At 68.4% G+C, this 57,671-nt stretch carries 51 protein-coding genes (1 of these 51 running past the window's edge); 16 read left to right on the top strand and 35 right to left on the bottom strand.

Going from position 1 to position 57,671, the window contains the following annotated elements:
• Window positions 1–340, top strand: the 3' portion of a protein-coding gene (locus ALI144C_RS47195) for a TetR/AcrR family transcriptional regulator (RefSeq protein ID WP_237774652.1). 191 nt of this gene lie to the left of the window's left edge; the window shows 340 of its 531 coding nt (coding positions 192–531); its start codon lies off the left edge, out of view; its stop codon occupies window positions 338–340.
• Between the two features lie 75 nt (window positions 341–415).
• Window positions 416–2,899, top strand: a complete 2,484-nt coding sequence (locus ALI144C_RS47190; RefSeq protein ID WP_076993849.1) for a molybdopterin-dependent oxidoreductase — start codon at window positions 416–418, stop codon at window positions 2,897–2,899.
• Window positions 2,900–3,028: 129 nt separating this feature from the next.
• Here ALI144C_RS47190 and ALI144C_RS47185 read toward each other — a convergent pair whose 3' ends face one another.
• Window positions 3,029–3,580, bottom strand: a complete 552-nt coding sequence (locus tag ALI144C_RS47185; protein WP_076993848.1) for a TetR/AcrR family transcriptional regulator — start codon at window positions 3,578–3,580, stop codon at window positions 3,029–3,031.
• 103 nt (window positions 3,581–3,683) lie between these two features.
• Here ALI144C_RS47185 and ALI144C_RS47180 point away from each other — a divergent pair, with 103 nt between their 5' ends.
• On the top strand, window positions 3,684–5,243 hold the full coding sequence (locus ALI144C_RS47180; protein WP_076993847.1) for an MDR family MFS transporter: 1,560 nt from the start codon (window positions 3,684–3,686) through the stop codon (window positions 5,241–5,243).
• Window positions 5,244–5,328: 85 nt separating this feature from the next.
• Here ALI144C_RS47180 and gatB read toward each other — a convergent pair whose 3' ends face one another.
• The 4 genes from gatB to gatC are packed head-to-tail and all read right to left on the bottom strand — an operon-like array spanning window position 5,329 to window position 8,832.
• Window positions 5,329–6,834: an Asp-tRNA(Asn)/Glu-tRNA(Gln) amidotransferase subunit GatB gene (gene gatB / locus ALI144C_RS47175; RefSeq protein WP_076993846.1), complete on the bottom strand. Its 1,506-nt coding sequence runs from the start codon at window positions 6,832–6,834 to the stop codon at window positions 5,329–5,331.
• The gene (locus tag ALI144C_RS47170) at window positions 6,831–7,022 is read right to left on the bottom strand and encodes a hypothetical protein (RefSeq protein ID WP_076993845.1); all 192 of its coding nucleotides are present in this window, start codon (window positions 7,020–7,022) and stop codon (window positions 6,831–6,833) included. Before ALI144C_RS47170 ends, gatB begins: the two co-directional genes overlap by 4 nt.
• The gene (gene gatA / locus ALI144C_RS47165) at window positions 7,019–8,518 is read right to left on the bottom strand and encodes an Asp-tRNA(Asn)/Glu-tRNA(Gln) amidotransferase subunit GatA (RefSeq protein WP_441297620.1); all 1,500 of its coding nucleotides are present in this window, start codon (window positions 8,516–8,518) and stop codon (window positions 7,019–7,021) included. The genes ALI144C_RS47170 and gatA overlap by 4 nt, the downstream gene beginning before the upstream one ends.
• Before the next feature lie 14 nt (window positions 8,519–8,532).
• Entirely contained in the window at window positions 8,533–8,832 is a 300-nt protein-coding gene (gene gatC, locus ALI144C_RS47160; RefSeq protein WP_076993843.1) for an Asp-tRNA(Asn)/Glu-tRNA(Gln) amidotransferase subunit GatC, read from the bottom strand.
• A 216-nt stretch (window positions 8,833–9,048) separates the two neighbouring features.
• Here gatC and ALI144C_RS47155 point away from each other — a divergent pair, with 216 nt between their 5' ends.
• Window positions 9,049–9,702 carry an amino acid-binding protein gene (locus tag ALI144C_RS47155; protein ID WP_076993842.1) on the top strand — a complete coding sequence of 218 codons (654 nt, stop codon included), beginning with the start codon at window positions 9,049–9,051 and terminating at the stop codon, window positions 9,700–9,702.
• Here the strand turns inward: ALI144C_RS47155 and ALI144C_RS47150 are convergent.
• From ALI144C_RS47150 to ALI144C_RS47125, 6 genes are all read right to left on the bottom strand, one after another.
• On the bottom strand, window positions 9,604–10,767 hold the full coding sequence (locus ALI144C_RS47150) for a glycosyltransferase family 87 protein (RefSeq protein WP_076993841.1): 1,164 nt from the start codon (window positions 10,765–10,767) through the stop codon (window positions 9,604–9,606). The genes ALI144C_RS47155 and ALI144C_RS47150 overlap by 99 nt on opposite strands.
• Before the next feature lie 112 nt (window positions 10,768–10,879).
• Entirely contained in the window at window positions 10,880–12,088 is a 1,209-nt protein-coding gene (locus tag ALI144C_RS47145) for an acyl-CoA dehydrogenase family protein (RefSeq protein ID WP_076993840.1), read from the bottom strand.
• Window positions 12,088–13,077 (bottom strand): phosphotransferase family protein, encoded by a 990-nt coding sequence (locus ALI144C_RS47140; protein WP_076993839.1) that lies wholly within the window; start codon window positions 13,075–13,077, stop codon window positions 12,088–12,090. The genes ALI144C_RS47145 and ALI144C_RS47140 overlap by 1 nt, the downstream gene beginning before the upstream one ends.
• The gene (locus ALI144C_RS47135; protein ID WP_076993838.1) at window positions 13,074–13,526 is read right to left on the bottom strand and encodes a MaoC family dehydratase; all 453 of its coding nucleotides are present in this window, start codon (window positions 13,524–13,526) and stop codon (window positions 13,074–13,076) included. Before ALI144C_RS47135 ends, ALI144C_RS47140 begins: the two co-directional genes overlap by 4 nt.
• 13 nt (window positions 13,527–13,539) lie before the next feature.
• Window positions 13,540–14,289 (bottom strand): 3-oxoacyl-ACP reductase FabG, encoded by a 750-nt coding sequence (fabG, locus tag ALI144C_RS47130; RefSeq protein ID WP_076993837.1) that lies wholly within the window; start codon window positions 14,287–14,289, stop codon window positions 13,540–13,542.
• Window positions 14,286–14,882: a TetR/AcrR family transcriptional regulator gene (locus ALI144C_RS47125; protein ID WP_076993836.1), complete on the bottom strand. Its 597-nt coding sequence runs from the start codon at window positions 14,880–14,882 to the stop codon at window positions 14,286–14,288. The genes fabG and ALI144C_RS47125 overlap by 4 nt, the downstream gene beginning before the upstream one ends.
• A gap of 100 nt (window positions 14,883–14,982) precedes the next feature.
• Here ALI144C_RS47125 and ALI144C_RS47120 point away from each other — a divergent pair, with 100 nt between their 5' ends.
• Complete coding sequence (locus tag ALI144C_RS47120; RefSeq protein ID WP_076993835.1) at window positions 14,983–15,765, top strand: enoyl-CoA hydratase-related protein; 783 nt, start codon at window positions 14,983–14,985, stop codon at window positions 15,763–15,765.
• Between the two features lie 89 nt (window positions 15,766–15,854).
• Here ALI144C_RS47120 and ALI144C_RS47115 read toward each other — a convergent pair whose 3' ends face one another.
• Complete coding sequence (locus ALI144C_RS47115) at window positions 15,855–16,469, bottom strand: TetR/AcrR family transcriptional regulator (protein ID WP_076993834.1); 615 nt, start codon at window positions 16,467–16,469, stop codon at window positions 15,855–15,857.
• A 51-nt stretch (window positions 16,470–16,520) separates the two neighbouring features.
• Between ALI144C_RS47115 and ALI144C_RS47110 the strand changes: the two genes are divergently transcribed.
• Together ALI144C_RS47110 and ALI144C_RS47105 are read left to right on the top strand one after the other, a co-directional pair.
• On the top strand, window positions 16,521–17,273 hold the full coding sequence (locus tag ALI144C_RS47110) for an SDR family oxidoreductase (protein ID WP_076993833.1): 753 nt from the start codon (window positions 16,521–16,523) through the stop codon (window positions 17,271–17,273).
• The gene (locus ALI144C_RS47105) at window positions 17,270–18,043 is read left to right on the top strand and encodes an SDR family oxidoreductase (RefSeq protein ID WP_076993832.1); all 774 of its coding nucleotides are present in this window, start codon (window positions 17,270–17,272) and stop codon (window positions 18,041–18,043) included. The genes ALI144C_RS47110 and ALI144C_RS47105 overlap by 4 nt, the downstream gene beginning before the upstream one ends.
• 60 nt (window positions 18,044–18,103) lie before the next feature.
• Here the strand turns inward: ALI144C_RS47105 and ALI144C_RS47100 are convergent, their stop codons facing one another.
• The 14 genes from ALI144C_RS47100 to ALI144C_RS47035 form a co-directional block, all read right to left on the bottom strand.
• Window positions 18,104–19,213 (bottom strand): sensor histidine kinase, encoded by a 1,110-nt coding sequence (locus tag ALI144C_RS47100; RefSeq protein ID WP_076993831.1) that lies wholly within the window; start codon window positions 19,211–19,213, stop codon window positions 18,104–18,106.
• Window positions 19,210–19,863 (bottom strand): response regulator, encoded by a 654-nt coding sequence (locus ALI144C_RS47095; protein WP_076993830.1) that lies wholly within the window; start codon window positions 19,861–19,863, stop codon window positions 19,210–19,212. Before ALI144C_RS47095 ends, ALI144C_RS47100 begins: the two co-directional genes overlap by 4 nt.
• Window positions 19,864–19,879: 16 nt before the next feature.
• Window positions 19,880–22,321, bottom strand: coding sequence for a DUF2156 domain-containing protein (locus ALI144C_RS47090; RefSeq protein ID WP_083754020.1), 2,442 nt, complete (start codon window positions 22,319–22,321; stop codon window positions 19,880–19,882).
• On the bottom strand, window positions 22,318–23,628 hold the full coding sequence (locus ALI144C_RS47085) for an alpha/beta hydrolase (protein ID WP_083754019.1): 1,311 nt from the start codon (window positions 23,626–23,628) through the stop codon (window positions 22,318–22,320). The genes ALI144C_RS47090 and ALI144C_RS47085 overlap by 4 nt, the downstream gene beginning before the upstream one ends.
• 173 nt (window positions 23,629–23,801) lie before the next feature.
• Window positions 23,802–25,925: an NAD-dependent DNA ligase LigA gene (gene ligA, locus ALI144C_RS47080; protein ID WP_076993829.1), complete on the bottom strand. Its 2,124-nt coding sequence runs from the start codon at window positions 25,923–25,925 to the stop codon at window positions 23,802–23,804.
• The gene (locus tag ALI144C_RS47075) at window positions 25,912–26,571 is read right to left on the bottom strand and encodes a hypothetical protein (protein ID WP_076993828.1); all 660 of its coding nucleotides are present in this window, start codon (window positions 26,569–26,571) and stop codon (window positions 25,912–25,914) included. Before ALI144C_RS47075 ends, ligA begins: the two co-directional genes overlap by 14 nt.
• A gap of 25 nt (window positions 26,572–26,596) precedes the next feature.
• Window positions 26,597–27,118: a GNAT family N-acetyltransferase gene (locus ALI144C_RS47070; protein WP_143231313.1), complete on the bottom strand. Its 522-nt coding sequence runs from the start codon at window positions 27,116–27,118 to the stop codon at window positions 26,597–26,599.
• A 71-nt stretch (window positions 27,119–27,189) separates the two neighbouring features.
• Window positions 27,190–28,101 carry a LysR family transcriptional regulator gene (locus tag ALI144C_RS47065; protein WP_076993827.1) on the bottom strand — a complete coding sequence of 304 codons (912 nt, stop codon included), beginning with the start codon at window positions 28,099–28,101 and terminating at the stop codon, window positions 27,190–27,192.
• A 202-nt stretch (window positions 28,102–28,303) separates the two neighbouring features.
• Window positions 28,304–28,612 (bottom strand): hypothetical protein, encoded by a 309-nt coding sequence (locus ALI144C_RS47060; protein ID WP_143231311.1) that lies wholly within the window; start codon window positions 28,610–28,612, stop codon window positions 28,304–28,306.
• 73 nt (window positions 28,613–28,685) lie between these two features.
• Window positions 28,686–31,142 carry a sugar-binding protein gene (locus tag ALI144C_RS47055; protein ID WP_076993825.1) on the bottom strand — a complete coding sequence of 819 codons (2,457 nt, stop codon included), beginning with the start codon at window positions 31,140–31,142 and terminating at the stop codon, window positions 28,686–28,688.
• Window positions 31,143–31,161: 19 nt separating this feature from the next.
• On the bottom strand, window positions 31,162–31,965 hold the full coding sequence (locus ALI144C_RS47050; RefSeq protein ID WP_076993824.1) for a carbohydrate ABC transporter permease: 804 nt from the start codon (window positions 31,963–31,965) through the stop codon (window positions 31,162–31,164).
• Window positions 31,965–32,825 (bottom strand): carbohydrate ABC transporter permease, encoded by an 861-nt coding sequence (locus tag ALI144C_RS47045; RefSeq protein WP_237774651.1) that lies wholly within the window; start codon window positions 32,823–32,825, stop codon window positions 31,965–31,967. Before ALI144C_RS47045 ends, ALI144C_RS47050 begins: the two co-directional genes overlap by 1 nt.
• Window positions 32,812–34,128, bottom strand: coding sequence for an extracellular solute-binding protein (locus ALI144C_RS47040; protein ID WP_143231309.1), 1,317 nt, complete (start codon window positions 34,126–34,128; stop codon window positions 32,812–32,814). Before ALI144C_RS47040 ends, ALI144C_RS47045 begins: the two co-directional genes overlap by 14 nt.
• Window positions 34,125–35,174, bottom strand: coding sequence for a carbohydrate kinase family protein (locus ALI144C_RS47035; protein WP_076993821.1), 1,050 nt, complete (start codon window positions 35,172–35,174; stop codon window positions 34,125–34,127). The genes ALI144C_RS47040 and ALI144C_RS47035 overlap by 4 nt, the downstream gene beginning before the upstream one ends.
• A gap of 90 nt (window positions 35,175–35,264) precedes the next feature.
• Here ALI144C_RS47035 and ALI144C_RS47030 point away from each other — a divergent pair, with 90 nt between their 5' ends.
• Genes ALI144C_RS47030 through ALI144C_RS47020 form a run of 3 tightly spaced genes read left to right on the top strand, consistent with a single transcriptional unit; the run spans window position 35,265 to window position 37,840 of the window.
• Entirely contained in the window at window positions 35,265–36,017 is a 753-nt protein-coding gene (locus ALI144C_RS47030; RefSeq protein WP_076993820.1) for a DeoR/GlpR family DNA-binding transcription regulator, read from the top strand.
• Entirely contained in the window at window positions 36,014–37,354 is a 1,341-nt protein-coding gene (locus tag ALI144C_RS47025; protein ID WP_076993819.1) for a 6-phospho-beta-glucosidase, read from the top strand. Before ALI144C_RS47030 ends, ALI144C_RS47025 begins: the two co-directional genes overlap by 4 nt.
• A gap of 51 nt (window positions 37,355–37,405) precedes the next feature.
• Window positions 37,406–37,840, top strand: a complete 435-nt coding sequence (locus ALI144C_RS47020) for a hypothetical protein (protein ID WP_083754018.1) — start codon at window positions 37,406–37,408, stop codon at window positions 37,838–37,840.
• Between the two features lie 491 nt (window positions 37,841–38,331).
• Here ALI144C_RS47020 and ALI144C_RS47015 read toward each other — a convergent pair whose 3' ends face one another.
• Entirely contained in the window at window positions 38,332–39,240 is a 909-nt protein-coding gene (locus ALI144C_RS47015) for a LysR family transcriptional regulator (protein WP_076993818.1), read from the bottom strand.
• A 71-nt stretch (window positions 39,241–39,311) separates the two neighbouring features.
• Here ALI144C_RS47015 and ALI144C_RS47010 point away from each other — a divergent pair, with 71 nt between their 5' ends.
• The 3 genes from ALI144C_RS47010 to ALI144C_RS47000 are packed head-to-tail and all read left to right on the top strand — an operon-like array spanning window position 39,312 to window position 42,688.
• Window positions 39,312–40,013, top strand: a complete 702-nt coding sequence (locus ALI144C_RS47010; protein WP_076993817.1) for a succinate dehydrogenase cytochrome b subunit — start codon at window positions 39,312–39,314, stop codon at window positions 40,011–40,013.
• Window positions 40,014–40,016: 3 nt separating this feature from the next.
• Window positions 40,017–41,936, top strand: coding sequence for a fumarate reductase/succinate dehydrogenase flavoprotein subunit (locus ALI144C_RS47005; RefSeq protein ID WP_076993816.1), 1,920 nt, complete (start codon window positions 40,017–40,019; stop codon window positions 41,934–41,936).
• The gene (locus ALI144C_RS47000) at window positions 41,933–42,688 is read left to right on the top strand and encodes a succinate dehydrogenase/fumarate reductase iron-sulfur subunit (RefSeq protein ID WP_076993815.1); all 756 of its coding nucleotides are present in this window, start codon (window positions 41,933–41,935) and stop codon (window positions 42,686–42,688) included. Before ALI144C_RS47005 ends, ALI144C_RS47000 begins: the two co-directional genes overlap by 4 nt.
• Here ALI144C_RS47000 and ALI144C_RS46995 read toward each other — a convergent pair.
• A complete protein-coding gene (locus ALI144C_RS46995; protein WP_076993814.1) occupies window positions 42,678–43,319 on the bottom strand; it encodes a TetR/AcrR family transcriptional regulator in 642 nt (213 codons plus the stop codon). The two genes, ALI144C_RS47000 and ALI144C_RS46995, sit on opposite strands and share 11 nt — an antisense overlap.
• 34 nt (window positions 43,320–43,353) lie before the next feature.
• On the opposite strand from ALI144C_RS46995, the gene ALI144C_RS46990 reads away from it, so the two are divergent.
• Window positions 43,354–44,601 (top strand): MFS transporter, encoded by a 1,248-nt coding sequence (locus ALI144C_RS46990; protein WP_076993813.1) that lies wholly within the window; start codon window positions 43,354–43,356, stop codon window positions 44,599–44,601.
• On the opposite strand, the gene ALI144C_RS46985 is transcribed toward ALI144C_RS46990, so the two are convergent.
• Entirely contained in the window at window positions 44,557–46,308 is a 1,752-nt protein-coding gene (locus tag ALI144C_RS46985; RefSeq protein ID WP_083754017.1) for an alpha/beta hydrolase, read from the bottom strand. The two genes, ALI144C_RS46990 and ALI144C_RS46985, sit on opposite strands and share 45 nt — an antisense overlap.
• Before the next feature lie 86 nt (window positions 46,309–46,394).
• On the opposite strand from ALI144C_RS46985, the gene ALI144C_RS46980 reads away from it, so the two are divergent.
• On the top strand, window positions 46,395–46,823 hold the full coding sequence (locus ALI144C_RS46980; RefSeq protein ID WP_143231307.1) for a hypothetical protein: 429 nt from the start codon (window positions 46,395–46,397) through the stop codon (window positions 46,821–46,823).
• Here ALI144C_RS46980 and ALI144C_RS46975 read toward each other — a convergent pair.
• A complete protein-coding gene (locus ALI144C_RS46975; protein WP_076993810.1) occupies window positions 46,794–47,933 on the bottom strand; it encodes a glycosyl hydrolase in 1,140 nt (379 codons plus the stop codon). The genes ALI144C_RS46980 and ALI144C_RS46975 overlap by 30 nt on opposite strands.
• Before the next feature lie 8 nt (window positions 47,934–47,941).
• Entirely contained in the window at window positions 47,942–48,970 is a 1,029-nt protein-coding gene (locus tag ALI144C_RS46970) for a methionine synthase (protein WP_076994785.1), read from the bottom strand.
• A 410-nt stretch (window positions 48,971–49,380) separates the two neighbouring features.
• Here ALI144C_RS46970 and ALI144C_RS46965 point away from each other — a divergent pair, with 410 nt between their 5' ends.
• Entirely contained in the window at window positions 49,381–50,103 is a 723-nt protein-coding gene (locus tag ALI144C_RS46965) for a hypothetical protein (protein ID WP_076993809.1), read from the top strand.
• On the opposite strand, the gene ALI144C_RS46960 is transcribed toward ALI144C_RS46965, so the two are convergent.
• From ALI144C_RS46960 to ALI144C_RS46940, 4 genes are all read right to left on the bottom strand, one after another.
• Window positions 50,096–51,502: an amidase gene (locus ALI144C_RS46960; RefSeq protein WP_076993808.1), complete on the bottom strand. Its 1,407-nt coding sequence runs from the start codon at window positions 51,500–51,502 to the stop codon at window positions 50,096–50,098. The two genes, ALI144C_RS46965 and ALI144C_RS46960, sit on opposite strands and share 8 nt — an antisense overlap.
• A 17-nt stretch (window positions 51,503–51,519) precedes the next feature.
• Window positions 51,520–52,236 (bottom strand): GAP family protein, encoded by a 717-nt coding sequence (locus ALI144C_RS46955; RefSeq protein WP_076993807.1) that lies wholly within the window; start codon window positions 52,234–52,236, stop codon window positions 51,520–51,522.
• Window positions 52,237–52,621: 385 nt separating this feature from the next.
• On the bottom strand, window positions 52,622–54,133 hold the full coding sequence (locus ALI144C_RS46945) for a beta-N-acetylhexosaminidase (RefSeq protein ID WP_330359654.1): 1,512 nt from the start codon (window positions 54,131–54,133) through the stop codon (window positions 52,622–52,624).
• A gap of 124 nt (window positions 54,134–54,257) precedes the next feature.
• Window positions 54,258–57,425, bottom strand: a complete 3,168-nt coding sequence (locus ALI144C_RS46940; RefSeq protein WP_076993804.1) for a glucodextranase DOMON-like domain-containing protein — start codon at window positions 57,423–57,425, stop codon at window positions 54,258–54,260.
• Window positions 57,426–57,671 lie beyond the last annotated feature (246 nt).

The following is a 57,671-nucleotide window of genomic DNA, read 5'->3' as shown; positions in this document are numbered from 1 at the left end:
CCACACCGACCCGCGACGCGCCTTCGGCAGGTTCGTCGACCTGTGGAAGCAGGTGCTCACGGACAGCGATTTCCGCGCCGGGTGCCCGATCCTCGCCGTCGCTGTGGACGGCGGCCGCGACCTCCCCGGCGCCATGGATCTCACGCGGGAGATCTTCACCGCGTGGCAGGACAAGATCAGCGCCCGACTCACCGCGAACGGCATGCCGGACGAGCGAGCACGGCGGCTGGCGACGCTGGCGATCGCCGCCATCGAGGGCGCCGTCATCCTGTGTCGCGTTCAGCGCAGCGCCGATCCGCTCGACGACGTCGCCGAGGAGCTCTCTCCGCTGTTCACCTGATCACCCACGGCATTGACCGAATATATGTCATGAGTCATAGTTACTCCCAAGTAGGTACCGGTGCCGGGAGGGACCATGACTGAGTGGGCCAAGACCGCCTGCATCCTCTGCGAGTGCAACTGCGGACTGGAGATGCAGGTCGCCGACCGGCGGCTGCTCAAGATCCGCGGCGACAAGGACCACCCCGGCTCCGCGGGCTACACCTGCGAGAAGCCGTTGCGGCTGGACCGCTACCAGAACGGGCCGCATCGCCTCGACAGCCCGTTGCGCCGCCGTCCCGACGGCACCTACGAGGAGATCGACTGGGACACCGCGCTCGACGAGATCGCCGGAAAGCTGGCCGCGGTCCGTGACACCCATGGTGGCGACAAGATCTTCTACTACGGGGGCGGCGGTCAGGGCAACCACCTCGGCGGCGCCTACGGCCGGGCGCTCATGGCGGCGTTGGGAGTCAAGTACTTCTCCAACGCGCTGGCACAGGAGAAGACCAGCGAGGCGTGGGTCACCCACGAGATGTGCGGCACACACGTCACCGGGGACTTCGAGAACGCCGAGGTCGCGGTCTTCATCGGGAAGAACCCGTGGCAGTCCCACGGCGTCGCCCGCGCCCGCCCCACACTGCGGGAACTGGCCCGTGACCCCAAGCGGTCGATCATCGTCATCGACCCGCGCCGGTCGGAGACCGCGGAACTCGCCGACTTCCACCTCCAGCTCAAGCCGGGCACCGACCTGTGGTGCGTGTCGGCGATCGCCGCGACCCTCGTGCAGGAGAACCTGATCGCGCGGGACTGGCTCGACGAACACGCGGTCGGCGTGGAGGACGTGCTCGCTTTCCTGCGCCGCGTGGACATCACGGACCACGCCGGTCGTTGTGACGTCCCCGAGGACCTGATCCGCGCCGCCGCGCGACGCATCGCCGCGGCCGAGTCCGTCTCCACGTACGAAGACCTCGGTGTGCAGCACTCGTCGAACAGCACACTGGTGGCCTACATGCACAAGATGTTGTGGCTGCTCACCGGCAACTTCGGCAAACCAGGCGGCGTGAACCTGCACTCCTGGGTGGTTCCCATCGCCGGCCGGTGGCACGCCGTTCCCCGACAGGACGGCCCGGTGTGGGCCGAGGGCGCGCGACGGGTCATCGGGACGAAGATGATGCGGCACAGCGCAAAGCTCCTGCGCCGGTTGCTCAGCGGGAGCAGCGGGCGAGCCTGGTCCCGTGCGATGGCCGACCGAGCCGCCGACGCCGCGCTGCGCGTGTTCTTCGAACCGCTCTCCGTTCCGCTCGCGCAACGGCTGACCGACCGGCTCACCTTTGTGGACTCCGACGAGCTGGGCACGACCCCGGTGACGGGCGCGGCCGCGATCGGCGGGCTGATCCCGTGCAACTCCATCGTCGAGGAGATCCTCACCGACCACCCCGACCGGTTGCGTGCGATGTGGATCGACGCGTCGAACCCGGTCCACTCGCTGCCGGGCACAGCGCGGTTCGCCGAGGCGATGCGGTCACTGGCGGTGTCGGTCGTGGTCGACGTCGCCTTCACCGAGACCGCGCGGCAAGCCGACTACGTGCTGCCCGCGGCCAGCCAGTTCGAGAAGTACGAGGCATCCTTCTTCACGCTGCACTTCCCGCACAACACGTTCCAGGTGCGCAGGCCGTTGATGGACCCGCTGCCGGGCACCCGGCCCGAGCCCGAGATCTACGCCGCGATCGTCGACCGGCTCGGTCTCGTGGATCAGCGGCTCATCGACGACCTCACGGCCGCGGCCACAGTGAGCCACCGCGCGTTCGCCCTCGCGCTGTTCTCGACTGTCGAACACCAGCCGGAGCTGGCCGGGTTGCTCCCGTACCTGCTGTACCGGACGCTCGGCACGACCATGCCCGACGGCGAGCGGCCCATGGCGTTGGTCTGGGGCATGGCTCAGGTGTGCGCGATCGGCTACCCGGACGCGGTCGGCCGGGCCGGATTCACCGCACGCGGGTTCGCCAAGGGCGAGCAGCTGTTCGAGGCATTCCGCGACAACAGGGAAGGCGTGTTGTTCAGCGACGACAGCTACGAGGACGCCTGGAGTTACGTCCGGCACCCCGACCGCAAGATCCACGCGTCCATCCCGCTGCTGCTCGACGAGCTCAAGCGGCTCAACGAGATCGAGTCGGACCACACGTCCGCGGAGTTCCCGTTCGTGCTGTCCGCCGGGGAACGCCGGGCCTTCACCGCCAACGTGATCATCCGCAATCCCGAGTGGCGCCGCCGTGACGCGGAAGGCGCGCTGCGGATCGGCGAGGACGACGCGGCGGACCTGGGCGTCACCACCGGCGACCGCGTGCGTGTCGTCACCGAGGCGGGCGCGGCGGAAACCGTGGTCGAAGTCAACGCCATGATGCGGCCCGGCCACGTCTCACTGCCCAACGGACTCGGCGTGACCTATCCGGGCGAGGACGGCACCGCGACGGTCGTCGGCGTCCCGCTCAACACGTTGACCACGAACTCGCGGCGCGACAAGTTCTTCGGCAACCCCAACCACAAGAACGTGCCCGCTCGCATCGAAGTGCTGCGATGACCAGTGCCGCCTTCTGTGCCTGAAACGCACCGGCCTGGATGCAACGAATGCCGCCTTGGTTGCGTTTTCCGCAACGAAGGCCACATTGGTTGCGTTTTCCGCAACGAAGGCCACATTGGTTGCACAGGCCTACCTGATCAGGTCCATGCCGACCTCGAGCGCGGCGGCCCTCCTGTCCTCCTCGGACGCGCCGGTTTCCTGGAGCGCGAACATGCCCATGTGCTGCACCATGACGGCCAGGCGTGCGCGCAGCTGGTCGGCCAGTGACGCGTCCGGGCCGGTCATGAACTCGAAGAAGACCTTGGCCCGCTCGTGGCCCTTCATGCCCGCGGCGAGCTCCCGCAGCGCGGGCTGGTTCTCCTGCATGAGGCGGATCAGCCTGAAGTGCCTGTCCGTGTCGACGATCGCCGCGGAGTAGCGGCGCAGCAGCTCCTCGCGATTGGCCTGCGTCGGCTCCTTGTCGGCCAGCCAGTCGGCGACCTCCTGGAGCTTGTCACCCGTCTCCTGCATGAGGCTGGTGATGATCTCTTCCTTGGTCTTGAAGTGGTAGTACAGCGCCGCCTTCGTCACGCCGAGGCGCTCGGCGATCTCGCGCAGCGACGTCTTGTCGTAGCCCTGTTCGCCGAAGAGCTCGAGGGCGACGTCTTGGATCTTGGCCTTCGTGTCGGACCGTGTGGCCATGCTCACTCCCAGAACTTACTTGACGACCGGCTAGCGACTAGCTTACCGTACGGCTAGCAAGTTACCTAGCCGGACGGCAAGTAAGCATAGCGGGGACGGGACCATGAACGCACCACTCGAAGCACCTCTCACGAAACGCAAGCAGTACACAGTCTTCGCCGGACTGATGATCGGCATCCTGTTGGCCATGCTCGACAACATGATCGTCGGCACCGCCATGCCGACCATCGTCGGGGACCTCGGTGGCCTCAACCACTTCGCATGGGTGGTGACGGCGTACACCCTGGCGTCGGCCGTCTCCACACCGATCTGGGGCAAACTCAGCGACCTCTACGGTCGCAAAGGCATGTTCATGACCTCGATCGTGGTGTTCCTGATCGGCTCGGCGCTGGCAGGCACATCGGGGTCGATGACCGAACTGATCGCGTACCGGGCCGTACAAGGACTCGGCGCAGGCGGTCTGATGGTCGGCGCGATGGCGATCATGGCCGAGATGGTCGCGCCGAAGGACAGGGGCAAGACGCAGGGCCTGTTCGCGGCCGTGATGCCGATCGCCATGGTCGGCGGCCCGTTCCTCGGCGGATTCATCACGGACAACCTCGACTGGCGCTGGTCGTTCTACGTCAACCTGCCGCTGGGCGTCATCGCACTGCTCGTGGTAGGCCTGTCGTCGCTGAACCTGCCGAAGCGCGCGGGCAAGGCCGTGATCGACTACTGGGGCGCCGCACTGCTGACCGCGGGCATCGGTTCGCTGGTGCTGTTCGCGACCTGGGGCGGCACGGAGTACCCCTGGGGCTCGTGGCAGATCATCGGCCTCGGCGCGTTGACCGTCGTGTCGCTCGCGGCGTTCGTGTGGGTGGAACGCCGGGTGCAGGAGCCGATCCTGCCGCTGCGCCTGTTCAAGATCCGCAACTTCACCCTCGCGTCGACCCTGTCCTTCATGTCCGGCTTCGCGATGTTCGGCGCGGTCAGCTTCCTGCCGCAGTACCAGCAGATCGTGCAGGGCGAGTCGGCGACGAACAGCGGGCTGTTGCTGCTGCCGTTGATGGCGGGAATGCTCGTGTTCTCGACCGTGACCGGCCAGCTGACCAGCCGGACCGGCCACTACCGCACGTTCCCCATCGTCGGCATGGCCGTGATGGCGGTCGGCACGCTGCTGCTGACCCAGCTGGACGCGACGACGAGCTCGTTCACCTCAAGCCTGTACCTCGTGGTGATGGGCGCGGGACTGGGCCTGCTGATGGGCACGACGAACCTGATCGCGCAGAACAGCGTGGACATGCGTGAACTCGGCGTGGCGACCAGCACGGCGACGTTCGCCCGCAGCATGGGCGGCTCGCTCGGCGTCGCGGTCCTCGGCTCGATCTTCACCGGCCGGATCACCGACAGCATGACCTCGGCACTCGGCTCGGCGGGCTCCCAGCTCACCAGCACCGGCGGACAGCTCAGCCCGAAGATGCTCGAGGCCCTGCCCGCACCAGTGCGGGATGCCTACACCGGCGGCATGGTCTCCGGCATCCAGACCGTGTTCCTGTGGGCCAGCGTGTTCCTGGCGATCGGCTTCGCCGTGTCGTGGCTGCTCAAGTCCGAGCCGCTGCGCGGGTTCACCGTCGCGTCCAGCGACAAGGAGACCGCCAAGCCGGTTCCGGCCCTGGTCGACTGAGCCCCCACGCCGACAAAGCCGTCTGGCAGGGGAAAACGAAAGTGCGGGCCACCTCGGGGGGTGGCCCGCACTTTTCGTTGTGCCTCTACGCGTTGGCGCGTTCCAGGATCAGTTCACGGACACGCTTCGCGTCCGCCTGGCCCTTCGTCGCCTTCATCACCGCGCCGACGATGGCGCCCGCGGCGGCGACCTTGCCGCTGCGGATCTTCTCCAGCACGTCCGGCTGCCCGGCCAGTGCCTCGTCGACCGCCACGATCAGGGCCGAGTCGTCGGACACGACCTTCAGGCCGCGCTTCTCCACGACCTCAACCGGTTCGCCCTCGCCGGCCAGCACTCCCTCGACCACCGAGCGGGCCAGCTTGTTCGTGAGGGTTCCGGCGGCCACCAGTTTGATCACGTCGGCCACCTGGGCCGGGGTGATCGGCAGGTCCGCCAGTTCCACGCCCCGGGTGTTGGCCTCCTGCGCCAGGTGGCTGACCCACCACGCCCTCGCTTCCGCCGGGGAGGCGCCCGCGTCCACTGTGGCCGCGATGACGTCCACCGCTCCCACGTTCAGCAGGTCGCGCAGTTCCAGATCCGTCAGGTTCCACTCGACCTGGATGCGCTTGCGACGCGCGGCGGGCATCTCCGGCAGCGTCTTGCGCAGTTCCTCCACCCACTCGCGGGACGGCGCGATCGGGACCAGGTCCGGCTCCGGGAAGTACCGGTAGTCCTCCGAGGTCTCCTTCGGACGCCCCGACGACGTGCTCCCGGTCGACTCGTCGAAGTGCCGGGTCTCCAGGCGGATCGTGCCACCTTCGGCCAGCACGGCCGCCTGGCGCGTCATCTCGAAACGCACCGCCCGTTCCACCGAGCGCAGCGAGTTGACGTTCTTCGTCTCCGTGCGCGTGCCGAACTCCGTGGCGTCCTTGGCCATCAGGGACACGTTGGCGTCACAGCGAACCGAGCCCTGGTCCATCCGGACGTCGGAAACCTCCAAGGCGCGCAGCAGATCTCGCAGGGCCGTCACATAGGCACGCGCGACCTCCGGTGCGCGGGCGCCGGTTCCGGTGATCGGCTTGGTCACGATCTCGATCAGCGGCACACCCGCCCGGTTGTAGTCCAGCAGCGAGTGCTCCGCGCCGTGGATCCGGCCGGTCGAGCCGCCCACGTGCAGCGACTTGCCGGTGTCCTCTTCCATGTGTGCGCGCTCGATGTCCACGCGCACAACGGTTCCGTCCTCCAGCTCGACGTCGAGCCAGCCGTTGAAGGCGATCGGCTCGTCGTACTGCGAGGTCTGGAAGTTCTTCGGCATGTCCGGGTAGAAGTAGTTCTTGCGCGCGAACCGGCACCACTCGGCGATCTCGCAGTTGAGCGCAAGACCGATCCGGATCGCCGCCTCGATCCCCTTCGCGTTCACCACCGGGAGCGCACCGGGCAGGCCAAGGCACGTCGGGCACACCTGCGTGTTGGGCTCCGCACCGAAGACGACCGGGCAGCCGCAGAACATCTTCGTACTCGTCGACAGCTCGACGTGGACTTCCAGGCCGAGCACCGGGTCGAAGCGCTCGATGACCTCGTCGTAGTCCATCAGCTCCGCAGCAGCGGTCACTTCAGCTCGTCCTTACGTATCGAACGGATCGTCAGCGCGACACCGGTGATCGCGACGAGGATGCTGGCCGAAGCGTTGACGAGCAACAGCTTGTCCTTGTCCTTGCGCGCGTTGCGGAAGCCCTGTATCGCGCTCACCGCGCCGAAGACGGAACCGACCAGACCGATCAGACCACGTGCCTTCTTCATCGTGCCACCTCCAGTTCGGGAACCCGGCTGATCAGCGGGCCGCCATCGGACTCGTTGCGTGCCACCTCGTACGCCGCGGCCACCCGGTACATCCGGGTCTCCTGCAGGGCCGGAGCCATGATCTGCAGGCCGACCGGCAGACCGTCGATGCCCGAGAGCTTGCTCGGCACGCTCATCGCAGGGTGCCCAGCCATGCTCGCCGGAATCGTGCACAGGTCGGCGAGGTACATCGCCATCGGGTTGTCGGCGCGCTCGCCGATCGGGAACGCGGTGGTCGGCGTGGTCGGCGAGACCAGCACGTCCACCTTCTCGTACGCGGCGTCGAAGTCACGCTTGATCAGCGTGCGGACCTTCTGCGCCGAGCCGTAGTAGGCGTCGTAGTAACCCGAGGACAGCGCGTACGTGCCGATCATGATGCGGCGCTTGACCTCCGCGCCGAACCCGGCCTCACGGGTCAGCGACATGACCTCTTCGGCGCTGCGCTCACCGTTGTCACCGACGCGGATGCCGTAGCGCATCGCGTCGAAGCGGGCGAGGTTCGACGAGCACTCACTCGGCGCGATCAGGTAGTACGCCGACAACGCGTACTTGAAGTGCGGGCACGAGATCTCGACGATCTCGGCACCGAGCACGCGCAACTGCTCGACGGCCTCGTTGAACGAGACCATGACGCCCGGGTCGTAGCCCTCGCCGGAGAACTCCTTGACCACACCGATCTTCACGCCGCGCAGGTCACCGATCGCGCCCTCGCGCACCGCCTGGACGACGGGCGGCACCGGCTCGTTGATGGACGTGGCGTCCAACGGGTCGTGCCCACCGATCACCTCGTGCAGCAACGCCGCGTCCATGACCGTCCGGGCGCACGGACCAGCCTGGTCGAGCGACGACGAGAACGCCACCAGCCCGTACCGCGAGACACCGCCGTACGTCGGCTTCACGCCAACCGTGCCGGTCACGGCACCGGGCTGACGGATCGAGCCACCGGTGTCCGTACCGATCGCGAGCGCCGCTTCGAACGAGGCCAGCGCGGCCGACGAGCCGCCGCCGGAGCCGCCGGGGATGCGGTCGAGGTCCCACGGGTTGTGCGTGGGGCCGTACGCGGAGTTCTCGGTGGAGGAGCCCATCGCGAACTCGTCCATGTTGGTCTTGCCCAGGATCACGATGCCCGCTTCGAGCATGCGCGTGGTGATCGTCGCGTCGTACGGCGGTTCCCAGCCCTCGAGCATCCTGGAGCCGACGGTCGTCGGCGCCCCCTGCATCGTCACGACGTCCTTGAGCGCCAGCGGCACACCGGCCAGCGGCGAGGCGGGCTGGTTGCCCGCGGCGACGTCCTCGTCGACGGCACGGGCCTGCGCGAGCGCGCTGTCCGTGCTCACGTGCAGGAAGGCGTGGACGGCCGGGTCGACGTCGGCGATCCGGTCGAGGTGGGCCTGCGTGACCTCGACCGCCGAGACCTCCTTGGCCTGGATCTTGGCGGCCAGTTCGGCCGCGGTCATCCGGGTGAGTTCGCTCACTGCTCTTCTCCCAGGATGCGGGGCACGCGGAACCGGCCGTCCTCAGCCGCTGGGGCGCCGGACAGCGCCTGTTGCTGGGTCAGTCCCGGGCGGACGACGTCGTCTCGGAAGACGTTGGTCAGCGGCACGGCGTGCGACGTCGGCGGCACATCCTCGGCTGCGACCTCGGTCACCTGGGCGACCGACTGCAGGATGATGTCCAGCTGGCCTGCGAACTTGTCGAGCTCTTGCTCGGTCACGGCGAGCCGGGCGAGCCGGGCGAGGTGCGCGACCTCGTCGCGGGAGATGGTTGGCACTCCACGAACCCCCGGGGGATTGCGTTTCATCTGGGACCCGGTGAGTCTATGGCGAGGGTTGGCCGCGGCCCGAACGGGTTATCCGGGGCTCCTTGGATTCGTAACCCACGCGACTCGGACGCCTACTCCTAGGGGAACCTGCCCATCTGCGAGAATCGGCGCCCGGCAGCATGCGCGGACGGCAGGGTTCCGCGCACGACGCAGGAGGCGTTCGCCTTGTCCTTCCTGATCCGGGTGCAACTCCCGGACAGCCCGGGAACTCTGGGCGCGGTGGCGTCCGCGCTCGGCGGGATCGGTGCCGACATCCTCAGCGTCGACGTGGTCGAGCGCGGGGGTGGCGTGGCCGTGGACGACCTCGTGGTCGAACTGCCGTCCGGCAGGCTGCCCGACATGTTGATCACCGCGGCCGAGTCGATCGAAGGCGTCGAGGTGGACGCGGTCCGGCCCTACGCCGGTGTGCTCGACACGCACCGCGAGCTCGAACTGGTCGAAGAGGTCGCGGCCGAGCCGAAGGACGGCCTCGTCACGTTCACCGAGGGCGTGCCGAAGATCATCCGGGCGGGCTGGGCCGTGGTGATCCAGCACGACGCGAGCGGCACGCAGCCGCTGGCGACCAGCCCGGCGGCCCCGCAGATCCTCACCATCGACCTGCCGTTCATGCCGCTCGCCAAGGCGACCGTGCTGGACGGCGAGGACGACTGGGTCCCGGAAACGTGGCGTGAGCTGGGCACCGAACTGGCGGCGACGCCGTTGGGCAAGCCGGACCGGGTGCTACTGGTCGGCCGTCCAGGCGGGCCGATGTTCCGCGCCGCGGAGGTGGCCCGGCTGGCGCACCTCGCCGGGATCGTCGCCGTCGTGCTTGACGGTTAGCGCCGCCCAGTAGATCAGCAGGACCAGGAAGTACAACGACTGGCCGATGTGATCGACCAGGCTGTCGCCCTGCCAGTAGAACCCCCACTCCACCCCGATCAGGGGCATGGTGAGCAGCAACGTGGCCGTGGCGAACCGGCGGCGCAGCAACACGACGAACACACCCGGGAAACAAAGCACCAGGTAGTTGTGCCAGGCGACCGGGGAGAAGAGCAGCGTCGCCGCGGTGACCGCCCACAGCCCCATGTCCGGGTCGTGCCGCATCCGGCGCAAGGTGAACGCCAACACCGCCGCGCCGAGCACGAACCCCACCCATGCGGGCCCACCGAGCCGCGAGACCAGGCTGGGTAGGGAGGCGTTGTCGAGGAACGTGCTGAGGTGCTCGGCCCGCAGCACCTCCCACCAGCGCAGGGTCTCCTCCGGGCCCGCGACGAGCACGCCGACGAGCGTGGCCACGACACCCGCGGCGACGGCCGCCTGCAGTGTCTTCCACTGCCGTTGCACGACAGGCAACAGCAGGATCGGCGCCAGCGTCGGTTTGATCGCGATCACCAGGCCGAACGCGATCCCTGCGAGGATCGGTCTGCCGCGCCGCTGCAGGAACCACGCCAGCGCGAGGCCGATCGCCAGCACGCCGTACACCTGGCCGAGCGCGAACGTGCCCAGCAACGGCGACGAGGCGAGCACCGCGGCCGACACCACCCACCACGTCCAGTACGGAGCACGGAGGTCCCACGCGACAAGCAGCAGGCCAGCCAGCACGAGGAACACGGTGATCACGCCGAACAGCCGGTAGGCGGTCAGCAGATCCAGTGGCGCGAAGGGCGCCATCAGGACCGACCAGAACGGCGGGTTGAGGTTGACCACCGTCGCGCCGGTGTCGTAGATCGGGTTGCCGTTCACCAACGCGATGGCCGACTTGTGGAAGGTGTCGAAGTCGGGGTGCCAGCTCATGTCCGTGGCCAGCACGCGTTCGATGTTCGAGCTGCCGTAGGTCAGCAGCAGCCACAAGGTGACACCTGCCGCTGCCACCGCGCCCAGCAAAGCCCCGACACGCCCCACCACACGGGCAGGCTAACCGGTCCCGCGACCACGTCATTCTCCCGGGTGACCGAGCCCCTCGTGAGTGTTCAGGCCGGTGGGAACCCAAACCCGCTTGAACACTCACGAGGGCTTTTCAGGGGAGGTGCTTGGCGAGTTCGCGCCGGGCGAGTGAGCGCTTGTGGACCTCGTCCGGCCCGTCCGCCAGTCGCAGCGTGCGGGCGTGCGCCCACAGTCCGGCCAACGGGGTGTCCTGGCTGACGCCGCCCGCGCCGTGCGCCTGGATGGCCTTGTCCAGGATCCACTCGACCTGGATCGGGGTGGCGATCTTGATGGACTGGATCTCGGTGTGCGCGCCCTGGTTGCCGACCGTGTCCATCAGCCACGCCGTCTTGAGCACGAGCAGGCGCAACTGTTCCACCCGCACGCGGGATTCGGCGATCCAGTCCTGCACGACACCCTGCTGCGCGATCGGCTTGCCGAACGCCGTCCGCGACACCGCCCGCTCGCACATCAGCTCGATGGCACGTTCGGCCATCCCGATCAGGCGCATGCAGTGGTGGATCCGGCCGGGGCCGAGGCGGGCCTGCGCGACGGCGAAACCGCCGCCCTCCTCGCCGATCAGGTTCTCCGCCGGCACCCGCACGTCGGTGAACTCGATCTCCGCGTGGCCGCCGTGGTCGCCGTCGGTGTACCCGAAGACATGCATGCCGCGCTTGATGTCCATACCCGGCGTGTCACGCGGGACCAGGATCATGCTCTGCTGGCGGTGCGGCTCGCCGTCCGGGTCCGTCTTGCCCATCACGATGAAGATCTGGCAGCGCGGGTTCATCGCACCGGAGATGAACCACTTCTTGCCGTTGATCACGTAGTCGCCGCCGTCCCGCTCGATCCGGGTGGCGATGTTGCGCGCGTCCGACGAGGCCACGTCCGGCTCGGTCATCGCGAACGCCGAGCGGATCTCGCCTTCCAGCAACGGGTTCAGCCACTGCTTGCGCTGCTGCTCGGTGCCGAACATGGACAGCACTTCCATATTGCCGGTGTCCGGCGCCGCGCAGTTGATCGCGGTCGGCGCCAGGTGCGGGCTGCGGCCGGTGATCTCCGCGAGCGGCGCGTACTGCAGGTTCGTCAGGCCCGCGCCGTGCTCGCCGGGCAGGAAGAAGTTCCACAGGCCGCGTTTTCGGGCCTCTGCCTTGAGTTCCTCCACCACCGGCGGCGGGCTCCACGGGTCTCCTGCTGCCATCTGCTGTTCGAACACCGGCTCGGCCGGGTAGACGAACTCGTCCATGAACGCGTTCAACCGGCCGCGGAGTTCCTCGGTGCGGTCGTCGTAGCCGAAGTGCATCAGCTCTCCTTGAGGGTGGCGTTGCCCTGCGCGACGACGGGTTCGACGAGCGCGCCGATCTTCTCGAAGCCCTGGCCGACCGTCTTTCCCTGGCTGAACCGGTAGTAGATGCCCTCGGTGATCACCGCGAGCTTGAAGAACGAGAACGCGATGTACCAGTCCAGGTCGGACACGTCACGGCCGGTGCGCGTGGCGTAGTGGTCGATCACCTCGTCGGCGCTCGGGTAGCCGGGCGCGCCGCTGACGTTGGAGATGATCGAGTCGTCCGGTGTCTCGCGGGACGCGTACGCCAGGGTCAGCCCGAGGTCGGCGAGCGGATCGCCGAGCGTCGACATCTCCCAGTCCAGCACCGCCGTGATCCTGTCGTCGAGCACCAGCGTGTTGTCCAGGCGGTAGTCGCCGTGCAGGATCGTCGCCTCGGTCGACGCGGGCAGCCGTGCGGCCAGTCGCTCGTGCAGCCGGTCGATGCCGGGCAGGTCACGGCTGCGGGACGCGTCCAACTGCTTGCCCCAGCGCCTGAGCTGGCGTTCCAGGTAGCCCGCCGGCCGCCCGAAGTCGCCGAGCCCGACCGAATCCGGGTCCACCGCGTGCAGGTCGGCCAGTGTGTCGACCATGGCGAGCGCGATCGCTCGTGTCCTTTCCGGACCGAGCTTGCCGAGTTCGTCCTTGCTGCGGTAGGGAACTCCCGGCATGAACTCCATGACGTAGAACGGCGCACCGAGCACTTCGGTGTCGTCGCAGAGGAAGTACGTGGCCGGAACGGGTACGGCCGTGTCCCGCAACGCCGTGATCACGCGGTACTCGCGGGACATGTCGTGCGCGGTGGGCAGCACGTGCCCCAGCGGAGGCCTGCGGACGACCCACTTCTGCTTGCCGTCGGTGACGACGTAGGTCAGGTTCGAGCGGCCGCCCTCCACGAGCTGCGCCGACAGCGGGCCGTCGCCGAGCTTGCCGCCCAGTTTGTCGAGGTCCAGACCCGGCAGGCTCATCGGACGACCCTGCTCACGATCTCGGCGACACAAGCGGGCTTGTCGCTGCCCTCGATCTCCACGGTCACCTTGGTGATCGCCTGCTTGCCACCCTGGACGTCCGTGACGTCCACCAGCTCCGAGGTCGCGCGGACCCTGGCGCCGACGCGGACCGGCGAGGGGAACCGGACCTTGTTGGATCCGTAGTTCACCACCATGGCCACGTTCTCGATCTTGTAGATGTCCCTGACGAGCACCGGCACCAGCGACAGCGTCATGTACCCGTGGGCGATCGGCCCGCCGAACGGCCCGGCCTTCGCCTTCTCCACGTCCACGTGGATCCACTGGTGGTCGCCGGTCGCGTCGGCGAAGAGGTTCACCGCCTCCTGGGTGATCTCGTGCCATTCGCCGGTGCCGAGCACCTCGCCCTTGGCCGCCGCCAGCTCGTCCGCGTCCTTGAAAACCCGCATGGTCAGCGTCCTCTCAGTCCTGTGGCCCGCCGGCCGCGTACACGACCTGGCCGGAGACGAAGCCCGAACCCTCGCTGGCGAAGAACGACACCAGGTGGGCGATGTCCTCCGGCTCGCCGACCCGGCCGACCGGGATCTGCGTGGCCGCGCCCGCCTTGAAGTCCTCGAAGGAGACGCCGAGCCGCTCGGCCGTCGCCGCGGTCATCTCGGTGGCGATGAAGCCCGGCGCGATGGCGTTCACCGTGACGCCGAACTTGCCGAGTTCGATCGCCAGCGTCTTGGTGAAGCCCTGCAGACCGGCCTTGGCCGCCGAGTAGTTCGCCTGGCCGCGGTTGCCCAGCGCGGACGTGCTGGACAGGTTGACGATCCGGCCCCACTTCTGCTGCGTCATGTACTTCTGCGCCGCCCGGCTCATCAGGAACGAGCCGCGCAGGTGCACGCCGATCACCGAGTCCCAGTCGCCGTCGGTCATCTTGAACAGCAGGTTGTCCCTGGTGATCCCGGCGTTGTTGACCAGGACCACCGGCGGGCCGAGTTCCTCGGCCACCTTGGCGACCGCGGCCTCGACCTGCTCGGTGTCGCTGACGTCGACCACGAGGCCGATCGCCTTGCCGCCGTCGGCCGTGATCGCCGCCGCGCCTTCCTTGACGCCCGCGTCCTGCAGGTCCAACAGTGCGACGGCGAACCCGTCGGACGCCAGCCTGCGCGCTACGGCCGCCCCGATGCCGCGCGCGGCGCCGGTGACGATCGCGACCTTGCTCATGGAATCTCCTTCAGTGATGTCAGCAGCAGATCTGCGTAGTGATCGGCGATCTGGGCGGGCGTGAGCCTGCCGTTGCGGCGGTACCACACACCCAGGTGGTGCACGGACCCGAAGAAGTAGTCCACCACCAGGTCGGCGGGCACGTCGGCGCGGAAATCGCCGTCGCGCTGCCCTTCCTCGACCAGCGAGCGGAACCTCTCGTGGTACTTGCGCCGTTCGGCGCGCACCGCGCGTTGTTTCGCCGCACTGAGGTGGTGCATGGACTGCGTGAAGATCTTGAAGTCGTCCAGGTTCTCGATGGTGGTGACGACGACGTCGGCGGCCGCGTCCCGCAGCCGCTGCGGCGCGGGGGCCTCGCCTGCCGCGAACTTCTCCAGCCGGGCGGTCTGGTCGCGCAGCACGCGGCCGTAGATCTCGTGCAGCAGGTCGTCCTTGGAGCCGAAGTAGTGGTACATCGCGCCCTTGGTGACCCCGGCGGCCTCGACGACCTCCTGGACCGACGTCCGGTCGAAGCCCTGTCTGGCGAACAGCCTCGTGGCCTCGGCAAGCAGCCGGTCGTCCACACCGGACGCATTCGCGGGCCTGCGGCTCATCGTCGGCGTACCTCCGTATTCCCAGACACGGCAACCATACCGCTCGGTATGTGATCGGCAAACCTCGACGTGACCTAAGCAACCGCTTAGCATGTCAACCATGACACTCGAGGACGGCGTGCGCTGCTCGGTGACCGACGGCGTGGCGACCGTGACTTTCGACCGGCCGGACCGCAACAACTCGATGGACCTGGCGATGGAGCGCCGGTACGGGGAGCTGCTGCGCTCGCTGGAGGCCGACACGAGTGCGCGGGCCATCGTGCTGACCGGCGCGGGCCGGGCCTTCTGCCCCGGCGCCGACCTGGACGTCCTCGCCGGTGTCACGCCGGGCAACCAGATCGACTTCCAGGTCGAGCACGTGCAGGCGGCCGCGTTCGTCGGCAAGCCCGTGATCGCGGCGATCAACGGCGGCTGCGCCGGCCTCGGCTTCGTCATCGCCTGCACCGCCGACGTGCGGTTCGCCGCGGCCGGGGCGAAGTTCACGACCGCGTTCGCGCGACGTGGCCTGATCGCGGAGTACGGCGTCGCACACCTGCTGCCCGGTCTGGTCGGCCGCGGCCGGGCGATGGACCTGCTGCTGTCCGGCCGGACCTTCACCGCCGAGCAGGCCCAGTCGTACGGCCTGGTCCAGGAGGTTCTCCCGGCTGACGAGCTGCTCTCCGCCGCCCAGGCGTACGCGGCCGAACTGGCCGCCTTCAGCGCGCCGCGGTCGATGGCCGTGATGAAGCGGCAGATCCTGGACGAGGCGTCGATCCCGCTGGAGGAGTCCGGTCTGCGGGCCGCCGCGCTGATGAACGACTCGTTCACGCACCCGGAGTCGAAGGAAGGCGTGGTCAGCTGGCTGGAGCGACGGCCACCGCGGTTCCCGCCGTACCCGGGGTGACCGGCGCCGTCGCTGTGAGGTGAGCAACCGCTTAGTATGCGAACTCGGGTACCGACTGGTAGGTATGCCTATGGGACACCGGAACTCGCTTACTGGGCAGAGGAGCCGAGCATGCGCAGGACGAGGGTGGCGTACTCACGCCCCAGCGCCTTCGGCGTCTTGCGCGCCCGCTCGCTGTACCACCGGGCCACGTCGATCCCCAGCGACAGCACCGCCCGCGCGGCGATCTTCTCGTCGGGAACGGTGAACGAGCCGTCCTTGACACCGTCGGCGATCAGCGACTGGACGACCTGCTCGATCCGGCGCCGCAAGGCCGCCACGGTCGTGTACTCGTCCGCGGGCAACGCCTCCAGTTCGTACTGCACGACACGGGCGACGACGTGCCGCCGCGCGTGCCACTCGACGAACCGCTCGACCAGCAGGCGCACCCGGTCGACGGGCGAGCCGTCGGTACCGGCGACCCGTTGGACCATTTCGAGGGTCCGTTCGTGCCCGTCGCGGCTGATCGCGAACAGCAACGCCGCCTTCGACGAGAAGTGCACGTACAGGGCAGCCGGGCTCATCCCGGCCGCGGTGGCGATGTCCCTGGTGGTCGTGCCGTGGAAGCCGACCTTGGCGAAGGACTCCACCGCCGCGTACATCAGTCGTCTGGCCGCGTCCGGCTTGACGTCCGGCCACAGGTCGGCGGGCAGCGACATCGTCATGGCAGCAACAGTAGCCGCACGCTAAGCGTGTGCTTAGGAAAGGACGCCGAAGTGACGTCGTTGAAGGACAGGGTGGCGATCGTCACCGGCGCCAGCCGTGGCATCGGCCTCGGCATCGCGAAGGAACTGACCGAGCGCGGCGCGAAGGTCTGCATCACCGCGCGCAAGCCCGAGGCGCTCGAAGAGGCCGCCACGTCGCTCGGCGGACCGGACAACGCGATCTTCGTCCCGGGCAAGGCCGACGACACCGACCACCAGGACGAGGCGATCGCCCGCACGCTGGAGGCGTTCGGCCGGGTCGACATGCTGGTCAACAACACCGGCATCAACCCGGTGTTCGGCCCGACCGTGGACATCGACATGGGCGCGGCCGCCAAGATCCTCGCCGTGAACGTGCTCGCGCCGCTGTCGTGGACGCGCAAAGCGCGCGACGCGTGGATGGGTGAGCACGGCGGGTCGATCGTGAACGTGTCCTCCATCGCCGGGCTGCGCGCCTCGCCCGGCATCGGCCTGTACGGCGTCAGCAAGGCGGCGCTGATCAGGCTGACCATGGAACTCGCCGTCGACCTGGGCCCGGACATCAGGGTGAACGCGGTCGCGCCCGCGATCGTGAAGACGAAGTTCGCCGGTGCGCTGATCCAGGACAACGAGGAGGCCATCGCGCAGGCCTACCCGCTCAAGCGGCTCGGCGTGCCCGCCGACATCGCCAACGCGGTCGTGTTCCTGTTGTCGGCGGAGGCGAGCTGGATCACCGGGCAGACGATCGTGCTCGACGGCGGCGTCTCGCTGGGTGGTGGGCTGTGACCTTCGCGCTGGACGGCGCGGGCGTCGTCATCACCGGCGCGGGCCGGGGCATCGGCGCCGCGCTGGCCCGCCGGTTCGCCCGTGAGGGCGCACGGCTGGTGCTGGCCGATGTGGACAGTTCGGTCGATGCGGTGGCGTCCGAGCTCGGCGCGACCGCGGTCGTCGGTGACGCCGCCGGTGAGGAAGGCGTCGACGAGCTCATCGCGCGGGCCCGTGCGGCCCTCGGCGAGGTCGACATGTACTGCGCGAACGCGGGCGTCGCGCCGATGGGCGGCCCGGACGCGCCGGAAGAGGACTGGGCCCGCACCTGGGACGTGAACGTGATGTCGCACGTGCGGGCGTCACGGGCACTGCTGCCCGCCTGGCTGGCACGCGGCCGCGGCCACTTCCTGGCGACGGTGTCCGCCGCCGGGCTGCTGACCACCCTCGGCTCGGCGTCCTACTCGGTCACCAAACACGCCGCGCTCGCGTACGCCGAATGGCTGCTCGCCACGTACAAGCATCGCGGCATCGGCGTGCAAGCCCTGTGCCCGCAGGGTGTTCGCACGCAGATGCTGGAGGCGACCGGGCCGGCCGGGAAGTTCCTGATGGGCGACAGCGCGATCTCCGCCGAACAGGTCGCCGACGACGTGGTCGCCGCCTTGGGCGGCGACTCGTTCCTGATCCTGCCGCACCCCGAGGTCGCCGACTACTACGCGGCCCGCGCGACCCAGAACGACCGCTGGATCGCCGGGATGAACAAGATCCAGCGCAAGCTCGACGCGCTGTGAGGGGACCCTTTGGGGCGTCCGATGCCGGTGAGGGGGCCTTCACGGCGGCTGGTGTGGACGTCATTCCTCGGTGGCCGACAAGGACAGCCGCACGCGGAACCCGCCCCCGTCCGTCGGCCCCGTCTCCACCACGCCACCGAGCAGTTCCGCGCGTTCACGCAGGCCCATCAGACCGTGCCGGGCGCTGGGCAGCGGCACAGTCGGCCGGGTCGGACGGGTGTTGGTGATCGTGACGATCAGATCGGCGCCGACATGCTCGATCCGCACGACAGCCGTGGCACCAGGGGCGTGCTTGCGCACGTTGGTCAGCGCTTCCTGCACTGTGCGGTAGATCGTGCGCTGGGAGTGCGCGCCGAGCCCGGTCGGTACACCGCCTTCCATCCGGACCTCGATGCCGCTGCTCGCAATCAGCCGCTCCAGATCGGCGAGCGTCGGCTGGGGCGTGAGCTCGGTCTCCAGGCTGCCGGACGCACGCAACAGGTTCACCATGTGGCGCAGTTCGTCGAGCGTGTCGATGCTGAGTTTGCGGATCGTCTGCGCCGCGTCCTTCGTACCCGGATCAGGCGTGCTGACCTGCAACGCCCCCGCCCGTACGGCGATCAGGCTGACCTGGTGGGACACCACGTCGTGCATCTCCCGCGCCAGCTGGGCGCGTTCCTTCGCCAGCACGTTCTGCTCGATCAGCTCCCGCTCGTGCTCCCGCGCTTCGTCGATTTCCCGCAGCCGCAACGAAAGATCGTGGCGGGTGCGCACCAACTCGCCGAGGAACGCGGGCGCGGCCGCCGTCATGGTGGCGTAGACGATGTTGAGCAGGAACGCTTTGCCCGGAATGTCCGAGAAGTCGAACGGCGGCCACGGACTGGCATAGCCGACGGCGACCAGCAGCGCACACATCACCAGCGCACGCCGGTTGTGCCTGAGCCTGGCGACCGTGTACAGCCCGATCAACGTGGCCACCGCGGCCTCGGAGATGAACATCGCGGGCACCGTCACCGCGAAGGACACGTACGGCCAACGCCGTCGCACGACCAACGCGAACGCCGCGATCAGGGCTGCGGTGATCGACACGTAGTCGACGTCCTCGTCCGTGAAGATCCCGGTGCTCAGCCAGACATCCCCGAGAGCCACGCCCACGAACAAGGCGTCGGTCGCACGGTCCCGAACGGTCACAACTCAGTGTCCCGCAACAGCCCGGCGCGCTGCGCGAGCAACGCCGCCTGCACCCGGCTGCCCACTCTGAGCTTGGTGAGAATGGCGCTGACGTGGTCCTTGACCGTGCCGACGCTCAAGTGCACCCGGGTACCGATGTCCGCGTTGGACAGTCCTTCCGCGATGAGCACCAGTACGTCGCGTTCCCGATCGGTCAGCTGCGCGACCCGGCCTGCCGCGGCCGAACCCGCGCCCGTGTCCAGGTAGCCGTCCACCACCGCCTTGGTGACCTTCGGTGACAACACGACTCCGCCGCTGGCCAGCGTGCGGACCACCTGGGCGAGTTGCTCCGGGTCGGTGTCCTTGAGCAGGAACCCCGACGCGCCCGACCGCAACGCCGCCGCGATGTACTCGTCGGCGTCGAACGTCGTCAACATGGCCACGACGGGCGGATCCGGCAGCTCACGCAGCTGCCGCAGGATGGTCAGCCCGTCGACGTCCGGCATCCGGATGTCCAGCAGCACGACGTCCGGCTTGTGCGAGCCGATCTCCCGCACCGCGTCGGCGCCCGTCGTCGTGGCCACCACGTCGATGTCGCCCGCCGCGCGCAGGATGAGCTCGAAGCCCGACCGGATCAGCGCCTCGTCGTCGACCACCACTACCCGAATCACGATGCTCCTCCTCTGCTCACCGAGGGTAGCGGCGAATGATCAGTTTCCCGGCCAGCCGCCCGGCCTGGCGGAGGGTGATCCTCGGCAAGTACGCCTTGGTGATCGCGTTGCCGATGCTCGGCAACGCCGACGCGTCCGGGTAGCTCATGAACAACGGCCGGTACTGCGGCTGGAACTTCGCCTTGAACGCCAGCAGCGAGCGGAACCCGTACACCGGCTCAAGCAACCGGCCGACGACGTCGAGCAGCCGCTGCAGGAGAGGCACCTTCTCGCCGCGGTCGCGTCGCCGGGCCAGCGGCGCACCGGACAGGCTGATGTACTCCACCCCCTCGTCACGGCAGCGGATCGCCATCGACGCGATCAGGAACTCCATCACCCCGGTGAACGCCGAATTGCTGCGGCGCATGAAGTCCAACGTCCACGCGACGATCTCGCCGTCCTGGCGGACCGGCAACCAGCTGGTCACCCCGTGCACCTTGCGGTCCTCGTCGACGGCGACGAGACACCGGACCTCGTCGTCGGCGAGTTCCTCGAGCGTGCCGAGCGTGAACCCCATCTCCGGCAGGCCCTTGTCGGCCAGCCAGGCGTCGGACAACGCCGCGATCTGCTCGGTCATCCACGGCGGCGCGTCCCGGTAGCTCGTCCACTGCGCGGTGACGCCGAAGTTGCCCGCCTTGTTCATCGCCGTGCGCACGTCCTGCCACTTCTTGCCGCGGAACTCCAGCCCCGGCAGGGGAACGACGGTTTCCTCGGCGACCTGCACGGAGCTCCACGACGACAGCTCGGTCCGCAACGACTCGCCAACGCTGTAGAAACACGGCGTCCAGCCGTTCGTGGCACAGAACTGGGTGAACTGCTGGACGGCCGCGCTCTTCGACTCGGCTTCGCCGACCGGTTCGCCGGTCGTCAACGCCACAGCGGAGATCACGCGGTAGGCGATCACCGCCTTGCCGTCCGGCGTGAACCAGTAGTCGTTGCCACGCCAGGTGATCATGTGTGACATGGAGGACCCGCCGTACTCGGCGAGCAGTTCACGGGCTCGCGACCGGTCCGCGGCACGCCGTTCGACGATCGCCTTCCGGAACGTGACCAGCCCGCCGATGATGACCACGGCCCAGAACACCACGCCGATCCAGTGGTGCAGGTGCATCGACCACCACCCGGTCGGCACGACGGCGAAGTCCACCAGGCCGAGGTACCCCGGCGGTGCGAACCGGGTCGGCAGGTCGGCCAGGATCGCGTGCAGACCCGGCTGCGACTCGAACTGGTCACGCAGCAGCCACGCGCCGCCGACGTAGATCACGCAACAGGCGACGACCGTGCCGAGCGTGATCACCGCGAACTTCATGTACGTCCCCGGTGGCGCGGAAACCCGGAACTTCTTCCTTGTCGCCAGCAGCAGGACCACGATCACCAGCGGTTGGGCCAATGGCACGAGCAGCTGGATCCAGTCCTGAGTGGTCGTCGGCAGCGCGTCCGCCGGATACGACATCAGCAGCAGCACGCCGAGCCAGGTGAGCGCGATGTTCAACCCGGCCGTCACCCACCATGCGAACTTGCGGCCGCGGCGCAGCCCTTCGGCCAGCACGAGCAGCAGCAGCACCGGGACGATCGAGAGGATCGCCGAGCCGACCCCGCTCATCCGCAGCAGGGCACGCAGGTTCTGGCAGTCCTGCACGGCCGACGGATCGCCGCAGACGTACTCGAGGTCGATCGCGTCCGGCTGGTCGCCGACGAACAAGGACTGGAGCACCGACAGCGGACCGTTCGCCGTCTGCGTCACTGTCGCGACGAGCGGACCCACCGCCGAGGCCGCCACGACCAGCGCGACGAGCAGGCGGGTCTCCACGCTGGACGGCTGACCGCCCGTGTGCCACTTCCTGCCCGCCACGACCGCCCCGGCGAGAAGACCGGGCAGCACCGCGAACAACCGGGCCAGGTCGACCATCGAGCCGATGTACAGCGCACACATGACCAAGGCGAGGCTCAGCACGACCCGCAACCTGCGCCGCCAGGTCGGTGTCAGCTGGAAACTCAGTGCGAACCCCACACCGATCGCGCCGACAGCGGGATCGACTTCGACCGCCAGGCCGGTCGGCCACCAGTCCCCGGTCCGCATGCTGAGCGCGATCATACCCGCCGCCAGCGACGTGCCCAGGATGTGCGTGACGACGAAGATCACCGCCGTCCTGATCGTGCCGATCCGCATCTCCGCCAGCCCGCACAGCCACGCGATCAGCAGCGTGGCCCAGACGTAGCCGCTCAGGCCGCCGGAGAAGAACATCGAGGACACCGGACTCCACCAGTGGCCGATGCTGAACTGGTCCGGACCGAAGCCGACCCGGTCGATCAGTTCGTCCGACGGCCCGGTGGACAGGCTCTTGGTGAGGATCGCGACCGTCCACACGACGACCACGAGCACGACGGTGAACGGAGCACGGCGCAGCAGAACCTTCACCGCGTCAATCCCATCCGGCTGGTCAGCCAGTCCAGCGACTTGACGAACCCGGCAGCCCACGAGTGCCAGTTGTGCGGGCCTGGCACCTCGAACCACTCGGCGGCGAGGCCGTTGCGCAGAGCCGCGTCGTACACGACCTTCTGCTGCGGGAGGTAGGCGTCCACCGAGCCGACCGTGAACGCGCCCGCCGAGTCCGGGTACTTCCGGGTGGCCAGCAGGTCCAACGGGTTGATCGCACGGAACGCGGCCTCGTCGCCGTCGAAGATCTCCTTGACGGTCTTCTCACGGGTGCCGAGCGACGGCTCCTGCTGACCGGAGATGTCCACAAAGGTCGGGTAGACCTGGGGCTGGCGCAGCGCGAGCTGCAACGCGCACGTGCCGCCGTAGGAGAACCCGGCGACCGCCCAGTGCCGGGCGTCCGGGTCGACCTGGAGGTTCTGCCGGATCCAGTCCGGCACGTCCCTGGTCAGGTACGTCTCGTTGGCACCGAGCTTCGAGTCGACGCACAGCGGGTTGTTGAGGGCACTGCCCGTGGCGTCCGGCATCACGACGATCGGGGCGAGGCCGTTGTGCGCCGCCGCGTACCTGTCCATCGTCGCGGCGATCTGGCCACCGTTGATCCAGTCGGTCGGCCCGCCCGGCTGGCCCGGCAGCGCGACCAGCACCGGCAGCAGCGGGCGAGCGTCCGTCAGGTACGCGGGCGGCAGGTACAGGTAGGCCTGGCGGGTCGTCGGGAACTTGGAGATCGGGCTGGGGATGGTCGCCTGGGTGACCTTGCCCTGCTTCGGCATGTTCGGCGGTGGCTTCCAACTGTCGATCAGCGGCCGTCCCGGCTCCGAGGGGAACGGCGTCTCAGTCGGCGGCGTCAAATCGGTGAACGGGATCTCGTTGGCGGGCGGCATGCCCAGCGCACCGCGCAGACTCGGGTACTGCCCGTAGTAGGCGTTGATGTTCAGCATCGACGCGACGACGGCCAGAACCGCCACCACCACCGCAGCGACCCGCCGGCGCCACGAGGTTTTCCACAGCGACACGACACCGAGGCCGACACCGGCCACCGCACAGCCCGTCCACCCGACCACCCGCAACGGCAGCGCATCCGGGAACGGCTGCCACACGCCCTCGACCAGCCACCAGGCCAGCAACGTCACGGCCACGCTGACCGCGACCAGGATGGGGATCGTCCGGGTCCACCACCGGCGATCACGCCTGACCAGCAACGCGCAGCAGGCCAGCACGGCGACCACAGTGGCCACGATCGGCGCCTTGCCGTTCACCAGGTCCCAGTCCAGCACGGTGTCCAACACGGTCCCTCACCCTGTCCCCGACTCGTCACCTTCATGATCGAAGGTGGGTATTCGGTGAGGTAGACGCCTGTTACGGAAAAAGGATGGCTTCGGGCAGCAAGGACCATCCGGTCGGGTGGCGCAACCAGCCGACCGGCGGGGGTGGCCCGGCCACCCGGGGGTGTACCGCGCTCCTACTCGGCCACTTCGTCCGGACTGCCGACCGTGGCGACCTCGGTGGCCGCCTCCGGGCCCTGGTCGAGCAGGACGCGGAAGCCGTCCTCGTCGAGCACCGGGACCTTCAACTGGACGGCCTTGTCGTACTTGGAGCCGGGCGAGTCCCCGACCACGACGAACGACGTCTTCTTCGACACCGACCCGACGGCCTTGCCGCCGCGGGCGATGATGGCTTCCTTGGCCTCGTCGCGGGACAGGGTCGGCAGGGTTCCGGTGACCACGATGGACAGGCCAAGCAGGTTGCGCGGGATGGACTCGTCCCGCTCGTCCGCCATGTTCACGCCGGCCGCGCGCCAGCGCTCGACGACCTCGCGGTGCCAGTCGACCGCCCACCAGTCCCGCAGCGCGGTCACGATCGTCGGACCGACGCCCTCGGCAGCCGCCAGCTCCTCCTCGTCCGCGTCGAAGATCCGCTCGAGCGAGCCGAACTCCACCGCCAGCGCCCGCGCCGCCGTGGGGCCGACGTGCCGGATGGACAGCGCGACCAGGACACGCCACAGTGGACGCTCCTTGGCCTCGCGCAGGTTCTGCGCCAGCTTGGCGCCGTTGGCGGACAGCTCGCCCGAGATCGTCCGGAACAGCTCGACCTGCTTGAGGTCGTCCTCGTCCAGGTCGAAAAGGTCGGCCTCGACGTCGTACACGTCGGAGTTGACCAGCGCCGACGCACTCTCGTAGCCGAGCACCTCGATGTCCAGCGCGTTGCGGCTGCCGATGTAGTACAGCCGCTCACGCAACTGCCCCGGGCAGTACTGCGCGTTGGGGCAGCGGATGTCGACATCCGCCTCCTTCTCGGGACGCAGCAACGTGCCGCACTCCGGGCACGACACCGGCATCACGAACTCGCGCTCCTCGCCCGTGCGCGCGTCGACGACCGGGCCGAGCACCTCGGGGATCACGTCACCGGCCTTGCGCAGCACGATCCGGTCGCCGATCAGGACGCCCTTGCGCTTGACCTCGCTGGCGTTGTGCAGCGTCGCGCGGGCGACCGTGGAACCCGCCACCGACACCGGTTCGGTCACCGCGTACGGCGTGACCCGGCCGGTCCGGCCGACGTTGACACGGATGTCGAGCAGCTTGGTGGTGACCTCCTCCGGCGGGTACTTGAACGCGATCGCCCAGCGCGGGGCGCGTGACGTGGTGCCGAGGCGGCGCTGCAACGGCACCTCGTCGACCTTGACCACGATGCCGTCGATCTCGTGCTCGGCGTCGTGCCGGTGGTCCTCCCAGTACTTGATGAAGTCGTTGACTTCCTTGTGCGTCGCCAGGACCTTGGTGTGCGTCGACACCGGCAGGCCCCACGCCCGCAACGCCTCGTACGAATGCGACTGGCGGTCCGGCTCGAAGCCCTCGCGCTGCCCGAGGCCGTGGCAGATCAGGCGGAGCTTGCGGCTCGCGGTGATGCTCGGGTCCTTCTGCCGCAACGAACCGGACGCCGTGTTGCGCGGGTTGGCGTAGACCTGCTTGCCCGCCTCGGCCTGCCTGGCGTTGAGCTCGAGGAAGTCCTCCACGCGGAAGAAGACCTCGCCGCGGACCTCGACCAGCTTCGGCACCGGGTACTCGTCGGTGCCGGTGAGCACCTCGGGCACGCCGTCGAGCGTGCGCACGTTCAACGTGAGGTCCTCGCCCGTGCGGCCGTCGCCCCTGCTCAGGCCCCTGGTCAGGCGGCCGTTCTGGTAGAGCAGGTTGATCGCGAGGCCGTCGATCTTCAGCTCGCACAGGTAGTGCGCGGTCTCGCCGACCTCCTTGACGACCCGGTCGAACCACGCGGTCATCTCGTCCGCGTCGAACGCGTTGTCGAGGCTGAGCATGCGTTCGAGGTGGTCGACCGTGGTGAACTCGGTGGAGAACGTGCCGCCGACCTGCTGCGTCGGCGAATCGGGAGTGGCCAGCGCGGGGTGCTGCTCCTCGAGGGCCTGCAGCTCGCCGAGCAGCTCGTCGAACTCGCCGTCCGTAATCGTCGGCGAATCCAGCACGTAGTAGCGGAACTGGTGGCCGCGCACCTCCTCGGCGAGTTCCGCGTGCCGCGCGCGGGCGCCCGCCGGGACGTCTTCGAGACCTTGTGGTTCGTCAGTGCTGGTCACGGTCGGCAGAGTAGTCCAGCCCCCTGACAATCTCGCGGAGCTCGAGCAGCCCGATCGAGCCCTGTGGTTCGGCTTCGGCGGTCTCCACCCGGCGGAGGCGTTCGGCGGCCAGCCGCTCACCGAGAGTGGCGTCCAGCGGCAGGTAGGTCAGCGCCTCCCGCGCGGCTGGATCGAGCTCGGTGAACATCGGGTGGTGCACGGCGACGTCGACGACGCCCTCGGCCTCGTCGACCTGGACGGCGATCCGGACATCGGCGAGCGGAACGCGGTGGAAGCCGAGGTTGACCGTGACCTCGGTCGGGTCGGGGACGGGCGGGACGGAGTCGTGGAACTCCCAGATGGCGTCGTCCGGCGGGGCGGCGGCCTTCCACGCGTCGGTGAACGGCCGCAGCTTCGGATCCTCCTGGCCGGAGACGACCAGTGCGTAGATGGAGCGCTGCCCCCGTTCGAGCGAGAAATGCAGCTCGGGGTGCACGACGGCGACGAGTTCGCACAGGTCGTTCTCGACCCGGTGCGGCTCCGCGTCGCCCAGCGCGGCGCTCACGGTGGGCAGGAGGTCGGCCCACCCGCGCCAGAACTCGGCCGCGACCTCGGCGGGATCACGCTGAGGCGCGGGCTCGGGACGGTGTCGCCTGAACCACTTCACCCGTCCCAACCTAGTGCCAGCGCGCTCAGCCAGTGGGACTTTCGAGGTAGTAGTGCTTGATGACCGCGCTACCGTCCGGCCGTGTCCACGGTGCGGTCTCGCTGACCACACGACGCCAGCCCGTGCGCTCATAGAACGCCATCGCGGCCGGGGCATGGCCGACAGTGTCCAAGGCAAGACGTAGCCCACGTCGCGCTGCCTCCTCACCAAGGGCGTCCATCAGCGCGGCGGCCACTCCCTGGCGGCGCACGGCGGGCACGACGAGCAACCTCGCGACGCTCGCGAGTGCAGCAGGCTCGACACCGGCCGCTTCGATGACCGCGGGCACAGTGCTCGCCCCGTGGCCGTGCTGCAGGGCCACATGCCCGACGATCGCGCCGTCGGACTCGGCGACCCAGCTGGCGAGCAGACCGTCCGGGGTCAGCCAGCGGATCGGGTTGTCCGGCCAGTTCGTGGGGTACTGGTCCGTGGAGTGGACCTCTGCCATCGCGGAAACACACGCGTCGAGATCACTGTCGACACGGGGGCGGATGATCAACTCGGGCATGCCGGGGATTCTGGCACCGGGCAGCCCACGCGTTCCACACGAAATCCGGCAGCCGCGGCCGCTCGCCGTGGTCAGCCGTCGCGGTCGAACCCGGAGGCGCGCAGGGCGACCGCGAGCAACTCGGCGGCAGACCCGAGCAGGCGGCGACCACCGGGCCACACAGCCCTGAGCTGGCGGCGCAGGTCCAGACCTTCGACACTGACCTCGATCAGCCGTCCTTCGGACAGGTCGGCGTCGACGGCGAGAACACTGAGCACGGCGGGCCCGGCGCCGTCGACGACAGCGCTGCGCACGGCAGTCGTCGACCCGAGTTCGGCGACCGGGATGAGATCGCCGACCTTGGCCCTGCGCAGTGCGCGTTCCAGGGTTTCCCTCGTACCGGAACCCCGTTCCCGCACGACAAGCGGAGTCCCGGCGAGTTCGGCGGCGGTCAGGGCCTTCCGCCGCCGCGCCCACGCGTGGTTGGGCGGGACGACGACAGCGAGCCGGTCGGTGGCGACCCGGCGCGCGGACAACTCGGCGGGAACAGTCGGCGACTCGACGAACCCGAGATCGACCTCCCCGCCCCGGACAAGATCGCAAACCAGGCTGGAGTTCGTCACGACAAGCCCGACGTAGAGATCGGTCCGGGCACGCCGCAACTCCCCGATCCACCCCGGCGCGAGGTGCTCGGCAACAGTGAGGCTGGCCGCGACCCGCAATTCGGCGGCCCGCCGAGACCGCAACGCCTCAGCACCGGTGACCAGCACGTTCAACTCGTCGAGCACCCGCCTTGCCCAATCCGTGACGACACGGCCGTCGGGCGTCAACGCGGAACCCCGGCGCGTCCGGTCGACGAGCGCCAGCCCCAGCTTGCGCTCAAGACTCGCCAGCCGCTTGCTGGCAGACGGCTGCGCGATCCCCAGTTTGGCCGCTGCCCTGCCGATACTGCCCAGTTCGCCGACCAGGACAAGCAGACGCAACGACTCCAGGTCAGGAGTCATAGCCGAAGGGTATGACCTTCGGTGGGTGTCGGCGACTGCGGTCCATGGCCGGGCACCTCAAAGCAGGAGGGGTGGGCCTGAAACCCAGACGCGCCCCAACCCACCGGGACGCAAGCAACCGAGCATGCGCCGAGCCGTCCCACCAAGAGCCGACAGCAAGCAGACACACAGCCAGTAGCCGAGCCGACCGGCCTGTGCCTGATCAGGGCGCTGTCTTGCCTTCGATGTACTCCTCTGGGCTGAGGATCGGGTAGCCGATCGTCTCGTGGAGGTGGCGGCGGGTCCATGCTCGGGAGTGGCGGCTTGTGGTGTGCCATCGGCGTGGGGTTCGGCGACGGTGGCAGCGGGGTTCCTCGATTAGGACCCGGTAGTAGGGACAGTCGCAATCGCACTGGCAGTGTTCGCGCTGCAAACGGCAGAACTCGGTCTTCCAGCTGTCGATGTCGAGGTCGTGCTCGCCGGACACGCACTTGCCGCAGTAGTGCATGCGTTGGCCGGGTAAAGCCGTCATCGAGCACCCTTCTGGAACGTAGGGGACCGAAGCTCCTACGGTGACCCAAGAGGACACCGTAGGAGTACCGCCCTTAGCGTGATTCAGCCGCTGCCGTTGCTCCCTTTGGTGTGATGAACCCCAACAGAAGTTGGCCTTGCGGCAGTTTCGTCAGTCCTGGAGCGACTGGGAGGACTTTTCGTTGCCCGTTGGCATACACGTACGCGGTCCCCTTCTCCGTCGCCAGCAGGTATCCGTGGATGACGCGGATCGGTCGTGTCGCCGGGGCCGCGCCTGGGGCGAGGCCGAGGCGTACGGATTGGGCAATGGACTGCGGCGAGTCCACTGAGAGCAGTGCTTCCAGCGGCAGGACCGGTGCGGGCGGATCGATCGGACGGCCCGGCGGCGGGGTGTACCCGTCCAGCTTGGCCCGCCCCCATCGGTACGGGTCGCCCTGCACTCCGCCCCAAGTGGACCAGCCGATCCGCGTCTGGCCGCTCTTGTCCTGCGTGTCCGAGTCGTACACCAGGACGTTCACCCCCGCGGACGCCGGATCCACCGCGCCGGGAACCTCCGCGAGCGGAACCGCGAACTCCACGACATATCCCGTGCCCGTGAGCTTGGACGCCACCTTGACGCCGGGCGCACTGCCCTGTTTGTTGTCCGCGTCCCGCAACGCGCACGGCGGGCCTTCCGCGGTCACGGGCAGGACCGCGAGTTTGTACGTGGTCGAGGTGTTCTCCGAACGTCCGCGCGGGTCGATCGTCAGCTCGACCGAGTCGGTGCGCCAGTGCCGTTTGCAGTCCGCCGTGGCCAGTTTGGTACCGAGGACGTCGTCGGTCACCGTGACCAGCCCGTACACCGTGTCGTCCCGCCAGGACAGCCGGGCGGTCGCCGAACAGTCCGCGGCGGACGTGCACTCGTCACCTTCCCACCGGGACGAGATGTCGATTTCCGGCCCTGGGTACTCCCCTGCCCCAGCGATCCCGTCCACCACAGGGGAAACACCGGCCTGGGAAATCGTGGTCGCCGGGACGAGTTCGAGCGCCGGGCGCGCCGAACCACCCGGGACGTTGATGGTGTACCGGTAGTCGCCGCCACGCATCCCGGTCGGCAGGGCGGCGTCCGTGTTGCGGACCGTGAACCTGGCGACCGTGCTCGCTCCCGGGGCGACACTGGGGAAGCGCTGCTCGGGACTTGCCTCGAAACCGGCGGGCATCGTCAACGAGACGGCACCGTCCCGGGCGACAGCTCCGTTGTTCCGGATCGTCACCTCGATTTCTCGGCTGCCACCGGACGGCAACGTCAGCACCGGCGCGACCAGACCGGCCAACTCGGGATGCCCGACCTGGCGTGCCCATTGCTGGTACTGCGCGACCTGCGGCAGGGGTTGCTGCGCGGCGCTGAGCACCGGAACGACCTCGACCAGTGCCTCCGTGAAGCCCGACTTTCCGCCGCCGGCCACCCGTACGCCGATGCTTGCCTTGCCTGGCTGGGCGTTGGCGGGCACCGTGACGGTCTCGCCGTCGACAGTCCAGCCGGGCGGCGGAATCACCGTGGTCCGGCCGCGAACCGACGACGTCACGTCGATCTTCACCGACGAACCCGCTGTCACCTCGTAACGCGACGGCTTGGCGGACAGCTTCGTGCCCAGCGGCAGTTCGCCGGGCACGATCGCGCCCTCGAGCATGCCGCGCGCGCCGCGCGAGTCCGGGCGGTACGGCACCCGGCTGGCCACCTGGGTGAAGTAGTCGCAGCCGATCTGCGCGGGATCCGTTGGCACGTCGCCGAACCCGGCCCAGCCCTGACTGGCGTACTCACGCTGCGCGGCCCGCTCGATCTGAGCCCACGTCTTGCCGTCGTGCGCCGGCTCGCCGGCCCACGCACCCCAGACGCGGTCCGTCGGCTCGTCCTGGGTGAAGTCGCGCACGCACCCGGGGCCCTTGGTCGACTTGCCGTCGAACCCACCGGTGAACAGCCGCGACACCGCCCACGGCCGCAGGCCCTGACCGGGGAACGCCTTCGGATCCGCGGCCCGCTCGTACGCCTCGACCGCGAGCCGTGCGGCGTACTGGTGGTTGCCGTGGTTGCCCGGCGACGGGGCCGGGTCCATGGTGATCACGACCTTGGGCTTGGTCTGCCGGATCACGCGGACGACCTTGCCGAGCGTGTCCTCGTGCCCCCACGCCTGCTCGGTCAGCGGCGACGAGACCGTGTAGTAGAAGTCCGCCTTGTCGAGGTTGTACACGTCCGTGATCCCGGCCTTGCCGACCGCGCGCCGCTCCTCGGCCTCCCGGATCCGGCCGAGTTCCGGCCCTTCCTCGGGGCCGACGGCGTTCCCGCCGCCTTCGCCCCTGGTCACCGTGACGACACCGGAGCGCACCTTGAACTGGCCGAGCGTGGCCAGTGAGAACGCTTCGTCGTCCGGGTGGGCGCCGATGAACAGCACGTCCAACTCGGCACGACCTCGTCCGCTGTCCGCCCCGGCGGCGTGTACGGGAACCGCCGTACCAGCGAGGAGTACAACGGGTAGCAAAGCACCCCAGCGCACGTTTCCTCCCAGTCAGTCGCTAACCCTTGACCGCGCCATCGACCATGCCGCGGATGAAATGTCTTTGCAGGAACAGGTAAACCACCACGACGGGCAGTGCGACCAGCACCGACGCGGCCGCCAGCAGCGGCACGCTCGTGTCCGATCTGCCCGAGAAGAACTGCAGGCCGAGCGGGGCGGTGCGTAACGCCTCACCGGTGATCATCACCCTGGCCAGCAGGAACTCGTTCCACGTCCACATGAACACCAGGACGATCAACGTGACCAGCGCCGGACGACCCATGGGCACGAGCACGCGCCACAGCGTCTGCCAGTGCCCGGCGCCGTCCAGCCGGGCGGCCTCGACCACACTCCGCGAGGTGGACCGGAAGTACGTCCGCAGCCAGAACGCGCCGAACGCCACGGACTGCGCGACCTGCGGCAGGATCAGCGCGGCGTACGTGTCCGTCAGGCCCAGATCGCGCAGGTCGTAGTACAACGGGACGACCACGGCCTCACCCGGCACGGTCAACCCGAGCAGCAGCAAGTAGAACAACGCGTCCCTGCCGCGGAAACTCATCGTGCCGAAGGCATACGCGGCCAGGACGGACAGCACGACCGTGATCGCGACGACGCTGACACTGACGACCAGGCTGGAGAACAGGTAGCTGCCGAAGCGGGCCTCGGCCCACGCCTTGCCGAAGTTCTCCCAGTGGATCCCGCCGCGGCCGGCCACTTCGGAGCGCAGCGCGGTGACGACGATGGACAGCATGGGGTACAACGCGAAGACAGCGAAGACACCGAGAACGAGATAGGTACCGGCACGTTCGGCACGGGAGACCACTACACGCGCTCCCTTCCCGTGATCCGCGTGATCACGTACGTCACGAGGAACGCGAGCACCGTGATCACCACGCCGATCGCCGCCGCCGAGCCGACCTGCCCGGTGTGGAAGGCGCGCTGGTAGATCTCGTACGCGGGCACCGTGGTCGAGCCGCCCGGGCCGCCCAACGGGGTCATCATGTAGACCAGGTCGAACGTGCGCAAAGCGGCGATCACGGTCAGCGTCAGCGCCACCCCGATCTCCCCTCGCAGCGCGGGCAGGATCACCGAACGGAACTCGCCGGCCGGTCCGGCACCGTCCAGCCGGGCGGCGTCGAACAGGTCGGCCGAGACCTTTCCGATCCCACCGAGGAACAAAACCATTGCGAGCCCAGTCTGCACCCAGGTACCGACAATCCCGACAGCCAGCAGGGCCGTCGAGGAGTCGCCCAGCCACGCTTTTCCTTCTGTGCCAAGGAGAAAATTCAACGCACCATCCGGCGCGAAGATCCTTTGCCATGCCACCGCGACCACGACCATAGCGATCACCTGTGGCAGGAACAGGACGGTCCGGAAAAACGGCAACCCACGTATACGAACCCTATGGAGCGCCGTCGCAAGGACGAGTCCTATGCAGACGGGAAGAACCGAGAAGAACAGGATCAGCACACCGACGTGCCCGAACGCCGCCAACGCGCCTTCCTCGGCGAACATGTCACCGTAGTTGGAGAAACCCGTGAACGTCCCGAGCGACAGGCCGTCCCACTTGAACAGTGACAGCCATCCGCCGTGCAGCAACGGGAACAGCAGGAAAGCCGCGTAGACGAGCAGGGCGGGCAGGGCGTAGAGGTACCCCACCCGCCTCGGCTCACCGACCGCCACGGCTCGACTCCAGGTCCGCCTGGAGTTTGCCGAGGAACGCCTCCACATCCAGTTGCTTGGCCATCAACTGCTCGACGGAGTTGCTGACCACCTCGTACGCGTTGGGCGTCGCGTAGTCCAGGTACGGCACGAGTTTCCGCGACGCGGACGCTTCCTGCCACTTGTCGAGCACGTCCCGTTCCGGACCGGTGCCTGCCTGGTCACCCGCCTTGACGACCGGCAGGTTGCCGCTGGACGCGACCGTGCGCATCGCGTCAGGACTGGTGATGAAGTCGATGTACGCGGCCGCCGCGTCCGGGTTCTTCGACTTCGAACTGACCGCCCACGGCAGCCCGGTTCCACCGGTCACCGTGCCACCAGGCGGCAGGACGAACCCGACGTTGTCCGCCATGGCCGCCTTGAGCGCCGCCAGGCTCCACGTGCCGTTGACGTGGAAGACGCCTTCGCCCTTGCCGAACTTCTCGGTGGCGTCGTCGCCTTTCAGACCCGCGAAACCGGGAGTCAGGTAGCCCTTGTCGACCCAGTCGGCGACCTGCCGCGCGGCCTGCCGGTTCGGCTCGGTCTTCCAGTTCGCGTCGGCGCGACCGGTGGCCAGTTCGGTCTCGTCGGCCGGGTTGCCGAACCGGTGCATGGCCAAGGCGTACAGCAACGGGCCCGAGCTCTTCTCCAGGTTGCCCACCTGGATCGGCAGCTGGCCCGCCGTCTTGGCCTTCGCCAGCGCCGCGTCGAACTCGTCCCACGTCTTCGGCGGCTGCACGCCGAGCTGGCTCAACTTGGCCTTGTTGTACCAGATGCCGACCAGCTCACCGGTCTGCGGAACGCCGTACAGCTTGCCCTCGCCGAGCGAGTCGCCGCTGTCGGGGTAGCTGGCGAGCTTGCGGACGAACTCAGGGAACCGCTGGTTCCAGCCGTACGCCTCGGCGTACGGGTCCATCGGCCGCAGCAGGCCCGCCTTGACGAACGCGCCCATGTCCTGCTTGCCGTTGTTGACCTGGGCGACGTCCGGCGCGTCGTTGGCGGTCAGGCCGAGCTTGATCGTGCTGCGCAGGTCGTCGAAGGAGCGCCCGACCCGGTTGAGCCTGATGTTCGGGTACTTCGACTGGAACTGCGCGTTCAACGCCTTGATCTGGGCTTCCTGCGCCGGGCGCGTCTCCTGGTCCCAGATGGTCAGCGTCACGTCGCCGAGCGCGCCGACGTCCTTGCGCACCTGCCCGGCGGGCTGCTGCGCGGGTTTGTTGTCCGATCCGGGCGCGCACGCGGCGAGCAGCGCCGCGACGGCCACGATCACCGGCAGTTTCCTCAAGAGATCCCTCGCAATCCGATGGTCGCGCTCGCTCGGCGGACCTGGGTACCGGCGTGGCTGGGCAGCAGGTCGTTGAGGAACGTGTAGCCACGCAGCTCACGCTCGTCCCGGCGGCCGACCAGGCGCCACCATGCCGCGATGTCACCCCAGCCCGGCGCGGACTGCGAGCCGCCGAAGTGTTGCACGGACAAGGCCGCGCAGAGGTTGGCGAAATGCACCCGATCGGTCAACGGCCAACCCCCGAGCGTGCCGACCACGAACCCCGCACCGAACACGTCACCGGCGCCGGTGGGGTCGAGCGCGGCCACGTTCAGCCCGCCCACCTCGGTTTCCTCGCCGGTGTTCGCGTCGACCGCGTACGCGCCGTTGCCGCCTCTGGTGACCACCACGACCGGGACTATCTCCGCGAGCGCCCTCGCCGCGGCTTTCACGTCGTCGGACTTGGTGTAGCTGATCGCCTCGACGCTGTTGGGCAGGAACACGTCGTAGCCGTCGAGCAGCTGCCGCAGCATGGACGGCTCCCAGCGCTCGGTCGGGTCCCAGCCGACGTCGGCGAACAGCAGCGCGCCCTGTTGCTTCGACTTCTTCACCCACTGGTCGGAGTGCAGGTCCACGTGCACGAAACACGCCTTCGTCGCGGGCGGCGGGTCGAGCAGTTCGTCCGCGCCGACCGGCGAGGGATGACCGTGGGTGACCATCGCCCGGTCCCGGTCGATGGCCATGGAGACGGTCAACGGCGAGTGCCAGCCGTAGAACCGCCGTGAATACGTGAGGTCGACGCCCTCTTGTGAGGCGAGGACATCCCAGCAGAAGTCGCCGTACGCGTCCTCCCCGAACGCTGCGGCCAGTCCCGTCCGCAACTGCAGACGGCTCAACGCGACCGCCAGGTTGGCGATCCCGCCCGGGCTGGATCCCAGCCCGGTCGCCCACACCTCCGTACCCGGCTGGGGCAGGTGGTCGAGTCCGGTGAAGATGATGTCCAAGAACACCGTCCCCGACAGGAGAATGTCCAGCTCCGGGCCCCCAGCGGCCTGCTCGTCCGGCACCGCGCCCTCCTCGTTCGATCCGGTGAGTCTGCACCCATCTGCAAAGAAATGACAAGTTGTCTGACGCAAAATGACTGATATTGTTCAGTTGTGCTCCCGCAGCGGCGCCATGCCGAGATCCTGCGCTGTCTCACCCAGGAGGGGTCGGCGTCGGTGACGGCGCTGTGCTCACAACTGGCCACGAGCGCGGCCACCATCCGCCGTGACCTGATCTGCCTGGAGCGTGAAGGAGTCCTCACCAGGGTGCACGGCGGCGCGGTGCTGGCGCCGTCGCAGGAACGGCCGTTCGACCGCGTCGCCCGCGAGGACGGCGACGTGAAGGACGAGGTGGCCAGGGCAGCGGCAACGCTTGTGCGAGACGGGGAATCCGTCCTGCTGGACATCGGCACGACCACGCACCGGCTGGCCGCACACCTGCACGGCCGTGACATCACCGTGCTGACGAGCAATCTCGCCGTGTACGAGGAACTGGCGGACGACCAAGCGGTCGAACTGATCCTGCTCGGCGGGGTCGTGCGGCGCAATTACCGTTCCATGGTCGGGTTTCTGACCGAGGACGCGTTACGACAGGTCAGGGCGGACCGCGTGTTCCTTGGCGCGGCTGGCGTACGTGACGACGGGTCGGTCATGGACGACACGGTCGTGGAGGTCCCGTTGAAACGGGCCATGCTCGCCGCGGCCGACCAGGTGGTGCTGCTCGCCGACCGCGGCAAGTTCCCCGGCGGCGGACTGGCCCGGATCTGCGGGGCCGAGGAGATCGACGTGCTGGTGACCAACGCGGACACGGCCGGGGCAGGCCTGTCCGCCATGCGGGAGGCGGGTGTGGAGGTGCTCGACGGATGAAGCTGGTGATCCTCGGCGGTGGCGGGTTCCGCGTGCCGCTCGTGCACCAAAGCCTGCTGGCCGACCCGGACCGGCTGGTCGACGAGATCGTCCTGCAGGACGTGCTGGTGCAGCGGCTGACGGCGATCGGCGCGGTGCTCGACCAGCAGGCGCAGGGCGCGTCGTGGCGGCCGCGGATCCGGATGACGACGTCGCTGGAGGACGCGTTGTCCGGCGCGGACGTGGTGTTCTCGGCGATCAGGGTCGGCGGTCTCGGCGGACGCAGCCTGGATGAGCGGGTGCCGTTGAAGCACGGCCTGATCGGCCAGGAAACCGTTGGTCCAGGCGGGATCTGCTACGCGCTGCGGACCGTGCCGGTCGCGTTGGACATCGCACGGCAGGTGGAGCGGCACGCGCCGGACGCCTGGCTGATCAACTTCACCAACCCGGCCGGGATCGTCACCGAGGCGATGTCGGCGGTGCTGGGTGACCGGGTGATCGGTATCTGCGACTCGCCGGTCGGCCTGTGCCGCAGGGTGGCAGGCGCCCTCGGTGTGTCCGAACAGGACGCGACGTTCGACTACATCGGGCTCAACCACCTCGGCTGGCTGCGCCGGGTGCTGGTCGACGGCCGCGACCGGCTACCGGAGCTGTTCGACGACGAGACCGCGCTGACCTCGTTCGAAGAGGGCAAGCTGTTCGGCGCGCAGTGGTTGCGGACGTTGCGTTCAGTGCCGAACGAGTACCTGCACTACTACTACTTCGCCCGGGAGACGCTCGAACAGTTGCGCGCGCAGGAAACCACGCGCGGCGAGTTCCTCTCCGACCAACAGAAGTCGTTCTACGAACGGATCGGCAACGATCCGCGGGCGGCGTTGCGAACCTGGATGGAAACCCGGTCGGAACGGGAGAACACGTATCTGGCCGAAGGCAGGGCGATCGCCGGGATGGCGGAACGCGCCGCGTGCGACATGGACGGCGGCGGCTACGAGCAGGTGGCGCTGAGGCTGATGAACTCGATCACGCGCAACCGCCCGGACCAGCTGATCCTGAACGTACGCAACCGCGGAGTCGTTGCCGGACTGGACAACTCCGTGGTGGAGGTGCCGTGTTTCGTGGACGGCAACGGACCGCGGCCGGTCGCGACCGGGCCCGTCGACCCGCACAGCCTGGGCCTGATGCTCCAGGTGAAGGCGTGCGAGCAGGCAGTGATCCGTGCGGCGAAGACCGGCAGCCGCGCGGACGCCCTGCTGGCGATGTCGACGCACCCGCTCGTGGACTCGGTGGCCGCCGCGGCGGCGACGCTCGACGGCTACGTGGCCGCGTTCCCCGAGCTCAGCGCGTTTCGGGCACCTTGAACTGCCCGAAGGTGCATTGGCGCCCCGGCGGCAGCGTGAGAGCCTGCTGGGGTGCCGAGCGACTTCATCATCAAGACGGGGGACATGATCAAGATCACGATCCCGCCGCCGGTGATCGTGCCGGCCATCCAGGCCCCGGTGCCGCTCCGGGGATCGAGCACGAACGTGCAGGTCAACAACCAGTTCGTCTGCCTGCAGGGTGACGAGCTGCCGCAGGTGCTGCGTGGCCCGTTGCCTTACACCGCACCACCTTTCGTCACGCCCGGGACCGGGACGTTGACGCTCACGCTGGCCCCGTCGAACCTGACGATCCAGTCGCAGAACGGGCCCAAGGTGCTGATCAAGGGAATGACTTTCACGGCGACCTTCACCGTGCAGGCTCCGGCCATGCAGCCGACTCCGGGCGGTCCCGTTCCGGATCCTGTCGCGGTGAAACCGGGAACAGCGCAGTTCATCACCACCAACACGACCGTGTACAGCGGGTAACTGCTTTCCCTTTGCCATGAGACCCTTGAGCAGTGACTGGGCCAAGGGAACACCGACCTCCACCGTTCCATCAAAGGGCGAGACAGCGGCTGACTCATTGGCTCGACGAGCAACTTCCCGACGACCTCGAAGCAGTGCACTACGACATCATCGTGTCACCCGGCCCTCCACCAGTCGAACGAACACCGAATCTGGTCATCGCCAGGTCAAGTGCGTTCGTGGCAGAACCACCGCAGATCTCCGCCACCGATGTCCTGTGCGCGGTGGAGAGATCATGTCGAGCCGATTCGACCGGCTGGTGAATCACGTCGAGTACGCCGAGGCTGGGATTCCCGCCTACTGGCAGATCGATCTCGACGATGCGGTCTCGTTGACACCGCATTCACTCCGGAATGGCCATTACCACCGGGGCGTCGAGATCACCGGCATGTTCAGCACCAACTTCCCCGCTCCGGTCACGTTCCACCTCGACGACCTCACGTCTCGACGAGTCACAAGGTCTCCAGGTATGCCATCAACACATCGCTGAACGCCCGAGCCGCGTTCGTCGGTGGCACGTCTGTCCGCTGAGCCAAAGCAACAGTGCGACTCAGCCCGGGCGGCGCGATAGGAATGCCCCGCAATGCGGGCCGGTTGGCCAGGACCATGCTGGGCACGATGGCAATCCCCAAACCGGCTTCCACGAACCGAAGCACGGCATCCATCTCCCCGCCCTCGACGGACATACGCGGCTCATATCCGACGCCACGGCACGCCTGGATAGTCGTCTCACGCAAGTCATAGCCCTGGCGGAACATCACCATCGAGCGGTCGCGCAGATCGATCAGCCGAATAGTCGGACGGTTGACCAGAGCAGGCAGGCGCGCCGCTGAAGCCACAAGCAGGTCCTCACGCAGAACCACCCGCGTGGTCAAAGCCGGGTCCGGCCCTTCCGGCGGGACGATGATCAACGCCAGGTCCAGATCCCCGCGCAGCAAGGACCGGGACAAGTCCCGCGAGCCGCCTTCCTCCACCAACAGCCGGATGCCCGGGTAGGCGTGGTGGAACCGGCTCAACACGTCAGCGAAGACCGAAGCGCACAGGCTGGGAGTGGCGCCGACGCGCAGCCGCCCGCGACGGAGGCCGACCAGCTCGGCCACCTCGTGACGCGCTGTGTCCACGTCGGCCAGGATGCGGCGGGCGATCGGCAGCAGTGCCTCGCCTGCCGGGGTCAGCGTGACGTTGCCGCGCACCCGGCTGAACAGGGGCGTGCCGAGCTCGGTTTCCAGGCTTTGCACCTGCTTGGACAGTGAGGGTTGCGCCACACCTGCCTGCTCCGCGGCCCTGGTGAAGTGCTTGGTGTCGGCCACCGCCAGGAAGTACCTGAGCTGCTGCAAGGTGAGCCGGTCAACCTTCTCCATAGGCCGAGGCTATCAAATCGAGGGTTTCGATATATTGGACGACTCGGTCCCGACCATGCTTACTGAGTGCTGTGACAGTGCTCGATGCGGCCCGGCGCACCACCCCGGGGCGAATCTGGTCGTCCACCATCGGCAAGAAAGCCGTGATGGGCGTCACCGGGCTGCTCATGCTGATCTATGTGATCGTGCACATGGCGTCCAACCTCAAGATCTTCTTCGGGCGCGAGAACATCGACGGCTACGCCTCGTGGCTGCGCCACCTCCTCGACGGGCTGCTGGGTTACGAGGGCTTCGTCTGGGTGGCCCGGATCGGTCTTGTCGCCTGCGTCGTGCTGCACATGACGGCCGCCATCCAACTGGCGCGACGGGCGCGGAAGGCGCGGCCCAAGGCATACCAGCACCGCGCCAAGGTCCAGGGCAGCTACGCCGCGCGCACGATGCGTTGGGGCGGCGTGATTCTGGCGTTGTTCATCGTTTACCACATCCTCGACCTGACCGCGGGTGTGCTGAACCCGAACGGCGTGCACCTCGCGGTGTACGACAACGTGGTCGCTGATTTCCAGCGCTGGTACGTGGTCCTGTTCTACGCCGCGGCCGTCATCGCACTGGGTTTCCACATCCGGCACGGGCTGTGGAGCGGGTTGCAGAGCCTCGGGGCGTCCACCGCCGCGCGGCAACGGGCCATCCAGAGCTTCGCGTTCGCGGTCGCCTTCCTGATCACCGTGGGATTCCTGGCCGTGCCGTTCGCCGTACTGACCGGATTGGTGGGATAGCCGATGTACACCGAAGGGGCACCGATCGTCGACGGCAAGAGGCCCGACGGTCCGTTGGACGAGCGGTGGGAGAAGCGGCGGTTCTCCGCGCGGCTGGTCAACCCGGCGAACAAGCGCAAGATGACCGTGATCGTGGTCGGCACCGGGCTCGCGGGCGGATCCGCCGCGGCGACGCTGGCGGAACTCGGCTACAACGTCCTGTCGTTCTGCTACCAGGACAGCCCGCGCCGGGCGCACAGCATCGCCGCGCAGGGTGGCATCAACGCGGCCAAGAACTACCGCAACGACGGCGACAGCGTCTTCCGGTTGTTCTACGACACGATCAAAGGCGGCGACTTCCGCGCCCGCGAGTCCAACGTGCACCGGCTGGCCGAGGTCAGCGTCGAGATCATCGACCAGTGCGTGGCGCAGGGCGTGCCGTTCGCCCGTGAGTACGGCGGCCTGCTGGACACGCGTTCTTTCGGCGGGGCACAGGTTTCCCGCACGTTCTACGCCCGAGGCCAGACCGGGCAGCAACTCCTGCTCGGCGCGTACCAGGCGTTGGCCAGGCAGATCAACGCCGGACGCGTCAAGATGCACCCGCGCACCGAGATGCTCGACCTGATCGTCGATGACGGCAGGGCACGCGGGATCGTGGCCCGTGACCTGGTCACCGGCGACATCGAGACGTACACCGCGGACGCCGTCGTGCTGGCGACCGGTGGCTACGGCAACACCTTCTACCTGTCCACCAATGCCAAGGGCAGCAACGCCACGGCGATCTGGCGTGCGCACAAGCGGGGCGCGTTGTTCGCCAACCCGTGCTACACCCAGATCCACCCGACGTGCATTCCCGTCAGCGGCGCGCACCAGTCGAAGCTGACGCTGATGAGCGAGTCGCTGCGCAACGACGGCCGCGTGTGGGTTCCCAAGGCGCCCAAGGACAACCGCGCGCCGCACATGATCCCCGAGGACGAGCGGGACTACTACCTGGAGCGGATGTACCCGAGCTTCGGCAACCTCGTCCCGCGTGACATCGCCTCGCGTGCCGCCAAGAACATCTGCGACACCGGGCACGGCGTCGGACCGGGCGGTCTCGGCGTGTACCTGGACTTCTCGGACGCGATCGAGCGGCTCGGCCGGGACGCGGTCGAGGCGAAGTACGGCAACTTGTTCGAGATGTACGCCCAGATCACCGGCGAGAACCCGTACAAGGTGCCGATGCGGATCTACCCGGCCGTGCACTACACGATGGGCGGCCTGTGGGTCGACTACGACCTGCAGAGCACGATCCCGGGCCTGTTCGTCATCGGTGAGGCCAACTTCTCCGACCACGGCGCCAACCGGCTCGGCGCGTCCGCGCTGATGCAGGGTCTGGCCGACGGGTACTTCATCCTGCCGAACACCATCGGCGACTACCTGGCCGACGGCCCGTTCCCGCCGGTCTCGCAGCAGGCGATCACGTCGGTCGAGCAGGAGGTCGTCGACCGGGTCGTGCGGATCCTCGCGGTGGACGGCGACCGTTCGCCGGACGACATCCACCGCGAACTGGGCCAGCTGATGTGGGACTACTGCGGGATGGAGCGCTCCGAGGAGGGCCTGCGCAAGGCGCTGGAGGCGATTCCCGCGCTGCGCAAGGAGTTCTGGCAGCGGGTGCGGGTGCTCGGCACCGGCGACGGGCTCAACCAGTCGCTGGAGAAGGCGGGCAGGGTCGCGGACTTCATCGACCTGGCCGAACTGATGGTGATCGACGCGTTGCACCGCACGGAGTCCTGCGGCGGGCACTTCCGCGCCGAGAGCCAGACCGAGGACGGCGAAGCACTGCGGGACGACGAGAACTTCAGCTACGTCGCCGCGTGGGAGTACGGGCCGCAGCAGCCCGTGTTGCACCGCGAGGAGTTGCTGTTCGAGAACGTCACGCCGAGTCAGCGGAGTTACAAATGAAGTTCACCCTGCGCGTCTGGCGCCAGGACAACCAGTTCGACAAGGGCAGGCTGGTGATGTACGTCGTCGACGACATCTCGCCGGACATGTCCTTCCTCGAGATGCTCGACGTGCTCAACGAACGGCTGATCAAGGACGGCGAGGAGCCGATCGCGTTCGACCACGACTGCCGCGAGGGCATCTGCGGCATGTGCGGCCTGATGATCAACGGCAACGCGCACGGCCCGAACAAGCTGACCACCACGTGTCAGCTGCACATGCGCAGCTTCAGCGAGAACGAGGCCATCACGATCGAACCGTGGCGCGCCAAGCCGTTCCCGGTGATCAAGGACCTGGTGGTGGACCGGTCGTCGTTCGACCGGATCATCGAGTCCGGTGGTTACATCAGCGCACCGACCGGCAGCGCGCCGGACGCCCACGCGGTGCCTGTCTCCAAGGCGGACGCCGACAACGCGTTCGAGGCGGCGGCGTGCATCGGTTGCGGCGCTTGTGTCGCCGCGTGTCCCAACGGTTCAGGCATGCTGTTCACCGCGGCGAAGACGACACACCTCGGCCTGCTGCCGCAGGGACAGCCCGAGCGGCTCACCCGCGCGCTCGACATGGTGGAGACGCACGACGACCTGGGCTTCGGCGGGTGCACCAACTCCGGTGAGTGCACAGCGGTGTGCCCGAAGGGGATTCCGCTGGAGGCGATCGGACGGCTCAACCGGGACGTGCTCAAAGCGGCGACGAAGCTACCGGCTAGGCACTGAGCAGCCCGTTCACCAACGCCCGCAGGCCGGCCTCGTACGTGTCCCGCATGGACAGTTCGGGCCAGCGCTCGGCGACCGCGTAGACGGTCGGCCGGTGCGTCTGCTTGCGCAGCACGGCATCGCGGTAGTTCGGCTGCCCTTCCGCACGCCTGCGGGCGCCCCGCGCCTTGATCATGATCTCGCCGGCCGTGTAGTACCAGACGGTCCGGTACACGTAAACGGCCTCCTCCAGCGTTTGTCCGCTGTCGACGGCCGCGGCCATGATCTCCTCGGTCACCCACAGCGCCGATTCGCCGACCAGGTCGTCCGCGGTGAGCACTTCGGTGATCCACGGCCACGCCGCCAACGCGTCGTGCATGGCCAGCGCCGTCAGCACGATGCGTTCGCGCGGGTCGTCGGGTAGTTCCGGGCGCTTGATCTCGTCGGCGTAGTAGTCGAGCAGTTGGATCAGCAGGTCCTCTTTGTCGCGCACGTGGTGGTACAGCGTGGTCGCCGCGACACCGACCTCCGCCGCGAGCTTGCGCATGGTCAGGTTCTCCCAGCCGTCCCGGTCGATCAGCGCACGCGTGGCGGCCAGGATCGCGTCCCGGTTGACTCGTGGTGGGCGACCAGTTCTCGGCACGGGGTTCATCCTTGCACCTTGACAGCCCTGCTACTTTTCGAACATGTTCGAAAAGTCATCGAGCGGGCCGGTGTTCCTGGTCTGCCTGGCCGTGTTCGGCCTGATGGCGGGACAGCAGATGGTCGGTCCGATCCTGCCGCCGCTCGCCCGCGAGCTCGGGCTGAGCGAGCTGCACCTGGGGGTCATGATGACCGTCGCCGCCGTCGGTGCGGTCGTGGCGAGTCCGTTGTGGGGACGGCGCGGCGCGGCGTGGGGGCACCGGGCGGTCCTGCTCACGTCGCTCGTCGGCGCCACCGCCGGCCTGCTCGGGTTCGCGGTGATCGCCCAGGCCGGGCTGGCCGGGACGCTCGCCGTGCCGCTGCTGTTCGCGCTGATCCTGCTCACCCGCAGCGTGGTCTTCGGCATCTCGTGGGCCGCGACGCCGGTCACCGCACAGTCCTATGTGGCCGACATGACCACAGGCGAGGCCGCGCGGGTGCGTGGCATGTCCATGATCGGAGCCGCGCAGGGCCTGGGCATGGCACTCGGGCCCGGCGTGGGTGGCCTGCTGGTGTTCGGCGGCTTGCTGCTCCCGCTCTACGTCGCCCCAGCGCTGATCGCCGTGATCGCCTTGCTGGTGTGGCGCAACCTGCCCAAGCCCGACAAGCACCGCGAGGTCGTGGTCTCGGCCAAGGTCCGGCCGTTCGACTCGCGGATCTGGCCGTTCCTGCTCGCCGGGTTCGGCATGTTCATGACCTACGGGATCGTCCTGCTGACGGTCGGCTTCCTGTTGCAGGACCGGCTTGGGCTGACCGCACAGCAGACCGGGCTGGCGACCGGCCTCGTCACACTCGCCTGCGCCGGGTTGATGATGCTCGTCCAGGCGATCGTGGTGCCGCGCGTCGGCTGGGGCCCCGCCCGGCTGATCAGGGTCGGCGCCAGCGTGATGGCCGTCGGTACGGCGATCATGGTGTTCGCCTCGACCGCTGTCGTCGTGGCCGTCGCGCTGGCGATCCTCGGTGCCGGGATGGGGTTCTGCATGCCCGGTTTCATGTCCGGCCCGACCCTGCTCGTCAGCCGGGAGGAACAGGGCGCCGTCGCCGGGTTGACCGGTTCCAGCAACGCGCTGACGTTCGTCTTCGGCCCCCTTGTGGGCACGGCGTTGTACGAGATCGCCCCGGCCGCGCCCTACCTGCTGGGCACTGCGCTGCTGATCGGGTTGATCGTGTTCGTCTTCGCCCACCCGGGCATCCGGCAGCGGGCTCCGCTAGCCGACGTACAGCAACCGGTCGAAGTCCCTGCCGTCGACTGAGCCCGTGACCCGCGTGACCTCCTTGGCCTCGAACGGTTTCCACGTCATCCGCACGAGCTTGCCGTTCGCGGTCAGCTCGGCGGTCGCCTGGTCACCGGTCAGCTGAATCCCACCGGACACGACCGTGTCGGCGGTGTACCGAACCTGGTCGAGCACGGCCTTCGACGACTCGAAGACCACCCTCCCACCACGAAGACCGGGCAGTTCGGTCCGGCGGGCGACACCGACGGAGTTCGGGATCCGCGAGGTCAGCGAGTCCATCGCGGTCCGGAACACGGTCGTCACGAGGTCGTGGCTCGTCACGGGAAAACGCCCGACAGCGCGGAAGTTCTCGCCGCTGCACGACGGCACCGGCCGACCGGTGATGAAGTTCCGGACGCCCTCGGCGGCACACGACGAGTACGTGGAACCCGGCCGCAGCACCGAAACAGCGTGCCCAGCGAACGGAACGTTCACCACGCGGCCACGCGGGAACTGACGGGCGAGCGTGACAGCGTTGGCACCGGCGTCGGAGTCGAACGACCCGGCGATGACCAGGACAGGGACGTCCGGGTACGCCCCGGCGACCGGTGGCGCGTGCCGTGGCGTCGGCCAGCCAAGGCACCAGTCCGCCCACACCCCGTACCCGCGAGTGGCTTCCACCGCGGCGACGGGGTGTTCCGGGTGTTGAGCCCGGTACTCCGACAACTGGGCCCGCCGCGTCTCGATGGGCGCCGAACGCGCGTACGGCCACGCGAAGTCGTTGCACACGTAGGCGAGGGCGGCCGCACCACCCGTCCGGAAACCCTGGTTCGGGTCGGACGGTGTGCCTGGCGGCGGGCCTGTCAGCGACACGAGCCGCCGCAGCGGCGCCTTGTCCCCGTCCAGGTAGGCCTGCATCGCGGCGTTCGTGTCCCGAGCGACGAACGGATCCAACGCCCGGACGACCTCGGTCAACGCGCCCAGTGGGATGTCGGGGTCCCGCCGGTTCATGGCGACCACCTCGGCCAGCCGGTCGGCCGTGTCACCCGGCAAAGCCCGGCATGACAGGGAACGCCGGCACGCGTCGTCGATCGCCCGCTGGTTGGCGTCAAGATCCCCCTGCCAGGTGTTGCCTCCCGCGTACCCCGTTGCCCGGTCGGGAAAGACCGTGGGGCTGTCGACAACCGCGGATCTGACGTGCCGGGGGAACCGGCTCATGTACGCGGGCGCTTCCACGCTGCCGTACGAATTGCCATACAGGACAACGTTTCGTGCGTCCAACGCCGCCCGTACCGCTTCGATGTCGGCGACTCGCTGGTCGGCGGTGAAGAACTGTGCCCGATCACCGGACAACGCGGCGCAGTCGCGAACACTGGCGGCGTCACGGATGTCCGCCTGCGGGCACTGCCAGCTCGGGAAACCACGTCGCTCCACCATGAGGAAGTCGTAGTCGGTGAGCAACGGGCGGACGGTGTCCGCGAAGGCGTTGAACTGCCCCATGACCGCGGCCGGTCCGCCGGGCAACGCGATGATCGTGCCCGCCGACGGCCGGTCGCGGTCGCTGTGCGGCAACCAGGAGAAGGGAACAGAGATCTTTTCGGATCCCGGCTCCGCGTGGTTCAGCGGAACCACGAGCACACCGTCACACCGTGTCGTCGCGGCGGCGCAGGGATGACGGGTCTCACTCGCCGCCGCCGGTACCGCGACAGCCCCCAGGAGCACGAGAATCGTCGTAATCCATCGCATGAACCCAGCGTGGCGTGGACAGCGGGCTCGCCGCTTCAGGGGAAATCCCCGATGTGAGTAGTCGCACGGGGTACACGGTGCACCGGATGAGGCATTCTGAGTTCATGCGTCCGCACGACGTCGAGGTCGGCCACACGTACCGGGTACGCATCACCCAGCGGGACAACCCGGCCCGTTTCATCACCGGCGATCCCCGCAAGGCCGAAGCCGACCTGCTGATGCTGAGCTGGACGCTGGAAGCGGTGCACGAGTTCGACCTGACCGTCACCGCGACCGGCCAGACGCTCGGCGACGAGCCCGCGGTGACCGGCGTCCGCGTGGCCGACACCTCGCACATCAGCACGCCGTTGCCCCGGGAGACGGCCGAACGCCTTGGCCTGCCGACAGATGTGGAGTACGTCGTCGAAGGCGTGCTGAAGGACGCGGTGACCGGCCGGATCGTGAGCAGACCGACCGGGGAGACGATGACGGTCCCTGTCGCGTGGTTAGCGGCGCAAGTCGATGGTCTCCAGTGACATCACCCACGGGTCGTTCATCAGCTTGTCGGTCTCGCTGATCTCCACCAGCGCCACCTTCGCGTCCACCCAGCCGTGCCAGCAGTTGAACATCGTCATCTGCGGGTAGCGGGTCCGGATCTTGCCGATGATCTCGGTCGCTTTCCAGCTGCCGTCGTACGGGTCGCCGGACCCGACTTCCAGCAGCGCCATCGGCCGCTGCGCGGCGAGCATGTCCGAGATGTCCTCGACCTGGCCGTCGAGGCCGAAACTGACCACGTTGTGGTAGCTCGTCGGGCCCATGATGTCGACGATGTCGTCGCCGGGGTAGAACCGCATCCGTGGCCCGTCCCACGGCCGGGCGGGCGAGTACGCCCACAGCACGTTGTGCAGGTCGCGGGTCTCGGTGATGTACGTGTACAGGTCGCGGTAGAGCCGGACCACCTCGCTGCGGCCGGTCCGCTGGTCCTGGCCCCACCAGAACCAGATCCCGTTGAGCTCGTGGAACGGCCGCAGGATCAGCGGCACGCCCGCCTCGTCGAGCTGCTGGATGATGTCGCCGAGCAGTTCGACGTCGGCGCGCCAGCGGCTGCGGGCGGGGCTGGCGGGCGCGTCGGCCAGCAGCGCGCTCAGGTCGTTCTTCGGCGCCCACAGGTCGACCCGGTAGGACTCCGGGTCGACCTTCGGCAGGAACGGGTTCGGCCGGTGCAGTTCCATCGTGACGAGCCCGCCTGCCCGCCAGTGGTCGATCATGACGCCGACGGTCTCCTTCTTCCAGTAACCGTCGAAGCTGGCGCCGAGCAGGGCCGGGGTCTTGCCGAACTTGCGGGTCATGCCGTGGAACAGCTTGTCGTAGTCCTCACGGGCGTCGGCGCTGAGCTGCTGCCCGGACACCACGCGGTTCTCCTTGCGCTGCGGCAAGGCGGTCAGCCACGCGAGGAGCTCGCGCGCGGCGGGCGTCGCCTTGGGGTCGCCAGGTCCGGTCGGTCTTCGGTTCGTGTTCACCGGCGCGGACGGCGCGAGCGTCGGCTTGTCCGCCTGCGTCGCAGGCACGGTGCAGGCCCCGGTCAGCGCGGCGGCGCCTGCCGCGAGCAGCAGGGACCTCCGGTTGAGCTGGGGCATGCGGGACATCCGACCACTCACCAGCTTTCGGGTGGTTCGACGAATGCCTTCCCCACATCGCGCACGAGCGCCAGCGCCCGGCGGGCCCACGCCTCGTCCGCGCCCGCCAGCCCGCACTTGGGCGTCGGAACGGCACGCTCGGCCAGGATCGACCGGGGGAACCCGAGCCGGTCGACGATGTCGAGCGCGGGTTTGGCCGCTTCGACCAGCGTCGGCGGGCGGGCGGGGGTGGTCGCTGCGACCAGGCCGAGGAACATCGTCATCCCGGCGTCCCACGCCTCGCCGAGCTCGTCGGCCAGGCTCGCGGGGATGCCGTCGAGCAGGGTGGCGTCCAGGACGAGCGCGTCCGCGCCTGCCTCGCGGAACAGGCCGATCGGGGGCCTCGGCGCGCAGCAGTGCACGAGCACGGGCTGGCCGGTGGCGCCCGCGACGGTCTTGATCACCCCGGCGAGGAGGTCCCGGGCGTCCGGCTCCGCGACGGCGGGGACGGTGCCGTAGCCGGACGGTGTCGACAACGCGCCCGCCAGGACAGTCGGCAGGCTGGGCTCGTCGAGCTGGACCACCACAGGCGTTTCCAACCGGCGGCTCACCTCGGCCGCGTGCGCCGACAGCCCTTCGGCCAGCGAGTCCGCGAACTCGCGCACCGCGCCGTGATCGGTCAGCACCCGGTGGCCTCGGGGTAGCTCGATTCCGGCAGTGAGCGTCCACGGCCCGGCGGCCTGGATCTTCACCGCCGACGGCCGCGCGCCGGAGCGTTCGAAGGCCTCTTCGATGGCGTCGATGTCACGCTTGACCAGGTCGACCGCGTGCCGGTGCTCGTGCCCCGGCCTGCTCGCTGTCCGATATCCGGACGGGACGACCTCGATCGGCAGGTCGACGAGCAGTGCCGCGCTCCGGCCGATGATGTCGGCGCCGAGTCCCCTGCCGGGCAGCTCCGGCAGGTGCGGCAGATCGGGCAGTTCGCCGACGACAACGTTTGCGGCCTCGAGCGGATCCGTGCCGGGCATCGAGCCGACACCGGTGGCTGTCGCCTGCGGCCAAGGCATGTTCGGGGGCGTGGTGGGCACACGGACAGTGTGGCCGATGGCTGTGCACACGAATGCACCGCACCGCTATGCAGCATGGAGGTCTAGACCCATTGACTCGATGGTCTAGGCCACATACCGTCATCTCACTCGTTGCGACAACACGCACACGAACGGCTTCGTCAGTGCGAACGATTGAAGCCGCGAAGACGTGGTGTGGGGGACGTGTCGCGCCCGCGCCCCCCACACCACACCCTAACGGCTGATCAGGCCTACGAGTACCGTCCGCTGGGCCAGATGGCGGCAACGAAACGCCGTGACGTGCCTCACTTACCTTTCGACTTAAGATGACACGCGTACGCCCGCGGGCGTACGCGGTTGTCGCTTCCGGGCGGACGACACGAGCCCGCGCCGAAGCCAGCATTGACCGCATGCGGACCATAGATCGCGTCGGCTACGCCGTCGGTGGCGTGTTGTTTCTCAGCGGGCTCGTCCACCTCGTGGTGTTGCTGGTGACCGGTGGCACGTGGCTCGGGCCGTTGTCGATGCGCAAGCCGTTGACCTTCGGCGTCTCGTTCGGGCTGACGGTCGGCACGGCGGTGTGGGCAACGTCGTTCCTGCGGGTCAAGCCGGGCGTTCGCACGTTCCTGCTCGTGGTGCTGTACGCGGCGAGCATTGTCGAGGTCACGCTGATCACGGTGCAGGCGTGGCGTGGCCGCCCGTCGCACTTCAACTTCGAGACACCGCTCGACTCGTCGATCTCGACAACGTTGGCAGGCGGCGGTTTCGTGCTGATCGCGGTGATCGTCGGCTGCACCGTCGCGGCGTTCCGGACCGTGCAGACCAGGAGCATGCAACTCGCGCTGCGGTTCGGGTTCACGGCACTGGTCGTCGCGCTCGCCGTGGGCGCGGTGATGATCGCGACCGGCGTCATCGAGGTCCGGTCCGGCAACGCGGCGCTCGCGTACGTGACCGGCGGCGCCTTGAAACCAGCGCACGCCGTGCCGATGCACGCCATCCTGATCATGCCCGGGTTCGCGTGGTTGCTGGGCCGTACCCGCTGGCCCGAGCCGACCCAACTGCTGCTCACCCGGATCGCGGCAGCCGGGTACGGCGTGCTGATCGCCGCGGCGATCGTCTACTCCGTCACCTGACGAGCGGCGGGCACCACGAGTTCCCGGCGTACCAGGGGTTCGCGGTCGCCACGACGTTGCCGAGTGCGAAGACCGTCCGGTCGTCATACGGGCGACCGACCACCTGGACCCCGGTCGGCACCCGGTTGGTGGCCAGTCCGGACGGGACGCTGAGCACCGGGCAGCGGCTGGCGATGTTGAACGGGACCGTCAGCGGTGCTTCGAGGTTGTGGTCCAGTCGGACACCGTCGACGATCAACGGGGTGTCGACGTAGTCCTCACCGGCCAGCAACGCAGGCGTGCCGGATGTGGGGCATAGCAAAGCATCGAAGCGCTGGAACAGCCCGGCGAGGTCGTCGTGGACCTTGCCCTCGATCAGCATGGCGTCGAAGAACGAGCCTGCCGATGTCGCCCGTTCGACGAAGTCGTCGGTGTAGCGCATCAACTCGTGGCCGCCTGCCGCCGCCTCGATCGTCGGCGCGAAGATCGCGCCGTAGTGCGCCCAGGCCGCCGCCATGATCTCCGCGCGCGTCCACGGCAACTCGATCTCCTCGATGTGGACACCGGCCTGCTTCAACGCGTCCGCGGCGCTCAGCGTCGCGGCTACCACGTCCGGCTCGACCGGGTAGTCACCGAGGTTCATGCACAGCGCGACACGCAGTCCGTCCACCGCGCCGATCTCGATGGGCGCGGACGCGGGCAAAGACACGGGGTCCACCGGATGCGGACCGGCGATCACGTTCTGCAGCAACGCGCAGTCCGCGACCGTCCTGGCCAGCGGCCCGTCGTGGCAGTAGTGGTCGAGGTTGAACGGTGGGATGCCGGGCACCCGGCCGTACGGCGGTTTGAAGCCGACGACGCCGTTGAACGACGCCGGGATCCTGATCGAACCGCCGATGTCCGAACCGGTCGCGAGCGTCGCCGAACCGGCGGCGAGCGCCGCGCCGGACCCACCGGACGACCCGCCGGACGAGTACTCCGGATTCCACGGTGTCCTGGTCACTCCCCACAGGTCGCTGTGGGTGAACCCGGCGCAGCAGAACTCCGGTGTGGTCGTCCGCGCGTGCACGATCCCGCCCGCGGCCATGATCCGCTCGACGACCGGGTGCGTCTGCGTGGCCACGGTGTCGCGCATCGACAACGACCCCTCCCGCCACGGCAGGCCGGCGATCGGCTGCTCCTCCTTGATCGCGACCGGGATGCCCTCCAGCGGGCGCTGCTCGCCTCTGGCGTACCGGTCACCGGCCTCCCGCGCCTGGTCGAGAGCGTCTTCGAAGTAGCGGTCGGAGAACGCGTTGACGGTCGGCTCGGTGAGCTGGGCTCGTTCGATCACCGCCGCCATGAGTTCGACGGGCGCCAACTCCCCGCTGCGGAAAAGCGCGATCGCGTCCGTCGCCGTCGTGTACGCCAAGTCAGCCACAGCGCGAGACTATCTCTTTATTTCCCCAACATCTCCGGCCAGAACAACCGGGCGGCGGCGTCGCGGGCGACGAGGAACCCGGCGATGCCGATGATCCACCCGGTGGCGCTGGCTCCCTTGGTCATGATCCAGTTGTTCAACCGTTGCAGCAGCGGCTCGATCACCTTCGCGGCGGTCAGCCGCAGGGTGAGCAGCACACCGGCGGGCAGGATCATGACCAGGCAGTACCCGGCCAGCAGGACAAGAACGGTGACCGCGCTGAGGCCGGACGTCGTCATGATGCCGATGGCGCCGAGGTACGGCAGCATCGTGGCGATCTCGGTCAGCCCGGCCAGCAGCGCCAGACCCATCAGCCAGTGGATCGACGACTCGTCGGACATGGCGCGATCACGCCACCGCCGGATGGCGCCACCACCCGGCTTGTTCTTCTGCTTCTTGCTGTCGAACCGGAAGCTGAGCACGAACAAGCCGACCCCGATGCCCAACTGGACCCACAGCGCCGCCGTCGTCCGCAGCGCGTCCCCGAAGTTGCTGATCACGGAACCCGCGCCCAACGAGATCAGCACACCGATTCCGAAGTAGAAGACGGCGATCGTGCCGAGGTACAGCAGCACCCGGCCGACCCGGATCCCGCCCGGGGCGAGCAGGAACCAGATCGGGATGAACAACGTGCCGATGCTGCTCGAGTCGAGCAACGCCAAACCGGCGAGTGTCAGAACGAGACCAACGCTCAAAGCTCCCCCTTTGATGCCGGTCAGGCACGTTACCGCCGGGGCAAGCGGGCCGAGTCCTCCTTTCGAACGAGATGTCCGTTCCCGGCAGCGGCCATGGACCGCGGCGGCAAGTCCTTCGGCAGCGCGTTGGCCAGGTCGCCGGTCAGCGGCAGCTTCTTCCACGCGTCCGGCAGTCGGAGGACCGGGTCCGGCAGCGGAACACCGGTAGAACGCCGAAGCCGGGGCGCGGCGCACGGGATCACGGTGTGTCAACTGGCAGGGCAGCCTCGCTGTGCACAACCGCCACATGTGGACAACCCCCGCAGCCGCCGCCCCCAACCGCCCGAAACCGTCAGCCCACGACGCTAGGCTGGAAATCGGGGGCCGGAGGCCAGCCCCGGCCAGCTCAGGGCCAGGGCACCTGGGTCGACCGGTAGTAGTTCACGCCCATCACCTGCCAGCGCGGCCCCTGCGCGCCGAGGCGCTGCCGGAACGCGTCCCAGTTGTGCTTGGCCCACGGCGACCAGCCGAGTTCCGCGATCGCGGGCAGCCGGGGGAAGGCCAGGTACTCGATGTCCTGCCTGGTCCTGACGGTCTCCGTCCACAGCGGAGCTTCCACGCCGCGCACCGCGGCTTCGCCGACACCGCTGAGGTACGCGCCGGGATTCCAGTCGTACGCCGTGCGCACCTCGATGTAGCCCGCCCAGTTCAGGCCGATCGGGGTGCTGGAGTTGTACTTCATGTCCAGGTAGGACTTGGTGGCCGGGGACATCAGGATCTTGCTGCCCCGGTTCGCCGCCGCCGTCACGGCCGAGTTCGACGTCGTCGTGCCCCAGAACTGCGGGGTCGAGTTCGCGGGTGGGTTCACCTTGGCGACCTCGTGCCAGCCGATCGGCTGCTTGCCGTACTTCGCCACGATCGGCAGGACCTTGTTGACGAAGGTCCGGTAGTCCGCGTCCGATGTGGACTGGGCTTCGTCGCCGCCGATGTGGATGTACGGCCCCGGGGTCAGCGCCGCGAGTTCGCGGATCACGTCGTCGACGAACCGGTACGTCACGTCCTTCAGCACGCACAGCGAGCTGAAGCCCACGTTGGTGCCGGTGTAGAGCGGTGGCGCGGTGTTGTTGCAGTTCAACTCCGCGTACGAGGCCAGGGCCGCGTTGGTGTGCCCCGGCATGTCGATCTCCGGAACGATGGTGATGTGCCGCGCGGCCGCGTAGGCGACGATGTCGCTGTACTGCGCCTTCGTGTAGTAACCGCCCGGTCCGCCGCCGACCTGGGTGCTGCCGCCGTACGTCGCGAGCCGGGGCCAGCTGTCGATCATGATCCGCCAGCCCTGGTCGTCCGACAGGCGCAGGTGCAGGTGGTTGATCTTGTACAGCGCGATCTCGTCGATGTAGCGCTTCACCACGTCCGGGGTGAAGAAGTGCCGTGCCACGTCCAGCATCGCGCCGCGGTAGGCGAACCGCGGGTGGTCGACGATGCGCGCGCCGGGCACCGGCCACGGTCCGCCCTGGACACTGGGCGCCTCGACTTTGGCAGGCAGCAACTGCCGCAGGGTCTGTGTGCCCGCGAACAACCCGGCCGCGGTGTTCGCCTTGATCGCCACACCGGTCGCGGACACGTCGATCTGGTAGCCCTGTTGACCCACTTGCGGGTCAGCACCGGACAACTGCAACGAGATGCCGTCACCCGTGCTCTGCGACACCGGCAAGGCGAATCCTGTCGACCGGCGGAGCGTGGCCGCCAGCAGGTCAGCCACCCCCGTCGCGCCCTCGGCCGCACGGATCTGCGTGCCCGACGTGAGGTTGTAGGTCACGTTCGGCACGGCCTGCACGGAGGCCGGGACCGGTACGACGCTGTCGATCGGGGCAACCGCGGCCGCGGCTTGACTCGCGGCTAATGTCGTTGAGGCCACCAGTGTGAGCGTAGTGAGAACCACGCCGAACCATCGGGATTTTCGCACAGTGGGGTCCCTTCTGGCAGGACTCGGCGGCGACACACCCAATGTGCGGTTCTCCCCTCTCCGGTGTCAAGGTCCGTCACGGGGACAAGGACACCGCCTTGATCACGACCGGTCCGCGCGTGGGGTCGAGCACGACGGACTGGTCCACACCACTCGGCGTGATCACGTCCACCGCCTTCGGCACCGACGACGGTCCCGTGGAACAGATCGGCCCGGTGCCGCCCGGTGCACAGACCCCGAACGTGTACTGCTCGGGCGTGGCGGTGAACTTGCGGGCCCGATCCGGGCTGTCGCCTTCCTGGCCGGTCAGCGCGACCGCGTACGCCTTCGGGTTGCCGAGCGCGGATTTCGGCACGCTGACCGTGATGTAGCGGGACGTCTCACTCGCCTGGACGGACGCGTCGCCCAGCGGGACACCGTTCGCGTCCACGAACACGGGCTCGGCGAAGCCCTGCACCTCGATCATCCGGTTCCACGGGTCGACCGCGTGGTTGCGCGACGGGTACGCCGCCTTGGTGGAGGCGCCGGGGATCGCGGGATCGTGCGCGTAGATCGTGAGCAGTTGGGCGCCGAGCGGCGAACCGAACGTCGGGCTGAGGTCGCGCAGCTTCGTGCGCAGGATGACGCGGTCGCCGCTGTCGATCACCTGGAACTGCTGGATGTCGAACGCTCCGGGGTGGAAGTCGCCCGCCGTGGGGTAGGCGTAGGTACCGGGCCCGTTGTCGTCGTTGTCCGGGTCTGTCGCGTTCAGCAACACCGTTCCGGACACGAAGTCCGAGCCGACTTCGACCTGGGCGTAGCCGGTTTTCCTGGTGCCTTGAGTGGCCGCGGCGGTGATCACGTTGGTGCCGAGCAAGGCGGGCAACTCGGCGGTGAAGGTCCCGTTGGACGATGTGGACACCACTGTGGTCACGCCACCGGCGTCCGTCGCTGTGGCGGAGATGTCGACTCTCGTGCCGGGCGGGGCCGCTCCCGTGACCTTGACGGTAGGTGTCGAGACCGCACCCGGCGCCTGCACCGAGATCGGGATCGTCCCCGGTGGGCCGTGGTCGACGAACCGGGCGCGGACCTCGGCGGGCTGCTCGACCAGACGACCGGCGGCGATGCTCTGCGTCAACCGGACCGCCTGGGCCTGCGCCCAGGTCAGCGGGGACGCGGAACCCACCGATTCGCCCGGCTCGAAGCCGATGCTGGCCGTGGCGGGGTCGCTGCCGTACGGCGACTTGGCCACGGGGGCGTTCTCCCAGATCTGCTCGGGGATCAGGCCGACGCCGGATGCCTGGGCGTGCATGGCGTGCAGAAGTCGCCTGGCACCACGCTTGTCATTGGTCTGCACGAGGTGCTCAGCGCGTTCGCCCGCGAGCACGGGCCAGAGGTGCCCACTGCCGACGTTGCCCGTCGGCCAGGGTTTTCCGGTTGGTGCACACGCGGTCAGGTCTGGCTCGTAGCAGTCGCCGTAGCCGTCCTCGCTGCCTGGCGCAGACGTGCCGTAGCGGTACCAGCCGGGGCCGTTGGGGGTTTGGCGTTTGATGGTCTGGTCGACGAGTTCGAGCGACCTGGCGACATCGGGATCGTCGGCGGGCAGGATGCCGAGCCGGGGGAGTTCGAGGAATCCGGCGTCCACAACGGACCGCTGGTCGACGGTGACCGAGCCGTTGCCGAGGTTGTACTGGATCGGCGCGGCCGGGTCGCCCGTCTTGGACAGCCGGATGAAACGGCCGTTGACGACGGTCCAGCCCTTGACGCTGCGCTGGAAGTGGTCGGCGGTGGCGTGGTAGATCCTGGCTCGCTCCTGGTCGCCGTTGCGCGTGGCGATCACGGCCGCGGCCGTGAGCCCGGCGATCTCGGCGGCGATGGTCGACGGCGAGTACCCGCTCTGCTCCTCCCACCGCTCGGAACCGAACGAAGGGCCGTGCGCCACAACGAAATCCGCCGCCTTGCGGATCTTCGCGTACAGGTCGCGGTCCCGGTCGAACCCGGCCTGCAACGCCATCAGGATCGGGTAGGCGGTCTCGTCGAGCTGGTCGCCGCCGGAGTCCGGCGCCTTCTTGCCGTTGACCATGGAGTTGCGCGGGAACCGGCCGTCCGGCTGCTGTTGTCGGGAGAACAACCACCGGACAGTGGCCCGCGCGGTTTCCCGGTCACCCGCGGCCATCAGGCCGGTGAAGCTCTCGTACAGGTCACGCGCGAAGATCTCCCGGTACGAACCGAAGTACACGGGCTTGCCGTCGGGCAGGTCACCGGCGCTGACCGCGTGACCCCACGGACTGCCGAGGGAGGCGACGACGGCACCGGGGAAAGTCTTGTCCTCACTGGCTTTCAGAACGTTGACCGACACCCAGTCACCGGTCGGCTTGAGCATGCGGTCGTAGTCCCGCCACTGCTGGGTGTACCGGTCATAGGACCGGTGCCACGGCGTTCTCACGCTCAGACCGGCGGTGTCGACGGCCTGGGTGGCCGTTTTCCCGAACCCCAGCGCGAGTGTGGCCTCGTGCCCGTCGAGCTGGGCGGTCTGCACAACGTTCCCGTTGGCTGCCTGGAGGTTCGGCTTGATCGCACGGTCCTTGTCCAACTGGACAAGGCCGTCGGACGGCGTGCCGACGTACCCGCTGTTGGCCGCCTTGTAGGGGCGGTCGGCCTTCAACGCACCGAACAGCGGCACCCCGTAGTCCCGGTTCGGCGCGTTGGTGACCGTGTTCGTGTCGCCGCTGACCAGTGCGTTCAGGTCCGCCGTCGCGGTGTCCGCTCCCCCGTTCAACGGCCCGCCACCGCCGTTGCCGTTGATGGTCGCGTCATACCGGACATAGAGTTTCAGGTTGCCGGGACCACGCAGCCGCGCCTTGATCAGAACGGAATCACGAGCGGGATCGGTGATGAACTCGGTGGTCAGCCGATAGTCACGAGCTTCGGAACGCACCTGACAGGCCATCCCGGTCGAGTCGGCGGAAACGGTGTAACGCATGTCGCGGCTCTGCAGATCGGTGAACGTCCGACCGTCGGTGACAAGGAACTGGAGCGTCTCGACGTTCGTGTTGTCGATCGTCGGCGAATAGACATCGGAAAGCACACCGTCCGCAACCGTGAACCACACCTTGCTGGTGGTGTTGCGGGCCGTACCGACGCAATCCTTGCGCGCGAGCCCGAAGCGAGACAACATACCCGGCCCGCCTGGTTGAGCATGGGCCACCGGACTCAGAAACGTCACGCCCAGTAGCAGAACCAGCAGCACGCCGAACCGTCGCATGCAGGCGATCCCACCACTCCCGGTGACCAGAAAACACCGCCAGATCGGTTGATGCAACCGTGCAACAGCAGCCCCCACAGGCTCGCGCGCAAGCACAGGCGGTTGCGGCCCTGCGCGCAAGCGCAGGGGGTTCACGGCTTGCGCGCAAGCGCAGGGGTGGGCTTCGGGGGTGTCTCCTGCCCGTCGGCCTGGGCGAAGCCAACCACGGGCTGTCCAGAGGTCCGCCTCCCCAACAGGCGGGCCCAG

The organism is Actinosynnema sp. ALI-1.44, from assembly GCF_001984155.1.
In the GTDB taxonomy this organism is placed as follows: domain Bacteria; phylum Actinomycetota; class Actinomycetes; order Mycobacteriales; family Pseudonocardiaceae; genus Kibdelosporangium.
The sequence above is the reverse complement of the archived record's forward strand: the minus strand, read 5'-3'. Positions and strand labels throughout refer to the sequence as shown.

What these genes read in the sequence shown, in the direction of transcription:
- ALI144C_RS47060 (WP_143231311.1), bottom strand. Translation starts at nt 28,612, where the DNA reads ATGACGGCTTTACCCGGCCAACGCATGCACTACTGCGGCAAGTGCGTG.
- ALI144C_RS47025 (WP_076993819.1), top strand. Translation starts at nt 36,014, where the DNA reads ATGAAGCTGGTGATCCTCGGCGGTGGCGGGTTCCGCGTGCCGCTCGTG.
- ALI144C_RS47005 (WP_076993816.1), top strand. Translation starts at nt 40,017, where the DNA reads ATGTACACCGAAGGGGCACCGATCGTCGACGGCAAGAGGCCCGACGGT.
- ALI144C_RS46970 (WP_076994785.1), bottom strand. Translation starts at nt 48,970, where the DNA reads ATGCCTTGGCCGCAGGCGACAGCCACCGGTGTCGGCTCGATGCCCGGC.
- ALI144C_RS47120 (WP_076993835.1), top strand. Translation starts at nt 14,983, where the DNA reads ATGACACTCGAGGACGGCGTGCGCTGCTCGGTGACCGACGGCGTGGCG.
- fabG (WP_076993837.1), bottom strand. Translation starts at nt 14,289, where the DNA reads ATGAGCAAGGTCGCGATCGTCACCGGCGCCGCGCGCGGCATCGGGGCG.
- ALI144C_RS47070 (WP_143231313.1), bottom strand. Translation starts at nt 27,118, where the DNA reads ATGCCCGAGTTGATCATCCGCCCCCGTGTCGACAGTGATCTCGACGCG.
- ALI144C_RS47065 (WP_076993827.1), bottom strand. Translation starts at nt 28,101, where the DNA reads ATGACTCCTGACCTGGAGTCGTTGCGTCTGCTTGTCCTGGTCGGCGAA.
- ALI144C_RS47015 (WP_076993818.1), bottom strand. Translation starts at nt 39,240, where the DNA reads ATGGAGAAGGTTGACCGGCTCACCTTGCAGCAGCTCAGGTACTTCCTG.
- ALI144C_RS46990 (WP_076993813.1), top strand. Translation starts at nt 43,354, where the DNA reads ATGTTCGAAAAGTCATCGAGCGGGCCGGTGTTCCTGGTCTGCCTGGCC.
- ALI144C_RS47140 (WP_076993839.1), bottom strand. Translation starts at nt 13,077, where the DNA reads ATGAGCCTGCCGGGTCTGGACCTCGACAAACTGGGCGGCAAGCTCGGC.
- ALI144C_RS47135 (WP_076993838.1), bottom strand. Translation starts at nt 13,526, where the DNA reads ATGCGGGTTTTCAAGGACGCGGACGAGCTGGCGGCGGCCAAGGGCGAG.
- ALI144C_RS46980 (WP_143231307.1), top strand. Translation starts at nt 46,395, where the DNA reads ATGAGGCATTCTGAGTTCATGCGTCCGCACGACGTCGAGGTCGGCCAC.
- ALI144C_RS46975 (WP_076993810.1), bottom strand. Translation starts at nt 47,933, where the DNA reads ATGTCCCGCATGCCCCAGCTCAACCGGAGGTCCCTGCTGCTCGCGGCA.
- ALI144C_RS46985 (WP_083754017.1), bottom strand. Translation starts at nt 46,308, where the DNA reads ATGCGATGGATTACGACGATTCTCGTGCTCCTGGGGGCTGTCGCGGTA.
- ALI144C_RS46965 (WP_076993809.1), top strand. Translation starts at nt 49,381, where the DNA reads ATGCGGACCATAGATCGCGTCGGCTACGCCGTCGGTGGCGTGTTGTTT.
- ALI144C_RS47170 (WP_076993845.1), bottom strand. Translation starts at nt 7,022, where the DNA reads ATGAAGAAGGCACGTGGTCTGATCGGTCTGGTCGGTTCCGTCTTCGGC.
- ALI144C_RS46995 (WP_076993814.1), bottom strand. Translation starts at nt 43,319, where the DNA reads ATGAACCCCGTGCCGAGAACTGGTCGCCCACCACGAGTCAACCGGGAC.
- gatA (WP_441297620.1), bottom strand. Translation starts at nt 8,518, where the DNA reads ATGACCGCGGCCGAACTGGCCGCCAAGATCCAGGCCAAGGAGGTCTCG.
- ALI144C_RS46940 (WP_076993804.1), bottom strand. Translation starts at nt 57,425, where the DNA reads ATGCGACGGTTCGGCGTGCTGCTGGTTCTGCTACTGGGCGTGACGTTT.
- ALI144C_RS47125 (WP_076993836.1), bottom strand. Translation starts at nt 14,882, where the DNA reads ATGAGCCGCAGGCCCGCGAATGCGTCCGGTGTGGACGACCGGCTGCTT.
- ALI144C_RS47185 (WP_076993848.1), bottom strand. Translation starts at nt 3,580, where the DNA reads ATGGCCACACGGTCCGACACGAAGGCCAAGATCCAAGACGTCGCCCTC.
- ALI144C_RS47190 (WP_076993849.1), top strand. Translation starts at nt 416, where the DNA reads ATGACTGAGTGGGCCAAGACCGCCTGCATCCTCTGCGAGTGCAACTGC.
- ALI144C_RS47180 (WP_076993847.1), top strand. Translation starts at nt 3,684, where the DNA reads ATGAACGCACCACTCGAAGCACCTCTCACGAAACGCAAGCAGTACACA.
- ALI144C_RS47000 (WP_076993815.1), top strand. Translation starts at nt 41,933, where the DNA reads ATGAAGTTCACCCTGCGCGTCTGGCGCCAGGACAACCAGTTCGACAAG.
- ALI144C_RS47115 (WP_076993834.1), bottom strand. Translation starts at nt 16,469, where the DNA reads ATGACGATGTCGCTGCCCGCCGACCTGTGGCCGGACGTCAAGCCGGAC.
- ALI144C_RS47145 (WP_076993840.1), bottom strand. Translation starts at nt 12,088, where the DNA reads ATGCACTTCGGCTACGACGACCGCACCGAGGAACTCCGCGGCCGGTTG.